Origin of the sequence: Rhodohalobacter sp. 614A (genome assembly GCF_021462415.1) — a bacterium.
In the GTDB taxonomy this organism is placed as follows: domain Bacteria; phylum Bacteroidota; class Rhodothermia; order Balneolales; family Balneolaceae; genus Rhodohalobacter.
Map to the genome: position 1 here is coordinate 57,672 of NZ_JAKEDS010000004.1, position 57,671 is coordinate 115,342.

Sequence of the window (57,671 nt, forward strand, 5' to 3'; positions counted from 1 at the left end):
TCTTGTGGACTTCTGGAGAAAAATAGCTTCTTGCAAGCAATGCACGGATCATTTCTCTCTGCTGCGGATCGCTCATCATACGAAAAAACTGATCGTCCAGAATAGCATAATCAGCGCGGTCTTTTAATCCTCCCAGAGAGGGAGCTGTTTGATACTCCGGTTTGTCCTTCTTGTAAACCAAGTCCCAGAACGGTTCACTCTTCATATAGAAAAAAGGCAGCGCAATAGTTGTAACCCTCTCCTCTCCCATCACCACCTTCCAGTAGGTAAAAAATGTCTCAACAAGCGATTGGCTGAGTTCAATGTTGTTGCCTTTAATCCAGCCCTGTTCCATTCCATCCATCACACTCAACAATAAAAGCGGCTTATGCGGAGCCCGTCCCCTGGTCTCCTCCGGCCAGTTGTGGGAGGTATCCGAATGGAGGGAGGTTAAGGCGTTTATGATGGTATCCGTCAGTTGCATTCATGAAATATCGAATCGCGGCAGATGAATATCAACCTTCGCGTTCCTCTGCGTTCTCCCGATTATAAAAGGTAACCGTCCGAAGGATTGGGACAGTCTTGGCGCGGAGGAACACGGGGATCTTCTGCTATATGCTACGCTTTGTTCTTCTTTTAGTTTTTTCTGTATCAAGCTCGTATCAACACCTGTACAACACCGTTATTTTACGGAGTATATACGGACTATACACGGAGTATAGCCGGAGTTAATAGGAGGGAATATCGAATGTTGAACAAGGAATGCCGAATTACGAAGTGGCCAATACTTCAACATTCTTTGGCAGAGGCATTCCTTTGGGAAATCTTTGCCCGACATTCAATCTTCACCCGAATTCTATATATTGAACTGTGATCAAATATATTTTCATCTTGATTTTGGCTTTTTCGTGGACGGATGCCCTGTCTCAATCTCTCGGTATCTCGCCCAGCTCTCATAAACTTTGGGGAGAAACTACCGGAATGACCGAATTTTATGCGGAGTATAAATTCGTGGGGTTACACTATTTTCACAATCGTGATGAAACCCGGTATACCCTGGAAGGATCGGATGATGTCATCAGAAAAACTTCTTCCTTCGCCTTCTCTATAACTCCGGTGGATCTTACCTATTTTCGTGCCGGGATGATTTTTTTCGAACAACGGTTTCCAGTTGAAGTTGCGTCACGGGCCCAATTCCTGCTGGAAGCCAATTTGCCGATTCGTCGATTTACCATCAGTTACCGGCATATCAGTAATGGCTTTGGTCTGTTTAATGAAGTTAATCCTGGCGTGGATTCTTTTTCGGTGAAGGTGAATTTCGGAAAAGTAGATTAACCGCGGAGCCCGCTGAGAAACGCGGAGGAATTATCAACCCTACTCTGCGACCCTCAGCGTACACCACGGTTTAATATGTTTTAAAGGTTATTCACAACCCTTCGGATTCCTTCTTTCATTAATGACACATTAAAAATTAAGCAGATATCCCAGTTTATTATTTGAGAGTTTCAAATAAGTTAAAATTTGGGCCATGTGTATATCATTGAGTGCTTATACAGATTTAATTTCAATAATTACCTTCCGCTCAACCCAGAGATCAATCCGGTATCCACATTCCAGTTTTACATCATTATAAATTACAGATAAGGCCACTTCTCTCTCCGTAAAAAGTCCGGTTTCCATTAGCTCATACTTCAGACAAGCTTGGTAAGTTGATTCGAGTAATCCCGGTCCAGTGTTTCTGTGAACTTGAATAGCAGCACGTACTATTTTATCGCCAATCTGATTTTCGGTCATATAATAAAGTTTATCGATGTTTAACTATATGAACCAAAAACTCTGAATACCTTACATTTTTGTTTAACCGCAGTGATCGCAGGGGAACGCGGAGAACTTCTTAATCAAACTCTGCGATCCTCCGCGTACTCCGCGGTTCATTTTTCAAGGAACTAAAATTACTTTCCCGATATTCTTTCTCTCCTCGATATACCGGTGTGCATCACCCACATCATCAAAGGAAAATGTGGTATCTACATGCGGGTTGATCCAGCCCTCTTCCACGCCTTCCAAGATCTCTTTCATCCAAAGTGACGCTTTATCGGGTTCGTGCCAGAGGTGGCCGAGGTTTACGCCGAAAACCCCGTTATTCTTATTTAAAAGTGGAATAGGGTGATAAAACGGCATCCCAACGACGGTTTTCAGGAGATTGAAGGTAGCTTTGAGTCCGCCGGAATCGGAGCTGGCTGTTGAAATGCCGAACATCCCCAAGCGGCCGGTGGATCGCAACGCTTTATAACTTTGTTTCCAGTGCTTGCCTCCAAGTGGATCCGTGACCAGCTCCACGCCTCGGTCATTGGTGAGATTCATCAGCTCGGAATACCAGTCGTTATTTCTATAATCGATGGGATGGTCCAGTCCTCGATCGCTCAGAAAATCGTGCTTTTGTTGGCTGGACGTTCCAAATGTGGTCGCCCCGATGTGTTTGGCGATGTCGAGCTGGGCGAGCCCCATTCCTCCACCGGCATTGTGGATGAGTACCGATTCATCCTCCCGGAGTCCGCCCATCACCACAAGTAATACCCACGCCGTCAGGTAATTAACCGGAAGTGTGGCGGCCTCTTCAAATGAAAGTCGATCCGGTTTTTCATGAATCTGGCTCTGTTTTACTACAACCTGCTCCGCCTGTCCGCCGAATCGTGTAATGGCTACAACTTCTTTCCCTATCCAGTCTTTATTGACACCCGATCCTACATCCTTAATTACCCCGGAAACTTCATATCCCATTACGCAGGGTTTATCCGGAGCATCCTGGTATTGTCCTTTTCGGGCAAGGATATCGGCGAAGTTCAAACCGGAGGCCTTCACCTGGATTAGGATTTCATCATTGGCTGGTTCTAAATCAGGAACTTCCTGAATTTGGAGTATGTCGTAATTGCCGTTGGTTGTGTTTACAATTTGTCTCATAAAAAATGAATATTGAATTTTAATCGTCAGTTCGAGCGCAATGGAGCCATAGTGAAATGAAGTCAAGAAGCCTACTCTGAGGTCTCGACTTCGCATTCGCTGCGCTCGACCTGACGGGAAACTTCTTAGCGAAACTTTGCGACCTTAGCGGTTAAAAAGGGATGAACCGCTAAGTATGCGAAGGAACGCAAAGAAATATTATTATATGGTATAAACTGTCAGTTCGAACGCAATAGAACGAAGTGGAATGAAGTCGAGAAGTCTTTATCGGTACTAATGAGTTCCCGACTTTCTCTTTGGCTTCACTTTGTTACGCTCAGAGTGCGCTCGAACTGACGGACAACTACTTTGCGACCTAAGTGTGACCACAAGCGAGACGCTTGCGCTATCTCAAGATCCCGACTCTTCAGGTAAATTCAGAATTTCTAAGAAGGCCTTCGTTACTCGTCATTCCTTGTTTTATATTCGATATTCTATTGCGGCTGAAGTTCTTCGATCTCTTTGATGTTTTCGGTCAATCGTTCTTCTTCAATTTCGTGATCACTCAGCTTGCCGGCGAAATAGTCGTCATAGGCTGCCATGTCCACGAATCCATGTCCACAGAGATTAAAGAGAATCGTCTTTTCAGTTCCCTCCTCTTTGGCTTGCCTGGCCTCCCGAATTACCTGGGCTATACCATGTGTTGCTTCGGGAGCGGAGATAATTCCTTCGGCTTTCGCAAACATCACACCGGCTTCAAAACACTCGAGTTGCTGGAGAGCCACGGCTTCAATCAAATCATCTTTCAGCAACTGGCTGCACAATACACTGGCTCCGTGATATCGCAGCCCGCCCGCATGGATGGCCGCCGGTGTAAAGTTGTGGCCTAAGGTGTACATTGGTAACAGTGGCGTATATCCGGCAGAATCGCCATGATCGTACATGAACTTGCCGCGGGTTAGTTTGGGACAGGATGCCGGTTCAACCGCTACAAATCGCGTGTTTTTGCCATCCGTGAGATTATTCTTCAGAAACGGAAATGAGATGCCGGCAAAATTTGAACCGCCTCCAAGCGGAGCAACCACCACATCAGGATAATCCCCGGCATATTCCAATTGCTTGATCGCTTCCTGGCCAATAATCGTTTGATGCAAGAGAACATGATTTAGCACCGAACCGAGAGAATATTTTGTATTCTCATCACCCACCGCGCGTTCAATCGCTTCGGAAATGGCAATTCCAAGACTACCGCTGGTATCCGGTGTTTTTTCAAGAATCTTTCGGCCCGCTTCGGTTCTGTCGCTGGGTGATGGATACACATCCGCACCGAATGTATTCATCATCACTTTTCGATAGGGTTTTTGATCGTAGCTGATCCGAACCATATACACTTCGCACTTCAAATCAAACTGGGAGCATGCAAACGCCAGGGCCGTTCCCCACTGACCCGCGCCGGTTTCCGTCGTAATACTTTTTACCCCTTCTTTCTTGTTGTAGTACGCCTGGGGAACTGCGGTATTTGGCTTATGTGATCCACTCGGACTCACACCTTCATATTTGTAGTAAATTTTTGCTGGCGTATCCAGCATCTTTTCCAAACCCGTGGCGCGATACATCGGCGTTGGCCGCCAGATCTTGTAGATCTCCCGAACCTCATCCGGAATTTCAATGTACTGCTCTGTGGAGACTTCCTGCTCGATCAATCCCATCGGAAAAATCGGGCTCAGGTCATCCGGTCCGGCCGGCTGGCGTGTTTTTGGATTCAGCGGCGGCAGAGGTTTATTGGGCATATCCGCCACAATGTTGTACCATTTTGTGGGGATATCCGATTCGTTGAGCATGATTTTTCGGTTCATAGGTCCTTCAAGTTTTTGATGAGATTGATATTCATAAGGATAGAATAGTAAAATAAAAAGGACAGCGATATAAACAACAGGTAAGAATAATGAATATCGAACAAGGAATGACAAATTTTGAAGTTTAAAATACTTCTACATTCTAACTTCGTTGTTCAGTATTCGATATTCAAAACGGCACATCGTCTTCATCATAGTCGATCTCTTGGTTTCCTTCCATGGTCATACCCGGAGCACTTGGCGGGGCGTTCACTTCTCCAGAGCCCTGTTCCACTTTCCATGCTTTAACATCCGTGTACCAGTTTCCCTTGTATTCCCGGCTTTGGATGTCGATGTAAACGGTCACTTCCAGATCTTCTTCCACTGCCTGCTTATCGATGTTATCGCCCCACTGGGTGATGCATACTTTCTTGGGAAACTTGCCCTTTGTTTCGAGGATAAAATCCCGCTTCCGCCAGGGACCGTTTTTACTTTCTCCTGATTGTTCATCTAAAACTTTAAATACCCGACCGCTTAGTTTGAGATCCATTTTGAACTGTCATTATTTTGGTTTGATTGATTACCTGAAGATATGAAATGATTTAGTGAATGTTGATTCGGGAATGATGATTGACAAATGTTGAATAATGAGTGTTGAATTTTGAATGGTCATTGTGAGGAAGTTTTACGACCGCGTCAATCTACTGCTTGCGAACAAAATTGAATACTCTTAATGGGATTAAACTTTATCTAATTTCTTGCTTTGAGATTGCTTCGCGTTGTTCGCAATGACCACTGCTCGGTCCATTGCGAGGGAGTATTTATACGACCGCGGCAATCCCCAGACGGAGTCCATGACGACGCGGCAATATACGATCTCTCGACACTATTGATTCGTAAAATAGCGGATTGAAGCGTTATCACGTTTTGCTGTGGGATTGCGTTACTTCGTTCGTAATGACATGAACCTCGGATACTCTCTTTGATTCTTTTAAATAACTTCTTCAATACATGTTTTAGGGGAGACAATTTTAACCCTTTTATCTTTTGATTTAAAATCTCCTTGATTTCGGGTAACAAGGTAGTCGCAGTCATTTTCTAACGCACAATAATATTGCAAAGCATCTTCCAAATCCCGCCACCCGGCCTCAATTGCTTGTCTTACTACTTTATCATCAATCGTTCCGATCTCAATATGAGAGCAAAGTAAGCGAAGCAGTTCTGTTGTTTTCTTTGCTCCCATGGAGGGTCTCATCACATAGAAAAGAGTGTCAAAGGACAGCCCGGAAATCATTAGGATGATTTTACCTTTTTCAGCCTCTTCAAAAATTCTCCCGGAATACTCTACGAATGGCTTTCGATCCATTAAAACATCCAGGCAAACATTCACGTCAGCTAATACCCTAATCGCCATACTTTTTCAGAATCTCTTTCTCTTTGATCTTTTTGATATCGTTCTCTTTTAGCTCATCAGAAATTGGAATACTGCCCAGCATTTTAGCAGTCCAGGAACCTTCCTTCGGCTTCCATTTTGTGTCTTCTGATGTTTTTTCTGCCAGATATTGCTCTACTATTTCTGAAACGCTCGTCCCCTCCCGTTTTGCCAATCGCTTGGCACGGTTCGATATAGACTCTTCAATTGTGAGTGTTAGCTTTTTCTTCATAGTTTGAATATTAAGTACACGTGCAATATAAATTATAACACGTGTTTATACCAATAATATTGTTCAACACCAATTTTCAAATCTGTTCTTTGACTCCTGGGAGATAGTAAGAAACAGACAAGCGGTATGAGATTGCTTCACTATGAGATTGCTTCACTCCGTTCGCAATGACCACTGCCCGGTCCATTGCGAGGGAGTATTTACGACCGTGGCAATCCCCAGACGGAGTCCATGACGACGCGGCAATATACGATCTCTCGACATTATTGATTGGTAAGAAGCGTTATCACGGTTTTTGCTGTGGGATTGCGTTACTTCGTTCACAATGACAACCGATCAGTCCATTGCGAGGGAGTATTTATACGACCGTGGCAATCTATTATCTTGTACAATCTATAGATAACTGAAATGAGAAATGAACAGTTAAGATGTTCCTTCTATGTGAATGCTTCACGTTGTTCGCAATGACTTCAATATTCCTAATTCCTTGATCAATATTCGTTATTCCTCACCCCTCTTTCTCCGCCAGCTCCAGCCAACGTACTGTTTTTTCATCCACTTCGTCTTTTAATTTCATGTATTTTCCAGACAGCTCTTCCCTTTTTTTATAGTCGATTCCGGGTTGATTCATCTCCTCTTCCAACGCCTCAACTTCTTCCTCAAGTTGAGCTACCTCTTTTTCCAGTTTCTTGAACTCTTTTCGCTCAGCAAACGTCAGTTTATTGGATGTGTTGGATTGCCTGTTTTGATAACTGGTTGTCTTCTTTTCACTCTTCTGAGCCTGAATCTGTCGTTTTCTTTCTGCTTCTTCCTCTGCTTTCAATTCGCGATACTCACTATATGTACCGTGATGGTCCCGAATCATACCTCTACCTTCAAACGCAAAGTAATGATCTACCAGTTTATCCATAAAAAACCGGTCGTGAGATACAACGATCAGGCAACCTCCAAAATTCAAAAGAAAGTCTTCCAATATTTGAAGAGTATCCAGATCAAGGTCATTGGTTGGCTCATCCAGAATCAGGAAGTTAGGATTTTTGATAAGCGTCATCATCAACCCAAGCCGGCGTTTTTCACCACCGCTCAGCTTTTCAACGGGCGTGTATTGCATCTCCGGGGTAAACAAAAAGTGCTCTAAAAATTGAGAGGCAGAAATTTGGCTTCCATCAGATAATTCAATGACCAAGGCGACCTCCTTCAAAACATCAATCACGCGCATCGTCTCATCAACTTCAATTCCTTTCTGCTGAAAATGCCCGAAAACAATGGTTTCTCCGGAATCTACTTGTCCGGAATCGGCTTGCAATTCACCCGTCAGAATTTTTAAAAATGTACTTTTCCCGACCCCGTTCTTCCCGATAATGCCGATCCGTTCTCCCCGTTTGAATGAGTAACTGAAATTGTTCAGAATCACTGTTTCATCAAACCGCTTGGAAATATTTTCAAGCTCCAAAATCTTCTTACCCATTCGCTCCATGCCGGCTTCCAGCTGAAGTTCAGACTCCTCCGTTTTACCCTTCACTTTATCCTTTACATCGTAAAAAGACTGAATCCGGGATTTGGATTTTGACGTTCTCGCTTTGGGGCCGCGTCGCATCCATTCCAACTCTTTTTTAAAAAGTTGTTCAGCTTTGTGCATCTCGGTCTGGCGAACCGCCTCTCTCTCCGCCCGTTTTTCGAGATAATATTGATAATTTCCCCTATGGTGATAAAGTTTTCCGTAATCGATTTCGAGGATATGGTCACAAACACGATCCAGAAAATAGCGGTCGTGAGTAACCATGAGTAAGGTGATTTTTGCCTGAATCAAATAGCTCTCCAGCCATTCAATCATATCCAAGTCCAAATGGTTGGTCGGCTCATCAAGAATTAAAAAATCAGGATTGTCGATCAGCACAAAAGCCAAAGCAACCCGTTTGCGTTCACCACCGGAAAGCGTTGAAATGGATTGGTCTAAATCGTTGATCTTCAGAATTCCAAGGATCTGCTCCATCCGCTGCTCATAATCCCAGGCATCTGCCGCTTCCATTGCAGCCGTCGCTTTTTCGAACGCTTTTTGAGTTTGGGGATTAAAATCTTCGGCTTGTGCGTGAGCAGCCCGTTCATACTCTTGAACAATCCTCACAAGTTCCGAATCTCCTTTTGAAATATATTCTTGAATTGTGAGTGCGTCATCAAGCTCGGGTTCCTGCGCCAAATATCCAACACGGATACCATTTTGGGTCATTACTTCGCCGGAATCAGCCGGTTCTTTGCCGGCCAGAATTTTTAGTAAGGTAGATTTTCCCGTTCCATTCGGCGCAACAAGTGCCGTCTTGTCTCCATCTGAAATTCCAAATGTGAGATTTTCGAAAAGAAGATTGACACCAAAACTTTTTGAAAGATTTTCTACAGAGAGGATTGTCATAGATGAACCAAATATTCAATTAGGCAGTGAATATAGAAAGTTTTTCATATGAATAACGAATAGAGAATATGAGGTTTTCTGTAATATGAAAATCCTCAAGACATAAAGAGACATGTCTAAAGCATAAACATATATTTTATTTATGTCGATAAAATTGATATATTTCGACACATATTTCCAATATATCGAGATCATCGACATGTCTTATCATCCTGAAAAACCCTATAACCTGCTGTCTCCCCTTCCGCCGGAAGTGGAATTGGAATCCCCTGCTGTTTTGAAAGCCGCCATTGCTGCAAACAGGACATTGGCTGAACTGAAAGGGAAATCAGAAAGCTTACCCAATCCTTCTATACTGGTAAATTCAATTGTATTGCAGGAAGCAAAGGCGAGTTCGGAAATCGAAAATGTAGTCACCACAAACGACAAACTTTTTACAGCCCTTTCTGCCAATGACAGCACCGTTGATCCGCAAACCAAAGAGGTTCTTCGCTATCGGCAGGCATTATGGAAGGGAATTCATTATTTGGAAAATCATTCTCTCAATACAGATTTGTTCATTGAATTAATGCAAATCATTAAAGAGACAGATGCCGGAATCCGGTCGGAACCGGGTACGGTGATTGCCAATCCAAATACACGGAAAATCATCTATTGGCCGCCAGAGGGCGGGGCGTTGATTCGCAATCTTCTTGTCAATTTAGAAGCGTACATTTATGAGAAAGACGACACGGATCCACTTATTAAAATGGCTGTGATTCATTACCAGTTTGAAGCGATTCACCCGTTTGATGTCGGTAACGGGCGAACCGGTCGACTCCTGAATATTCTCTACCTGATAAAAATGAACCTGCTTCATCATCCTACTCTTTACCTCAGTGAAGCAATCATTCGCCAAAAATCTGAATATTACAGGCGGCTCCGGGCGGTAACCGAAGAGGCCGACTGGGAATCGTGGATTCTTTTTATTCTGGAGGCTGTAAAGGAAACGTCCGACCAGACAATGAAACGTATTAATCAAATTCTCACTCTTCTGAATGAAACGGTTGAGTCGGCTAAAAATCAACTACCTGACCGGGTTTACTCCAAGGAACTGATTGAACTTCTTTTCGAGCAACCCTATTGTAAAGTAAAATTTCTTGTTGACCGGGGAATTGCCAAACGCCAGACCGCAGCAGATTATTTGCGTGAACTTGAAAATATTGGAATCTTGAAAAGCAAACAGGTCGGCCGCGAAAACCTGTTTCTGAACACCCGGCTTTACGAACTTTTGACGCACACGGAATAAGGATTTTATCGGTAACTGGAGAAAATAAAATTATAATCAAAGTCTTCTTTTCTGCACCAGAACGGAGAGTTCAATCATATTCAAAACATTCTCCAGATCGTAATAAATATCATCTTCCCAAAACCGAACCAGTTTTATGCCGGAAATTTTGAAATATTTTTGTCTGATCATTTCATTTTCCGCAAGCGAATCCATGGGCTCAGAAGAAGCATTGAGCTCAATTCCCAGGCGTAGTTTGCTGGAATAAAAATCGAGCACGTATTGATCCACCTTTTTAAGTTGATCAAAATCGAATCCGTGCATTTTACTTTCCTTCAAATGTTGCCAAAGAATGCCCTGCGAATCAGACCGGTTACGTTCAGGATTTGTTTTCGTTCTATCAAACTCAGGGTGATATAAAATCGTCGATGGATTCATAGTAACTGTATGAACCAAAAACTGCGAATCCCTTACAATTTTTTAAAAAATATTCGCATCAGGAATTAACATCGAGAAAATATTTTTTCAGAATGGCAGTGTATACCCCAGCATCAATGTGATATTCTGGTTGTAGACATCATCGTTCTCTCCATTTTCAATTAACCGCGAAAGCCCGCGATAGTATCGTGCGTCGAGAGTTAAGGTTCCCAAAAGAGGAATTTGAAAATCGATGCCGGAAACCAGTACATATCCCCTGTCAGATTCTTTGAATGCCGTCTCAAGATCTGAAAAATTTTCATCGGCGCAATCCTGTATTTCCTGTTCGGTGGTAGTGCCTGTAAATGAAATACTGCAATCCAGCCGAAAACCAAATACCGGTCCGCCCGCAATGTAAGGATGAACTACCTTGGTGCTGAGAAATGGCAGTCTTACCTTGGCTAATACCGGAATTTCCACATAGGCCAGGTTGAATTCCAGTTCGTAATCAGGGTCTAAATCGTAGTTATTTGGATCCGGATTTTGGATCTCCCATAGCTGTTCAGTAAACCGAGTACCTTTCTCAGCATAATAAATTTCCGGGACCAGGGAAACCGGGCCAATATTTATGATTGAAAATGAAAGGCCGGCATGTAGCCCCATCAAGTCTTTTGTTTCCGACACATCTTCTCCTACAAAAGTTGAGAGATTAATTCCTCCACGCAATCCAATTTGAGAATACGCAGCCGGACTCATCCCAATTAAAATCAGCAGGTTTAACAATAGAACAACGAACGACTTTTTCATAATACTTGATGATTTTATACCCATTTACATATGTATGCGTAAAAACCATCTGCATTTGGCCATTTAAATCAGAATAGAGGAAAGGGCCAAAACAAATTAAGTAGCAGTTAAAAAATCTGCCCGACAAAGGAAAGCGGGTTCATGGCAGAAATAAAAAAGGGTTGCCATTTCTTCAATGACAACCCTGAAATTTTTCGATTGATTATTTTTTATTCAATCGTCAACTCAACACGTCTGTTCAGTTTACGTGCAGTTTCATTTTCATTCGGTACAAGAGGATCTGATTCACCAAATCCTTCTGTAGTAATTCTATTTTCATCAATTCCTGATTTAACCAGGTATTCCTTCACAGCTGCTGCCCGACGTTCTGACAAGCCTTGATTATACTCATCAGTGCCGATATCACATGTATGGCCGGCAACATTGATACTTTCATCAGGATTTTGAGCAAGCGCTCGCACTACTTTCGCAAGTGTTGGCTTGGCACTTTCCCGAATCACAGATGAATCGAATGCAAAGAGAATATCATTACCAATTGTCAGTTCAGTTCGGTCTTGTTCTTTAATCATCTGCTCGAGATTATCAAGACGTCTCTCCATTTCATCCATGCGTTCTTCAAGCATTTCGAGATATTCCTGATGTTCATCAAGACGTGCACTGTTGTCGCTAACTCTTTCATCCAAATCGTCTATACGTCGATCCAATTGATTGATCAAACTTGGGTCGAGTGTAGGATCGTATTCATGCCAGTCTGCATCTCTGTCGCTGCCACCAAATTTAATCTGGATACCTGCTGTCAAAGCACTCCAGTTATCTGGTGTACGTCTGTGCAAGTCAATTTGCAATTCCGGACGTGTTCTGAAACCATCAATCAGTTCAGAATTAGAGATGTAATAATCGTATTGTGCAAACAGGTCAATTCGTCGGCCTAAATTAAATCGAACACCGGGTCCGAAAGAAGCAAACATGGCCGGTTCATCGTGGTTCTCACCCTGAAAATGCTCCCAATTACTTGGTGCTTTATTGTTGACCTCGGTGGAAACATCATTGAAGATGAGCCCCAAGCCCACACTGGCATAAAGTTTTACATTTTCACTGTTTCCACCTAAAAGACGGAGAATATCTGCCTGGGTAGAAATCGAGGATGTTATATAGCTATTCTCAAATTCTCTTTCAAAATAGTTATCATCATCCGGATTGGTTGTCATTTTACCAAAAGTAAAATTGGTTTGTATGGCTAAAACCGGATTAGCAGCATAGCGAAGATTAAAGCCAAAAGTCGGATCATACTCCGTACCAATATTCATATGACCGATTGTGACTCCCCCCAACAAACCAATGCTTAATTTGCTTGGCGGTTCGTTTTCTTCCACCAGAGGATCATTTCCGTCTACCGTGTCCTGAGCACTGACTGTTGAGTAACCTAGTAAAGGTAACAGCAATGTAATGAGTAGTAGTTTGTAAAATGCTTTCATAGTTATTTGTTAGTTATGATTAATATTGATCAATCATTTAAGTTGTTGAGTTATATGTTAAAACAGGCTTTGAGTTCCTTTCTTTCCTTGATGATTTAACTCATTATATAAAAAAATCATTTCCAAATTTTGATCGTTCCTGAGATCAAATCAATATAAAAATATACAATTCAAAGGATTATTGGAATAGATTTCTGTGTATCTAATTATTTTTGTTGGCTTCTGTCAATAAACCGACTTGCAGATACCGATGATCTAAAAAGTAAGTTTAGAGCAGACAGAAGCAAAAAGAAGATCTCTTAGAGAGGCAAACTGCTTAATTCTTCAAGGAACCGGGCATCTTGCAACCGATCTTCAAACAAATTATAGAGCGTACTTTTAGTTAAGCTGGCCCTTGCATATGAATAGTGAATGCCCTGATCTGAAACATCATGTTTTCGTGTGAATGATGCTGATGTAAGCGGGAGATCTGATACGGTATTTCGCAGTTGAATGATAAAAGAAGGTGAACCGTATGTTGATCCATCGGGAGAATCTGCAAGATCTTCACGAATTTCTTCTGCCGTGCGGTCAATCTCAAAACGTAAATATTCCAGGGAATTTTGGGTTGATAATTCTACCGCTTTGGATGAATCAGTAGCAGATGCAAGGGAATATCCGTGCAAGGCAAGGGAATCTGATGAAAAATGAACGCCATCATTATACCATGTTGGAACTGTTGTTTCTGTAACAACAGGCTCCGTTTCCTGTGGCTGCTGAATTGTTTCCTGAGTTGATGAACACGCTGAATAGATAAAAAAAAGTGCTAAGCACCCAATAAAATATCTCATTAAATTAATTTAGCTTATAGAAGCCGATAGCTCCGTCTGTAGTTCTCAATTTTAAGTCTAAAGATCTGTTGTTTTCAAGAGAATTTGAAATCTCTTTTTCAATATTTCCCAGATCGTCTGCAATGACTCCATTTAATTCCAAAAGCTCGGCACCTTCTTTTAGTCCTTTATTCCAGGCCTCAGAGTTTGGATGAACACGATAAAGATAGATGTTGAACTTATCGGGATTTTCCGGTGTAGCAAGTGCTCGCAGTGTGAAGCCGAGAGATCCAAATCGTTGATGTTCAATTCCACGGTCTGAACCACTTTCGGGAATCTCTTCCCATTGTTCCAGTTCATCTTCTTCTTCATCCAAATTCTGCATTCGGGCTACCGGTTCCGGAACTTTTCTTTCCTCAAGCGTGAGTACCCGCTCAAATGTTTGGCCGGATCTCCAGATTGTCAGGTTTACCTCATCTTCGGGCCGGAACATAGCCACTCTTTCCTGCAATAAGTTCGATTCGTTAACCGTCTCTCCGTTTACAGCAAGTATTACATCATCAGGACGTAACCCGGCTTCTTCAGCAGGTGAACCCACAACACCGCTGATCATCACGCCCTGGATTTGATCCAGGCCGATACGAGCTGCGGTTTGGGCATCCACCGTTTGAATCTGTACTCCCATCAATCCCCTTTTGGGTTCGCCGAATTCAATGATATCTCTGGCAATTTTCAAGGCAAGGTTACTCGGCACGGCAAATCCATACCCTTGGTAAGATCCGCTTTGAGTAGCAATGGCTGTATTGATTCCAATCAACTCGCCACTGGTATTTACGAGAGCACCACCACTATTTCCACGATTGATGGCAGCATCTGTTTGGATAAAACTTTCAATTCTGTATTCATCATTAATAATCTGAACGTCCCGGCTGAGAGCTCCAACAATTCCGGCGGTCACTGTTGAACGTAATCGGAAAGGATTGCCAATGGCCAGGACCCACTCGCCCACTTCAACCTGATCGGAATTCCCGATAACAGCAGCTGGTAATTCAGCACCATCAATTTTCAGCACTGCAAGATCGGTACTTGAATCCCGCCCTACGATTCTTGCTTCAAATGTACGTTTATCATTCAGCGTAACGGTGATACCTTCGCGGACCGCATCTTCAATAACATGATTGTTGGTGAGAATATAACCGTCTCTTGAAATGAGTACGCCTGATCCAACCGTCCGGGCTCTTGGCGGAAGAAACCGTTCCCAGAATCCATCCTCTTCTGGCTCCTCATCGTCAGACCTTCGATTGTTATTTGTAACGATGGTTTCGATGTAAACCACGGTAGGAGTCACTTTTTTTGCCGCTGTTCTGAAAATAAAGCGGTCATCAATTTTTTCAAGATCTTCATCACTCCAAAAAGGTTCGGCACTTCTGTTGACTTCCGTGACTTTTACTTCGGCCAAATCGAGCTGAAAAGATCCATTCCGAAACAACATCAGTATCATCCCCATCATAACTCCAATAAGTATGAGCAGGATACCGGAAAGAATTTTATCGCGAAATTTCATATCAGTTATTCAAAATCTTTTCAAAAATTTGGTCGGATTTACGGGGCTTTACTCCTTCTACATGGTAACGAATATATTTGTCTAAATATTCAATTAACTCACTTAGTTCACTTTTTTTAAAATCCGTCTCAAAAATGGATTCCTTTTTTGAATGTAGTGATTTCTTTAAAAAAATAAATTGCTGCCACGTAAGACGAATGGACTGATCGCCCTCGGCCTTTGATGATAACGTACCTGATTCTATATTCATATAACCGGCGGATGTTTCTTCATCCACAGACGGATCCTGTTGTAACCCAATACCAATGAGCTCCATGACCCGAAGCTGTACATAGGGGAAAATAACCCGGCTCGTTTTTTCGTATTCGTTGACCCAACTCAGAAATTTTACAACGAAAGCAAATAGAGGTTCATTCACTTCATTTTCATGCAAAACCTGGTTGATCAGCTCCAGTGTTGTTGTGGCAATGGCCATCTTTTCAAGGTCAATGCGAAGCTGGTCGAGCTTTAACATGGCCGAAGCTTCCGAGAGGGTTTGAACGCTTCGGGTTGGTTTTACATACACCACAACTTCCAGAACCTGCCCGGGCACCATAAGAGCAGCAAATTTGCTTTTGGGCCTCTTCGCCCCTTTTGCGATAACTGCAATAATGCCGTGCTTACGGGTGAACAAAGTAACAATCTGACTCGATTCACTGTAATCAATCGTTCTGAGCACAACGGATTCTGTTTTCGTAACCATAAAATATACCCTGACTACTTCTTATTTCCTTTATATTTCAGACACATAATATCATGTAAAGCTTTTTGCTCATTTGACTGAATATATGCAAGCTTAGCAGAAATAGATTGCTCATTGGTTCTACTCAACACGAAAATATGATATGAAAGTTTATGTAATTATTGTAACTCATAATCCCAAACCATGGTTAAGAAAATGTCTTGACAGCCTGTTAAATTCTAACCTGGATCTTCATCCCATTATCGTAGATAACCATTCTGAAGATGGCTCTGTAGAGATTATTAAAAATGAGTATCCTGATTTTCATCTTATTGAATTGGGTGAAAATGTTGGTTTCGCAGAGGCAAATAATATGGCGATGAAGAAAGCATTATCCCAAAAATGTGATTTTGTATTTCTTCTGAACCAGGATGCATGGATGGAACCGAACACTATTGAGAACCTTGTCTCGACAGCTCAGGAGTTCCCGGAATATGGAGTCCTGAGCCCTATTCATATGAACAGATCCGGAGAACTGCTAGACTTTAACTATATCCGGTACATTTCCAATCCAGAGGATGAAGGCAGGAATTATTACTCTGATTTAATCAGAGGTAAAAATCTACAGTCACTATACAGGGTCAACTTTGTGAATGCTGCGGCCTGGCTAATCTCGAGGGAATGCCTGATGAAAGTGGGATTTTTTGAAGATCGATTATTCAAACATTACGATGAAGACAGGAACTACATCCAAAGAGCTACCTTTCACAATTTCAAAACCGGGATCGTACCCGATTCTTTGATTTTTCACGATCGAGAAGACCGAAACGGAACAAAAATCAAAACAAAATTTTCTCTGCCGCCGGATATTTCTCATTTCATACTGAATGGAAGTAATATATTAGATGATAAAGCTGTCAGCCGTATGAAAGCTGAAATCAGCATGGATTTAAAACGGTCTATCAAAGAGTTTCTCTTTCTGAATTTCAAAAGATCAGGCCGCTTTTTAAAATCATATCGAACAAAGAAACAGTTATTGCCGCTTATCCTTGCGTGCAGAGAAAAATTCATGGAAATCAATCCACCGGACAATTTCCATGAATAAAATACTCTCAATCGTGTATCATCTGTTTGTCTTCCAAAACCTGAACTATTGATGGCAAAAGAATAAGAGCTGCCAAGAGTGTCATGCCAATTCCAACGACGGCCATCACCCCAATGGATTGTAATCCCGGATGATTGGTAAACAGCAGACCGGCAAAACCCATCATGGTTGTCAGTGAACCAATGGTTATGTGCTGTCCCGTACTTGACAGAACTTCCCACATATTCTTCTTGCCTTCGTCACGAAAACGGTGTGCAAGGTGTACACCATTATCACACCCAATACCAAGAATAGCCGGCAAAACTACAAGATTGTAGAAATTAAATTTGAGGCCAAATACCAACAAAATTCCAAAGAGCCAAAGCAACCCAATCAGAAGTGGAATGAGTGCAATCAGCGTCCAGCGGAAGCTCCGGAAGGATATGAAAATGAGTATAAACACCACAATAAATGTTGCCGTAACCATGTAGGGACTCTCCTTTCGCATCAGGTCGAGCATGGTGGCTGCTACAATGGATGTACTCGCCGAATGGTATACTTTTCCATCATCGAGAGTTATGTTGCCAATTTCTTCCTTGAACGCAATGGACCTCAACCCGTCAGATAATCCCGATTTGGGATACACAATGACAAAACGGCCGATCTCGCCATCTTTCGTCATAAACCGGTTTTTTAAATATTCCGGTATGCGATTATCCTCAAGGGGTTCCGTGGTTTGCGAACCTCTTCGAAGAATATCCAGGTTTTCACTTTCCTGGCCTACTATAAAATCGTTTTGAAGCAGTTGCCGAATTCTTGAAATGTGTTCAAGCTTCTCATTTGCTCTCTCTTCAGTTGGGGGAAACCGCTCCTGAAGTGCTTCAGCGTCATCAATTAGAGTATTGGGATTTGTATTCATTTTCTCCCGTACCTTATCAAGTACTTTGAAAACATCCTCCGTATTATCGGCCACAATGTAAGCGGGATTTCTGCGGGTATTACTGTCGGCCCCTTGAATAAAATCCCTGAACTCCTCATACTCTTCGAACTCCGGTTCTAGCTCACCGAAATCATATTCAAACCGAAGATTTCCAACGAAAAGAAGTACAACTACCGACACTAAAACACCCGTGCCTACAATAAGTTTTGAAAAAGGAAATCGCCTGATTGCAGGTTCTGTTGAAACTTCTTCGGATCTCTTAATTAACAATATCCAGTTCCAGCGGTCGAATATTACGATGAGAGACGGTAAGACATACAACATACAGAAAAGTGCCAGAATGATACCCAGGCCCGCTATAAATCCAAATTCAGAGAAACCTCTGAAATCTGCTACAAGAAGTATGAACAAGGCTGAAGCTGTAGTAACGGCACTTACCAAAATTGCCGTTCCCGTTTTTTGGTAGGATGAGATGATACTCTTCTCAATGGATTCGCCTGTTGAGCGGATTTCAATATAACGGGCGTAATAATGGATCCCGTAATCAATCCCCAATCCAAAAAGAATGACGAATAAGACAGAGGTCATTGTATTTAAAACACCCAGTACCAAATAAACAATGCCAAAGGTCCATGCTAAACTGATTAAAAGCGGCAGGCCAATAATGAGAATAGGAACCGGCAACCGGATAATGTGCTGAAAAATACCGTACTGCTGATCGCTGTCTACTCCCCTTCGGTAGTTGAAATATTTCTTGATACCAAAGTAGAGCATCACCAAAAGAATGACACTGGAAATTCCAAGAGAAAAGCTATTGTAAACGTCATTCATAATCGATTCAAATTCGTTTAAATGACGCTTTAGCCGTCCCCCGAATTGTACTTCCATTTCGGGGTGATAAGAAGCCGGGTTCATGGAATCAATCAGGTCCTGGTACTCTTCAAACATATCTTCCAGGTAACGAATATCATTTTGCGAACCGGCAGGATATAGCGAAAGCAAAACAAGAGTACTGTCGACATTGACAGGATATTCAGAAGGAATCAAACTATCGTAGCTCTCTCTGAAATCATCTATCTCTTCAGAGCCTTCATCAGTTTCCTCCTCATCTTCAAAGTCATCCGTAAAATCTATAAAAAACGGGTTTGCTTCCTCCCTTGCCTTATCAATTTCCTGCTGTAAAAAATCTTCGATCTGTTGAAGTTCCGGGATTGTGGCAAGATAAAGGGCATTGTCTTTTAGAACATCCGTTTCCCGTTTTAGCTCTGCCCTGTTAAAATAGTTAATGTTTAATCTTGAATTGTGCAACTGAAGGCTGCTGTCCATCAGGGCATTTGCAAATTCCAGGTTTGCCTCAAAACTCGGTGATTTTATCCCGACTTTCATTTCAGTTTCGCCACCAGCTATTTCCTGCAGATGCTCAAGTGCTTGAACATTCGGGTGAGAATCCGGAAGAAGATTGGCAATATCTGTATCAATTTTCAATTGAAGGGCGTATATCCCTCCCAAAACAGCAAGCCCGATTGATATGATAAGTACCCAAAATGGATGACGGGTATTAAACTCAACAAGGGGTTGTAAAAATCGTATTAGTTTCTGCATCAATTTTTATGTGTACACAAGTAAATCACGTAAAATAAGTAATCTCTCACTTAAAAGTGATTTTGATTAAACTGTCCATTCAGTTTTCAACTTATATAATGAGCAGTAATTACTGCTAAAAAGTTCAAAGTTTTTTAAAATCATTTATCTTTAGAGAGTCATCTGCTAATACATAAAAATTTTAAAATAAATGACAAAGTCTCACTCAAGAAGAGCCATGAAAATTATCGGCATTATACTTCTTTGTTACGGAGTTCTTGTCGCTTCTCACAAAGGTGAATTTTGGCCCTTCAGTATTTATCCAATGTTTTCAAAAGCCGGAAATCCCTGGACAAGGGCAATCGTGCTGGATGTAACAAATACTCCTGATGATGAAATCTGGGAACCGAGTACTCTCTCCGACTTATCTGTTGAACCCATTGCTATTGGAAGCTATGGAGTTGACCAGATCGATTTTTCAAATTTCATCTCAAAAACTGAAAATTGGACAGAAAGCCGCCGAAATGCGCTCCGCACAATGTTTGGGCCCGGTAATATTGGTTCTGAACGATGGATGACAGCTAAAGTAAATGGCAGATTGGTTGGGGCAGATTCAGTTGTGGTTGTTATTCAACCTTTTCTTTTGGTTACTGCAGATTCCGTTTATGTAAATCCACGGCTTGAAGAATCAGATTATTTTAGAGGTGAGTAGTATGAAATGGTATGAAAAAATTGCAGATCAACTATTTGAACCCAATCGAAGTGTTTCTCCCGGGGAACTTTGGTTCTTCAAATTTTTTGAACTCTTTATCGTCTCGTATGTAATTAAATATGCCTGGGAATGGGGCTTTTATGCACAACTACGCAATTTCGAAGTTGTACTGCCCCTGGGGCTTGCCAACTATATCGATGTTTCGCTTTTCTTTCAAAATCAGCTTGCACTTGTTGTTGCCGGTTTGATAACCGTATTTGCCGTTCTGGCTTTCTTTCGCCTCGGTACAAAATGGATGTACCCCCTCGTGATGTTCCTTCTGCACATGCAATATGTGATCCGTTTTTCTCAGGGAGAAATCCCCCACAGTTCAAACCTGATCGGGATGGCCGTTTTCTGTTTTACAATCGGCGCTATTTTCTTTCCCGGCAAAAAGCAGATGCCCCGATTTGTTATGGGATCCATTATTTTCTTTGTAGGCTTGGGATATACATCCTCATTTATAGCCAAAATGATAGGCACCGGCATCCATTGGTTTGACGGCCGACATCTTTGGCTATGGATTAGCGAAAAAAGCATTGATATTCTTTCCAGGGAAGGAGTGTACAGCCCGAATTTTCTACAACAAATGGCTCTAAAAAGTACGGCCATAGCTTCTGTGATCCTGCTCTTCGGCTGGTTCACCGAAATGATTGGAGTAACCTTGTGGTGGAAAAAACTTCGTCCGTATACCGTCACACTTATCATCGGGATGCATCTGGGGATTACAATGACCATGAACATCCGGTTTGATGCATTCGTCATTCAATTGATTTTAATCGGCTATCCCTGGTATAAATTGCTCGACTCTGTTATCAAAACAACACCAGACTGGATCGAACGAACCATTTGATGACTGTTTGAAAAGTTCAGGGGCTATTCTTTCTTCTAAATAGAGATTTGATGCAAATATAGAGTACAACCAAAACAGCAAAGAAGAGGAAAATGGATTCATGAAGCATCAGGTCAGATTCTACAAGAAAAAATTTCTGAACGCTGATCCATTTCAGAATGGAGAAAAGAATTAAAATCGGAATAATAAACCAGGTTACCGATTTGTTTCTGGCTCTTTTTTCATCATATCCTGCCCAATTTTGAAAAATGGATTTGTTGGACTTATAAATTTGATCCCAATTTAAAAATGCTGCATAGGCCAAGAAATTTGGTAAAAATGAAATGTTTAGAAGCATCTTGGTCGAGAAGTGGAAGAGCACTGCAATAACAAGAAAAAACCTAAACCATTTCGATTTACGAATAGAAATCAAAAAACCAATTTCAAAAATAATGGTAATCCAGTCCAGAAATTCCCAAAAAATCTGGCTGTTTATCTGAATTGCATACCCGGCTAAATAGGCTTCCCGTTCATGGACAAAAAATTGGTTAAACAAATGAGCTTTCACAGCATGCGTGGATGGATCCAGCCAGCCTCCCAAAATCTTTGGCCAGCCTGAAGTAAACATCATAAACCCTATAAAAATAGATAACAGTACAAGGGGCCAGCTCTCAACAGGTCTCTCGGTTTTAATTTCCGGTGGCTTCATGGAATCGATAGAAAAACGATTCCCCCAATTTGTAAATGCCATCAAAATGGGACCCAATGGCACCAATACCTCATGATTGACCTTTCCAATGCTATAAATCAAACCTTGCAAAACGAGTATAAAAATCCCCGATGAAATAGACGCCCATTTTGTCTGATACCCTACGAGCATTGCAAATACGGAAAGCAGAGCAAGGCCATATAAAACCTGAAAGATGATAAATGAGGGAAATCCATCAAACAACATCATGGGGCCCGGCGGGGGATTATAAAAATCGGCCGGTAAAGAGGCCAGGTATTGGTAATGATCGAATCCCATTCCGGGAATCAAAAAAAACAGAATAAACAGAGAAGCAATGATTCGGTACAACCCGAGTCCCTCAGCAGACACCGTATACGTCTCAAATATCCAGCGTTCAAACGGTTTTAAATCTTTCTCTTTCATTATTTAGTAAAATCAATCACTCCGATCAGTTCCCGCTTCGTTGAGTCTGCCACCAAATTATCTCCCCCCGACTCCAGGAAATCAACGCTATGTACGATCTCCATACGGCCTACATCCTGTCCGGCAACTTTTTTGCTGTTCTCATAAAAAAACTCCTTTGCCCGGGGCGAGAACTCTTCCAATTCTTTTTGAGCAGGAAATAATGAACGCATCAATCCCGCAATTTGAGAACGAGGCAGTTCCGGGAAAAAACGGTATGGCTGTATACTTGTAATCTTTTCTCCCTGAGGATTATAAAACTCAAATCGAGTTTCCCGGATAAGATAATGATCCTGAATTTGATAGACATTTTTGAACCCCGGGAACACAAACGCCGGCCAGGGCTCTGCTTTGTAATATCCTAAAATGCCAACCAGAATGTATTGGAGAGGAAGAAAAATAAGGATGACTATAAAAATCTTTCGGACAGTCTTTTCACTCATTATCTATTGATTTCCTAACGCAGACTTTATCAATCTAAATCTATTTCTATAAGAAGGTTAAGGGAATAACACGGCATTGACAAACGCTAAGAAGGTACAATTTTAATTTTTCTTTCAGTAACAATTGTCTTTTTTAATCTGCATTGGATTATTTTCTGGTCAGACAGCCAAACGCTTTTTAATGAATAGTTTTGTTGATCTGGTAAGAACCTTTTACCTTGAAAAAGATTCTATTTTGTTTTACTTCTTTGGATTACTGCTTTTTTGGGATTCCTCTCTTATTCAAAATAATTTATAAAGCCGGGCGTCATTTTATACTTTCAATCTGAATGAAAAAAGTACTGCATTACAAGACAAATTTTCTGAACAAATCAGAGACTTTTATTGACCGCCTTGTCCAAAATCACCTTTCCTACCAGCCTATTGCCCTTTGTTATCGAAAAAGAGCCTTTACGGATAACATACGTGTCTTTGAGGTTCCCCAAAAAGGATTGGCATCGTGGATTAATTTTGCAGCTTTTCACAGTAATATGACGCTTCCTTTTTACAACCAGGTTTTAAGACAAGAAAAACCCGATCTGGTTCATGCACATTTTGGATACGATGCTGTGAAACTTATTAAAGCTACTCAAAAGTCTGGAATTCCACTCCTCACCAGTTTTTATGGCACAGACGTTTCAAGGTTACCATCCGAATTTGGGTGGAAACGGCGTTATCGAAAGCTTGCCGCCAATGCCGCACATTTTATCGCTGCCAGCGAATTCATGAAAAATCAGTTAATAAAACTTGGATTTCCTGAGGAGAAAATTTCGATTGTAAGGTTTGGTGTGGATTTAAATGGGGCAAATTTTAATGAATCCCTCCCTTCAACCCCCAAGGTTATGATGGTGGGACGAATGGTAGAAAAAAAAGGATTTGAATACGGAATACAGGCCATATCCAATCTTAGGGAAAAGGGTATAAAACCTATTGTTAATATCTACGGATATGGCCCCGGCATGAAGGGGCTGAAGGATCTCACAAAAAAATCAGGTCTTTTGGAGCAGGTTCATTTTCATGGATATCAACCCGTGGAAAGAATTCTTGAGGCTCACCATCAGCACAGCCTGTTACTGGCGCCAAGCATAACGGCAAAAGACGGTGACATGGAAGGATTGCCGAACACGATCCTGGAAGCAATGGCACAAGGCACACCGGTTGTTACCACAAGACACGCGGCCATTCCCGAAGTGATAGAAGACAAAAAAACCGGCTTTCTCGTAAATGAAAGAGATGCGGACGGCCTTGCAGATATCATGGAAAAAATCTTTCGGAATGAATTCGACCTCAACCAGATTCGCCATAAAGCCAGGAAAACAATTGAAGAAGCATATAGTATTCAACAAATGGTTCGGAACGTTGAAGCCATTTATGATAAAATAAACATCAATGATTGATTTCTTCTGCCTGAAGTTTTCTTTCGAAGAAAAAATTCAACCTCTTTTTTTCATCTTTTTTTAAGATCTCCTGAACAGTATCAGTAAACTGTTTTCCGGAATTTAACTGCACCCTGTTTTCAGCTTCATCATCCATTAAAAAAATGTGGAAGTTTTTCTCGAGAGTTGAATATAAAGACTGATAATTTCCTCCGGCACTTAAAATGATCTCGGGATGAAATTCAAGAATAATTGCTCCTACTTTATTCTCTGACAACATTTTTTCCATTCCTTGCAAAACAAGCAACTCAGCACCCTCTACATCAATCTTAATTAAATTGATTTCTCTTTTTTCCAGATATGTCATCCAAAAAAAGTCGAGTGTTAAAGAGGGAACGGAAAATTGTGAGCCGTTTAAATTTTTACTTGTATTAAAAATACTGTGAGATGAAGCATGAGAACTTGCAAAGAAATTTAGCAATCTAAGCTCATTAGAAACAGCAAAGTTGAACTGAGTTATATTTTTTAAATGAACTGTATTGTCACATAGAGCATGATAATTGGAATGTTCTGGCTCAAATGCATAGACATGCCCACTCTCTCCTACAATACCTGATGCAAATCTTGAAAAATATCCGACATTTGCTCCCAGATCTAAAAAAGTATTTCCTTCCTTTAAATTCTTTTTAATCAGATCTTTAATTGTTGGTTCGTAGGTTCCCTTCGCCATTTTGCCACCTGTAATATGTGCTACATTGGGGGGGAAATACCAGTTATTTTTATACTTATAGAATAAGTAACGACTCGTTCGCTTGATTTTTTCAATTGGTGAATTCATTTGTACCCTGATAAATTGTTTGAAAAACTCCCATATAAATACGTAGCTCCATTTATATATATTCTCCCTTAATATATAAATTCGATTGAAAACTGCTAAGGCTTCCTGCCTGAGGAGAGCTGTAATGAATTCGTACTAATTATTTGCCGGACAAGAATTTCAGCATCATCCAGTTTTTGAGCTGTCTCCAGTCTTTCCTTGAAATGACATTTGTCACGGTTCCAATAATTGAAAAGAGAACCAGGTAGCTAATAGTGCTCAGAAGTAATCCTTTCAATGCTTCATTTTCAGCAATGAGCTCAAACCTTCCAAACCAAATGGGGAGTGCTGCCGCTGCCGAAACTCCCAAGACTTTCAAATAATATGGAAATGGCAAAACCTTTCGCGCGGGTAGTTCCATATGGCCGCCGATTCTTCGCAGGGTAATGTACCAGTTATATAAATTGGCAATGAGCGTACCCATGGCCGTCCCGTTTATACCGAATAGCAGGGTTAGTGGAATGCTTAAAATGAGATTCGCAATAACCAGGTTTATACTTAGATACAGCACTCCTTTTGTGTCTCCGAATGCCTGGAGGATACTTCCGTAGTGAGTTACCCGAATCAACACAATCAGGTTATATATTTGGAAAGGAAGCACCGCATCGCGATAACTGGTTCCCTCCGATTCAGCGATAATGGCAATCAAATCGGAAGCAACAATGATAGAAAGGATCGTGAGTGGAATCACCATTAAGCTTACCTTCTCTACCCCTCTGTACCACAGTGCCAATAACTCGTCTTTTTTTGATTCAAGCTGGAATTCTACATACCGGCTTATAAGTACGGACCCGACTGCAAACGGAATTACGCGGATAATGGGAACTTCCTGTGCACCCAGAGAATACTCGGCATAAGCCGCAACTGGAAGCAGAATTGAAACGATAAGTTTATCTACGTTTCGGTTAATTTTATTTACAAGTGCAGAAAGTCCCAGGGGGATTGAAAAATTGACCTGGGTTTTTACTGAAATCTCAGAATCACTCAGTTTGCCTTCAGGCAGAACCATTTTCATCCAGATCATAGATCCGACAAACCGGATCAGTCCGTATGCTACGAGCCCATAAACAGCAATCTCCAAACTGTATCCAAGCGCAAGCGGGCCAATCAGAAGGGAAAAGGTTAACAAACTGGTAATCATCTCGAACCATGCAGAATCCCGTTGGCGATCTAACGCCAAAAGAATATTTGTAACCGGCCAGGTGGGGATTTCACAAACCGTTACGAGCGCCATAAACGGCAACAAATACTGAACCTGGTCTATACTGGCGGCATCCCATTCTGTTAAAAGAGAGGGAGCGATGTAACTCACAAGTAAAATGATTGCTCCTGCAACAATTGCAGAAGCTGATAACAAAAGCGTGGTCTGGGTAACGAACGCACGTTTTGCACTTCCACTGACTCGCTCAAAGAAATAAAATACGCTATCGGGAAATCCAAGCGTTGCAAGATTCCTGACCATTTCATGAATCATCAGGAGATATATGATGATTGCAAAGTCTGTTTTGGAAAGAAGTTGAATCGTTGCGATGGCAATTGCCAGATCAATAACCGTGGTTACAATCCTCGCAAAAACGACGACACCTGCCTTCTCCGATAAATTAGAGCCTTGTTTAGCCATGCTTTAGGAGGTCGTCAAACACTGAGGCCAGTTCTCCTGATGTATGTTTTGCCTCATAAATATTTCGATCTGGTATCTCTTTCTCAGGTGACAGCAACAAGGTTTCGTCATCTCTTTTTGCTTTTGCAAATGATTGTAAGAGTTCTGCAATCTCTTTTTTCTCATCGGGATGAACCTGGATACCTGCTTTGCTCCTCATAATAATTTCTCCTACTTCGGGATTGGGAGCAATTGAAAAAATAGGTACTTCAACAGAGAGATAATCCCAAAGTTTTGCGGGTATAATTTCTTCGCGTTCCATATTTGTGCTCAATAAAAGAATATCGGCACTTTCCAAAACCGGTACCATTTTCTCGGGTACTACCGGGTCATGATAAATAAAATTTTCTTCAAGTCCGTATTGTTTGATCGTCTTCAAACTCTCGGAATCAGGTTCACCAAAACTGTGAATATGAATATAGGAAGCATCTTTCGGGTTCATGGTTTTTAATTCCCTTAGAGCATCTGCAACTGCGGTAACGGGACTCAAACGCCTGAATCTCCCGAAAAAAATCATATTCAGAAAATCCGGATTCAGCCGATCCCCCCAGGTTTCCTTTTTGTGAACTCTGGTAAGCGTAGAATCATAAGAATTGTAGATGGTCCTGGTTTTGGATTCCGGCAGATTAAATTTTTCAACATATCTTTTTTCAGTCAAACCCGAAGTAAAAATCAGTTTATCAGCATTTTGAACAACTCTTTTTTCCACTCGCTTATCAATTCTCATAGAAAACCCTGACCGTTCCCGAAGATTAACTTCAGTCAATGTCCATGGATCTCTGAAATCTGCAATAAAGGGTTTTGATAAGCTTTGGGACAACTTTTCACCCAGCCATAAACCCGACCAGGGATCCCCGGTGGCCCAAATAATATCGGGGTTTACTTGTTTTACCCTGCGAAGAATTTCACCGTATTTCCACCGCAACAGGTAAATCCAGGAATCTATTGGGGTTTGTTTATCCAACCAATTGAGAAGCAGATTTTCAGATCCACTCTTTGTTGACTTCGTTTGTGTTTTGGAAGTTGTTCTGTCAAAAGGTGATTTGATCTCAATAATTGAAATGTCATCGAGAAGCTTTTTTTCCAAATCCGTAAACTCCCCTTCCGGATATGATATAGTGAGTACTACCGGCTGATAGCCATACGAGCTGAGATGAATTGCAAATTTAAATGGCCTCAGTGCACCTACTCTTCGCCTTGGCAAAAAGTAAGGTGCAATCATCAATACCTTTTTCATCAATAGCAGTTATCGTTTGAGCATCTATGAGATGGTTTTAAAAGTACACCGAAAGGACCAGATTGTCCGAACTTTTTATGACTCGTCTATAAGGCTTTGCCAACACTTCTCTGAAAATATATCGAGTGGTTTTTTTTGATGATACCACCCAAAATGCAAACAATAGGGAGTTACATACAGATAATCTCCCTTCCCGGGAACCGAAGTAAAAATGCTGATTAATATTTTTTGAAGAAACCGATTTTTCAAGCCTTTTAAATCGTAAATAAATTTGTTGCTAAACAACAGGCATTCCACATTTTTAAAATCTTCGTCGTACCGGGTATAATGTTCAATAAAATCGAGCTGCGGACTTTCAAAACCATTCAGCCACGGCATCACCTGAACTTTTAGTTTTGCCATTGCCATTGCGAAACTCCATTCGCACGATTCTTCACTACGCCCTTCCTCTTCTTTTCGGCTTCGAAAGTGGGTTTCCCCTCTCCGGCTTAGCATTGTTTTGGCAAGTTCACAAACTTCTTTCGTTAACTCGGAATCCGCAGCATAGATCATTCCGGATTGAACCCGGCTTAAATATGTGAGATTAAACCGTCTTAACGTTCTTTTTCGTCGGCGTAACAAAAAATCTTTGAGTACTGGAAATCCCTTGGCGGCACCAAAAAACAGGTCTGAACTTTGATTTCCGGTGATTGTAAACTTATATGCAGAAAATTGCTTCCAAAGTGCATCCGGATTTTTACACCAAAGAATATCACTGTCTAAAAAAAGGTTCCTTTTGAAGGGCATAAAACGGTACACATTGTGCTTAAACCCTGTAATGGAGCGATGTTCTTCCGGCAGGTGAAAAATATGGGTGAATAGATCGGCTGAAATTTCTGAGAGTAGTTCCTCGTGTTTTTTGGAACAGAAAAGAGCTACCGGGCGCTTTTCGTCATATCTCCTCAGCGTTTTAATACTTGCTACTGCATGCTTCAGGTACTTTATATTACCATAAGTTGAATACACATAACCTTCGTCTGCAAGTGGAGCACTGGAGAATGAAGAATTCATGCATTTAAATTATGTTGACGATCGAGCCGCACGGCGCCGCAAACTCTCCATGAGTGCGTCAAAACCCCGCTGCCGAATAATACTTTGAAACTGACGCTGATAGGAATCGGCGGTTGAAACCTGATCGATGATGATATCTGTTACCATCCAGTTTTCACTGAAACTTGCAAGATCGTAATCTACGGATGTGCGAACATCTTCAAGAGTTGCAGTGGTTTCAACAAATGCTGAATTATCTTCAACCTCAATATTGTTGTAGGCAACTTCAGCCCTGTAAATATCCAGTCGGTTCAAAGAGTTATCTCGAATTATAGTTGAAAATAAAGATACGAATTCTTCTCTTTCTTCATCGTTAATTTCGTTATAAGTATCGCCCAAAGCATACTCTGCCATGGCCTGATAATTGATCACGTCATTAATGATGTCTTTCAGTTGATTCCGCTGTTCCTGAGTGTATTCTGTACCGGATGGACCCAATAATTCTTTAATCTCCTGATCGCGTGCTTCCAGCATTGTACGGATATTATCTACCTCGGTCTGTGCCGAAACAGAAGGTATAAACCATAATGCCAGGATGAGAATAGTGTAAAATGTTTTCAACATGTTCTGTTAATTTAAATTCAGTTGAGAAATAGGCAGGCCGCCTGCTCTGTGTAATGCCGCTACCTTTTTATTTAAATCAAAGATATTTTGTTTCAATTGAACTCGAAGTTCAAGCTCTTTTTGTACGGCATCCAGCAAATCTTCAACGTCTCCAAAACCAATATCATAATTTAGTTGCTCGTTTCGGACCCATTGCCGTGCTGTAACGAGTGCCTCTTCCGTCTGTTGCATTCTTGTTTCAGCGACCACTGCCTCACGATAACGATCATTAAGGTCTAATATGATACCGTCGGATAAAGCTTTTTCGAGATCATTTACACGTTTGTACTCAATCCTGGCTTTATCAACCGAAGCACGCATGGAGAAAATATTCAGATTCTGCCGAATCCCGAACCCAATGCCAACGTTGCCATAGTTTGTAGTATTCCTGATAAAGGGATTGGTTTGCCGGGGCCGATTGGGTGTATGAGCGAAACTACCGGTAACCCCGAGAAATAATAATGGATATTGCTGTGCTTTCTCTGCCTCCAACCTGTTTTCGAGAGCAGTGATTCCATATTCTACCCCAAGCATTTCAGGGCGTTCATCCATTGCAGTTTCAAGATAATAGGAATAATCTTCCAGCTCGTAAGGAACCGGATCCAGAAAGTTTGATTCCGGCACGTAAGTAACACCCGGCTCAGATTGTAAGGCATAATTCCATACTCTTCTAATGTAAGCAAGCGATTCTTCCACTTCCGTTCTACGCGTTACAAATTCTGCTTGGAAGATTTGAAACTTAAATACGTCAGACTCTTTCAGATCGGAACTCCCATCTTCCCGCATCTCGTCAATTGTATTTTGTACTGTTCCAAGTTGACTGTTGGCGTCTTCTAAAATCCTGGAAATTTCGATGGCCAGCAAGTAGCTGTAATACAGATCGAATAACCTTAGTTCAGCTTCAGCTTTCACAGCACCGAATTCATATTGGGCTGATTTTGCCCCGGCTTCTGCCGCTTTGACGGCATTTGAAAGTGCACCCCATGTAAAAATTGGTTGCGTAGCAGATATTTCGGCACGGGTAAAAACGGCCCAGTTTTCCCAATCGTTAGAAAGATCGGGATCCAGATAAAGTTCTCCGTCACCAAGACCCGGCACATTGGTTTTTACACCCGGTACCACTCCGTGTTGTGTGTTCAGTTCAAATCTGGGTAAAATTCTTTGCCCTCTCATTTCCTGGATACGGTTTTCAGCTAAATCAACTTTTCCGCTTTCATAAGCAACCTGGCCGGAATTTTTCAGACCTCTGTCTATGAATTCAGTCAGATTAATTGAGAGTGTATCCTGACTTGATGCAGGCCGGCTGCCAAACAGAAAAAGCAGCGCTAATAATCCCGAGACGAGTAATTTCTTATAATTTGACATTATGGCGTTTTTCTAAAATTGAAATGTTTAAGCCAAAACGTACGAATATTGTCATTATTTAAAAGAAAAGCCCCAACATTGAGTTGAGGCTTTTCCTGATGTTTAATGCGGAGGGAGAGGGATTCGAACCCCCGGAGACCGCGAGGCCTCAACGGTTTTCAAGACCGCCGCATTCGACCACTCTGCCATCCCTCCAAAAAATTTTGATTGATGATTATTTGCTAAAAAATACGTCATTCAAAAATCTTCAATCAGAAATCGTAAATCAAAAAAATTAATTGTCTTCCAGGGCCGCAGCGCCGGAAACAATTTCAGAAATTTCTGTGGTAATAGCGCTTTGTCTGGCCTGATTATACTCAAGTTTCAGATCTTGTTCCAGCTCTTTGGCATTTTCGGTTGCATTATCCATAGCTGCCATTCGCGCACCCTGTTCAGAAGCATTCGATTCCAATACAGCCCGCCATAATTGCATATTCAAATGAACGGGCAAAAGCTTATCGAGAATTGACTCCGGATCAGGTTCGTAAATATAATCAGTTTCCGAAGAAGACTGATCCGTATCCTCAATAAAATCAGTTTGAAGAGGCAGTACCTCATCAACCAATCTGTTTTGGCTGATAACCGTTTTAAATTCATTAAACGCTATCAGAACCTTATCGTAATTTTCTTCAACGAAATTATCAGTCGCATACTTCATAATGGCCGATGTTTCTTCGTAATTCAGATTATCGAAGAAACCGGGATATGACTGAACAACGTTATAATTTCGCTTCTTGAAGTAACCGGATGCTTTCTTCCCGATGGTAATAACATCCAGATCTCCATTCTTATGAAACCCGGCATACTGATCAGATATCGTACTTTCAACTTTTCTGAAAAGATTATTATTGAATCCGCCGCAAAGTCCGCGATCTGATCCAACAACAATCAACAATACTTTTCGAATCTCTTCCGGTTTGCGCAACAAATCGTTTTGAATTTCTTGCTGAGCTGATACCAGCCGCGAAACGACTTCTCCCATTTTCTTGGAATAAGGCCGCGTCTCCGTCATACGCTGCTGCGCTTTGCGAAGCTTTGCTGCAGCCACCATTTTCATGGCTTTTGTAATCTGCTGCGTATTCTGGATGGATGAGATCCGATTTCGTATGTCACGAAGATTCGCCATCGGTTCCTATTATTCGTTTGTTGCTATAATTTGATCAATCGTGCTTTGGGCCGTCTCAAGGAGCTCGTCACCAAAAGAATCATCAAGCACACCCGATTCACCCAGCCGATCCATTTTCTGTGAGTATTTGGCATGAACCGTTTCGAGGAACATGTTTTCAAACTCACCAATTTGATCAACCGTGAGCTTATCTAGCAAGCCTTCATTGTTGATTTTCAACAGTGCAATCTGTTGTTCTACCGGCAACGGTTTGTATTCACCTTGTTTCATCAGTTCAACCGTACGTTCTCCACGCTTAAGTTGTCGCTGGGTAGCTGCATCCAAATCAGACCCGAACTTGGAGAATGCCTCAAGTTCACGATACTGAGCAAGATCAAGCTTCAGTGTTCCAGACAGTTTCTTCATTGATTTTACCTGTGCAGAACCACCCACACGAGATACTGAAATACCAACATCAATTGCAGGACGAATACCTGAGTTAAAGAGATCGGTATCAAGGAAAATCTGTCCGTCTGTAATAGAAATTACGTTTGTCGGGATATATGCAGATACGTCACCTGCCTGCGTTTCAATTACCGGAAGTGCAGTCAGTGATCCACCACCTTTCACTTTCGGTGCAAGTTCTTCAGGTACGTTGTTCATCTGCTTGGCTACCTCATCATTATCAATCACTTTTGCAGCCCGTTCAAGAAGACGGCTATGCAGATAAAATACGTCACCGGGATACGCTTCACGCCCCGGAGGTCTTCTCAGAAGAAGTGAAAGTTCACGATAAGCAACAGCCTGCTTCGACAAGTCATCATAAATCACCAAAGCATGGCGTCCGGTATCCCGGAAATATTCGCCTATTGCGGCACCTGCAAATGGTGCAATATACCGAAGCGGAGCCGAAGCACTGGCGGGTGCAGAAACTACAACCGTATAATCAAGTGCATCATATTCTTTAAGAGTATTCACGATCGATGCAACCGTTGAACCTTTCTGCCCAACCGCTACATAGATACAGAAAACCGGTTTGTCAGTATCCTGTGTATTTTTTTGATTGATGATTGTATCGAGGGCTACAGCTGTTTTTCCAGTCTGGCGGTCGCCAATAATCAGCTCCCGCTGTCCTCGTCCAATCGGAATTAACGAGTCAATTGCTTTAATACCTGTCTGAAGTGGCTCACCCACCGGTTCACGATAAATTACACCGGGAGCTTTTCGTTCCAAAGGCAAACGAACCGTTTCTCCGGCAATTGATCCTTTACCGTCAAGAGGTTTACCAAGCGGATCAATTACCCGTCCAAGCAGGCCGTCACCAACATTGAGAGACGCAATACTTTTTGTTCGTTGAACCGTATCGCCTTCTTCAACAACTTTCGTAGAACCAAATAATACAATACCTACGTTGTCCTCCTCGAGGTTCAATACCATTCCACGAACGGGGTTTCCTTCATCGTCAATCGAATCAGGTAGCTCCACAAGTTCGCCGGCCTGAACTTTGGAAAGCCCGTATACGCGCGCAATACCGTCACCAACTTCCAGAACGGTTCCCACATCGTACACTTCGGCTTCTCCGTCAAAACCGGTCAGTTGTTTTCTTAAAATAGCCGATACTTCATCGGGTCTGACTTGACTCATTACTATATCCTAATTTTTTATTCAACTGCAGTTGAAGTCAATCGATGCTTCAACTGATTTAATTTAAATTTAACAGATCCATCCACTACGGTATCATCTATCCGATACTTCAGCCCGCCAATGAGCTCTTCATCAACTTCTGTTTTAAACTCAACTTTCTTGCCGGTAGTTTGCTCAATACTCTTCCTCAATGCTTCTAATTGAGCTTTTTCCAGTTTATTGGCGGAAGTAACACTTACTTCTATGATGCCTTTATGGCGATTGTATAATTCAATAAAATTTTTGGAGATATCCTCAAAAAGAGATTCTCTGTCCTTCTTCGACAAAAGCTCATAGAGCTGAAGGGTAATATCCTGAACCTTATCTTTAAAGATCGCTTCAACTGCTTTTTTCTTTTGATCTTTTTTAACGATAGGATTTTTCAGGAATAACCTCAGTTCATCAGATGCCCCAATGGTATTTTTAATCAAGAGCATATCTTCCCTGGCCTTTTCGAGAGTGTCTTGCTCGATTGCTATTTCCAGGAAAGCGTTTGCGTATCGCCGTGCAGCCTTTGTACTCATTGATTAATTGGTTTTTGGCAGATCGTTGATAAATGAATCAACCAATTCCTTGTTTTTCTCTTTATCCAGTTCTGAGTGGATGATGACAGAGGCAGATTTAACAGCCAGTTCCGCAACTTCATTTCTAAGATCCTGAAGTGCTCGCTGTTTTTCCTGCTCAATTGTATTGCGGGCGTCTTCGAGAATTTTAGCCGCGTCTTTCTTGGCCTTCTCAATTTTTTCGTTCCGCAATATTTCGGCATCCTCCAGGGCTTCTTTCCGAATTTTCTGAGCTTTTACTTCAGCTTCGCGTAAAGCTTTTTCGTTGTCTTTGGAGATCTGTTCCGCCTTGGCAAGAGCCTTTTCAGCGGATTCCAATGACTCCTTGATTCGTTCTTCACGCTCAGAAAGTGCACCCATAATCAGCGGAACAGCATACTTGGCCATTACAATCAGAAAAAGAATCAGGGTAATGGCAACCCATATGGCAAATCCACTGTTAAAATTGAGGATTCCTCCCCCACCGCCACTTGCTGCTTCTGCAAAAATCAGCGTCATGATTGAGTTGATTTATGATTAAGCGAAGAAAACGAGTAGAATACAAACAATAGCTGCAATAAGAGCAACACCTTCAATAAGAGCGGCTGTCAAAATCATAGCACCACGGATGTCGCCTGAAGCTTCAGGTTGACGTGCAATGCTTTCTACGGCTCCTTTACCAATCATACCGATACCAATACCGGCACCAATTGCCGCGATTCCTGCTCCGATTCCTGCTGCTAATAAACCCATAATTTTTACCTTGTTTTGTTTTTGTCGTGTTTTGAGTATTAGTAATAGATATTAAAAGTTCTTTTATGCGTGCATTTCCACGCCTTCCTCGTAATCATGATGCTCATGTTCTTCAGCAGCCATTCCAATAAATACCGCCGAAAGCAGGGTAAAAATGTATGCCTGCAATACACCAACAAAGGCCTTTAAAACATAGAGTGCCACGGTCAATGGAACTACTAAAATACTGGACCCGAGACCAAAGGCCGGACTAAAAAATTCCGTAAAAATAAATATCAGCCCCAAGATACAAATAATCATAATCTTGCCAGACAACATGTTCGCAAACAGACGCACTGCCAGAGCAAGTGGCTTGGTGAACAAACCTAAAATTTCGATGGGCGTTAAAATCAATCTCATAAGCGGCGGCACGCCGGGAAACATAAACACGTGCTCCCAGTGATCTTTCGAACCGTTCCACTGTGTGAGAAAAAATGTAAAAGCGGCTAAAATTGCCGTTACTGTAATATCTGCTGTTGCCGTAACACCCCATGGTAACAATCCAAACAAATTCATAAAGGTGATCGCAACAAATACCGCAAACAAATACGGAACAAATTTCTTGTATTTACTCTCGGTTATGTTTGGTTTTGCAATTTCATCCCGAACAAAAACAAAGGTGAGTTCGAACAAATTCTGAAACCAGCCTGTTGGCTCTGTCTCACGGCCCGCTCCTTTCTTATACTTACGCGCCATGGAAATGGTTATCCAAAGCGTTAGAACAATGGCAAACCAGAAATACATCAAGTGCGAAGTGATGGACATATCCAACACAATTTCATTCCCTGTTGTAGATACGAGGCTGTGGTCCGGCAATTCTTCAAATTCTCCGGATTCAACGGCTGCTTCTGTCGTTGCATAAACCTTGGGCAGGGCACTTCCTTCAACAAAAATAATCCGCGGAAGGTATACATGGTATCCGGCCACATCAAGATAATGGTGGTCCTGAACTTTCCCGATTACATCGATTGGATTTTCACTCTGACTCTCTTCAGTATCAGTAGCGTCTGCGGCTGTCAATGCAGTAGGATTTATGGTCAATAAAAAGAGAGCTGTAACAGCTATCCGACGCAAAATTCGACTCATCTTAAAAGGTAGTATTCTCGATTATTTTGAGAGTTTATAATTCAGAAATATCACTTCGTTTACAGAATGAAAAATATACGAAATTATAAAACTAACAGTAAAACTAAATTCGTGGATTTTTGTCACTGTAAGAATAAGGATGAATATAACGCAAACGATAAGGAAGCGAACAAACAGTGAGATAAAGTACAGGCGAAGAAAATTCTCGTCGGCATCTTTGTAGATGGAGGACGAAACCAAGTGAACGATAACTGCAAAGAGCCCAAGAAAATAGCCGGTTGCCCAGCCAATTTGTTCCTGGATTGGCAGCATCAAAATCAGAACCAAAACAAGAAGGGCAAATATTAAAACGCTGAGCCGCAAATATTTTGGTACTTCTTTTATCATATCAGAAATAAATCAACTCTTATTCCCTGTGTCTCTTGCGATCCTTATGAAAATGGCGAGCATTAAAACAATTCCCAGAAAAATTCCCGACAGTAAAAACCAGGGGGATGTTTGAAATTTTTCATCCAGCCAATAGCCGGCTAAAATAGGCACGGCAAAGGAGGCTGCAATCTCTACCCCAAGGCTTGCATATTCTAAATACTTTCTATTTTTAGGATCATTGAACAAACAATTGCTCGCTATGCTTTTTCTTTCACCACGGTTGATTCTGCATAATCTGCATCTGTTGCTCCGTCAATATTGGCTTCTTGCGCACCCATTCTGCAGTTACCGTTAATCTGAGCACCCTCTTCAACCAAAAGAGTTTTGGTTAAAATATCTCCGCCAACTGAGGCCGACTGTCTCAGGCTAAGTTTGCTTGATACTTTAATAGTTCCCTCAACTTTTCCTGCAATATCTGCTTCAGCCGAAGTAATATTTCCGTCAATCTGAGCGGTTGAGCTAACGATTACTTTCCCTTTACAAATCACCTCACCTTCCAGCCGGCCGGAAATGCGAATGTCGTTTTGGGATTTAATGGTTCCTTTTATTTTTGTGCCTTCACTAATCATATTCAGGGAAGGTGATTTTTGAGTTGTACCGTTCACGTTATTCTCTGGGTTATTGGGTTTATTATTATTAAACATTTAGAAAATTACTCCATAAGATACATAAGTGGATTTTGGGGAACACCATTCTTCCAAATCTCAAGATGCAGGTGAGACCCGGAACTCAAAATCCCGCTGTTTCCAACAAGACCGAGAAGATCGCCTTTCAACACCACATCGCCCTGCTCTTTCAGAAGTCTGGCACTGTGCTTATAAACACTCATTATGCCATCTGAATGCTGGACGTATATTACATATCCATAGTTAATTGTCCAACCCGTATTCACAACTGTTCCATCAGCAATGGACCGGAACTCTGTATTCATATTAGCGGCAAGGTCAATTCCGAAGTGCCCGTCATCAGTTGAATAACCTTGCGTTAATACTCCGTCTACCGGATAAAAACTTGGAAAATCAGGGCCTTTTGCAAGTTTTGAAGACGTAATAATTTGATTCTGGTTCAGCATCTCAAAGGTTGGAACAGAAACCGAACCGCGCCATGTGCTATTTTCATCAGCAGCTTCACTATCATTGTATTCTATGATATCATTGTTCACCACAAAACTGGTATCAGGTACCGTTCTCAGGAAGTTTTTTAAATCATTTAGTTGAACTTCCCGGGCATAGAGTGAATCCTGAAGCGCTTCAACCCTTTCATTAATAGCAATAACTTCATCGCGAAACCGGTCATCAATTTGTTGTTGATAGATTGAACTGAGCGGTGTAACGAAGAAAATTGCTACCGTAAAAATAATGGCAAGAACAGCTACAACAATACCCGTTTTTATAACATCAAGAGATGTAAGCTTGAATGTATTAGACGCATCCGGATCGTTTTCATCCAGAACCACGACGGTCACCTTACCTTCTTTCTCCGAGAATATTTTTCTAAGAAAATCCCACATTGTATGCATGCTGGCGAAAGAAGTCTCTTTCTTTTGATATCAATTACGATTTATAATCAGGATACGGAATAGTTCGGAGCTTCTTTAGTAATCTGTACGGAATGCGGATGTCCCTCGCGGTAACTGGCTGCTGATATCTGTACAAATTCGGCTTGCTTGAGTTCATCAATAGTGGTTGCTCCTACATATCCCATGGCCGCGCGCAAACCACCTGTCATCTGGTGAACCACTTCACTTAAATAGCCTTTATAAGGAACGCGGCCTTCAATTCCTTCAGGAACGAGTTTAAGATCGTCTTCCACATCCTGGAAGTAGCGGTCGCTGGAACCTTTTGCCATCGCTCCCAAACTTCCCATCCCCCGATACGATTTGTATTTCCTGGATTCATAAATAATGGTCTCGCCCGGACTTTCATCCACTCCGGCAAACATGGAACCCATCATTACAGCATCAGCGCCACCGGCTATGGCTTTTGGAATATCTCCGGTCTGTTTGATGCCACCGTCGGCAATCAAACCAATTCCATTTTCCTTGGTGAACTCGGCAATTTCCATAATGGCGGAAAGCTGAGGTACGCCAACACCCGTTACAATACGGGTTGTACAAATAGATCCCGGACCTACTCCTACTTTTACAACATCCGCACCGGACTCGGCAAGAGCTTCTGCAGCAGCACGGGTGGCAATATTCCCGCCAACCACATTCAAATCTTTATAAGTTGATTTAATTTTCCTCACCGCATTCAACACACCTTGCGAGTGTCCGTGTGCCGTGTCAACCGTCACAATATCCACACCACATTCTACTAAGGCATCCACGCGATCCATTGTATCGGGTGTAACTCCTACTGCGGCGCCTACCCGCAAACGGCCCATTTCGTCTTTACAGGCATTTGGGAAGTTCATTTTCTTCTCAATGTCCTTAAACGTAATCAACCCGACCAGCACCTTATTCTTATCAACAATGGGAAGTTTCTCTACTTTATATTGTTGAAGAATCTCTTCAGCCTCTTCCAAGCTTGTATTTTCTTTTGCAGTGATGAGATCTTCACTGGTCATAATTGTATCGAGACGTTTATCTACGTAGTGTTCAAACCGTAAATCCCGATTCGTAACAATACCGATTAGTCTATTTCCTTGTTCTACAATCGGTATTCCGCCAATTTTATGCTTTTTCATCAATGCCCGGGCGTCTTTCACCGTCGCAGTTGGAGGAAGTGTTACGGGATCAACAATCATTCCGCTCTCACTTCTTTTCACCAACCGAACGTGCTCGGCCTGATCTTCGATGGACATGTTCTTATGAAGCATGGCAATGCCGCCTTCTCGTGCAAGCGCAATGGCAAGGCGGTATTCCGAAACAGTATCCATCGCCGCACTGAAAACCGGCGTGTTTAATGTAATGGTTGGAGTGAGTTTTACTTTTGTATCAACATCGCGCGGTAAAACCTGAGAGTAAGATGGTACAAGAAGAACATCATCATATGTTAATCCCTGGCGGGTAATACTGGCGAAGGGGGAGGAATTCGTCATGGAAAAATTTACTTTTTTTACAGTTTGGTAAAGATAAAAAATCCATGTGAACTTCCTTACCTCAAATCGGAATAAATGTTTAGAGTTTTGTCACCTTTAAGGCATTCAGAGCTGTATCCAAAGAGCAGATTCCATCAAGATAACTATTTACCCAAAAATCAACGCTCTCACGCCGTCTCTGAACCCCGGCACACGTGGTTGAATAACGGCCATTGAGTTCATCTATATATCCTTTCACGTCTGTTTCGATGGCGAACTTGAGTTCGTCAGGCAGATCTCCCCATCCAATCAGGCTGAACATTTCTTCCAGTTCTTTATATTCTTTCTCTGCTTTCCGGAAGATGGAAATAAGAATGGGTTCGTGTTTTGTGACCAGATTCAATTTTTTTGCTGCATTTGTCATTGTGATATGTGGTTTGTTTGATGTTATACCACAATGTAAATCGGCAAAGTGACAAGTGAGTGTCACCCCTTGATAATTTTTTTTACTCGTCATACCGAACGAACAGAAAGGCTAGTCACCATTCAAGAATATCAGTCCTGACTACGAGATCCTTCGATTGTTTCATTCCTTCTAAATGAAATACAAGACTACGAGGAAACCCCCATATCCTTGATAAACTTGTGGGCAGCCCAACGGCTTCCCCACCACCCCAGAAATATGGCCAGCAGAATAATCCCTCCAACTAAATAGTACCATTTACCAAACGGCCAGGAAAGCACGCCGATTTGCGGCATGAAGTACGGAATACCCCAATAAAAGAGTGAATAGACAACTACCGCAGCCAGTCCTCCTGCAATCAACCCCTGGAGGATTCCCTCAACAAGAAAAGGCCTGCGGATGAACGCGTTTGTGGCTCCCACAAGTTTCATGGCTTTTATGAGATCCCGTTTGGCATAAATAGTAAGACGAATGGTATTAAAAACGAGAATCATGGCTACCAGCAAAATGAAAATCCCGATAGCTCCGCCAAACATAAAGAGCGTATCCGTTCGGGATTCGATCATCTGTAAAAGTGCCATATTGAATCTTACCTCATCCACCCCTTCATACGTGTTAATCTCCTGGACGAGAGAATCGACCTGGGCAACGGTATAATCTTCAGTAATAACCAGCCGGAATGATGCGGGAAGAAAATCCAGCTCTGCAATGGCTTCTCCACCGGTGCCGAATTCCTGCTGAAAAACCTGTGCGGCACTATCTTTTGAAATATAGGAAAGGCCGGTAACACCTGGATTTTCGGTAAGCCGCCCCTCCATTAGTTGTACTTCTGTGCTATTTAAATCATCAAGAAACACTTCCACTTCCACTTGTTGTTGAAGGAGTTGGGTTACTTCGTAAGCATTATATCCCAACCGGAAAAGTACGCCGATCAACAGAACAGCGATAAAAAGCGAGAACATAGAAGTGAGTGCAGCGAGCCGGGCTCTTCCCAATCCTGCAAATCCTTCTTTTATAACATATCCTATACTCATCAAAAAAACTCTAATTTGTAAAAAGAACTCTGATTCCAAACCTGAATCGGCGTCCCGGCATGGGGTGTCCTACCGATTCAAAGTACCCCAGCTGTTCAACTTGGTCAAGTACATTTTCCCATTTCAAAAGTACCATAAACCACCTGATTCGAGCCGACACATCTACATCTAACCGATAGTAAGAGGGGTTGATAAACTCATTTGTTCCATGCTGCCATCTATTTAATGGTGTAATAAATTCAGCCGTTCGAAACGGATTCAGCGAATAAATTCCGGAAAGCCCGGCCTTCACAAAGGTGGCACGATCAAAAAGATAGTTTTTCCAATAGAAATTACTCTTAATCCAAATCCTCTCGCCGGATGACGCCAAAGTTTGATTGACCGGATGGATACTATCTGAGGAATACTCTTTATATGTGCCGGACACTTCTCCCTCAAAGATCCGTGAATTAAGAGATAGCCATGCCGTTCCGCTGGTTATAGTATAAGGATCAATATTTTGGAAAAGATCCTCATGAACAAAAACCGCATTTGTAGTTTCCCTGATATCAGCCCGCACACCAAGCGTAAGAGTTTTCAAAAAATCAATTTCTGCCTGTGCCCCCAGAAAGTTCGATTCTTCATTAAGCAGATCGGATGAACCCACATACTCTTCTGACTGCCAATATAACGATTGATTATCCGGGGCTTTTGACAGAGTTCCGGCAAAACCAGAGAGTCGTATTCGTTGAATGGGCGAAAAAATGAGGCGTCCGGAATATTCTACAGACTCCCGGCCATCGTCCCAATATTCAGTTGACAAAAACCCGTTGAGTTCAAAAAGCCGGCTGATTTTTTGAGTCGCATCAATGCTTACCTCTCCACCAATCCAGCTGGTTTCTGCCAGGTTGGATTTCTCCTTTTCATTCAACACAAAACCACGTACGGTTCCATAGATCTCGGTAGAACCAAAAGAAAGCCGCTGCCGGGCAAATAATTCGAAATTTGAGAAATTTGTTGCCAGCGTATCTGCATTATACTCCAGAGACCATTTGCTGGTTTGATAGTGCAATCCAAAAATAGTTGAAACATTGCTTAATGTATCGGCCCTGTGATGCATTTGAACGTACACATCATTCGAAGTTTGATTGGAAGATGCATTAGTCTGGATTGGATTTGCCACAAATGTATTAAATGGAAAGAAAACCGGATCTGTTATGGAATAACCAAATGGTTCTTCACGGTCCATTCCGTTATTGATGTATCCGAACTTCAGCAGCCATCTGTTATTTAACTGATGATACCCGCGCACAACAGCCTGTTTGCCCACAACTGCGCGTCGGCGATATCCACCTCCATCCCTCCGATCCCAAAATGAAAGCTCCAGGTTTGTTCTTTTTTGAAAGTTTTGGGTGAATGAAAACTCAAGGCTGCGATGATCATATTTGCTCTCATCAAAATTCAGATAGGTTCGGGGTTGAACCAAATAGTGATCTCTCAATATTGCGCGGGAACGATATGATGCGCCATAACTGGCTTCATAAAAACGACTGATTTTGTGAATGGGCAGCCGGTTCCAGTTTACATTTCCGGTTAGCGGATCATTGAGATCCAATCCTTCCAATTCCAAATTCATATGCCGGGTCTCAAAGCTATGGAGAAGAATTCCATCCATTCGTCCTAATGTCCCCGTCCGATAAGTAATAGCTCCTCTTTCGCTATGAAATTTGTTGAATAGGTTTAAGAGATTCACCCATCGAAGCGTGCTGTCCGTTTCACTCATCTCAAAGGATTCGGGGAAGTTGTAATTCCAAACATGCACAGTATCGGGAATAACCTCCTCCTCTTCTTCAGCCATGCCGGGAACCTGTCCGGTGGTATCCGCCATAGCGGGTGCAGGCAGCGTATCCTGAACAGCCTCAATTGGCATCACCTGCAAAAAGCCAAAAACAACAGCAAAGAGTGAAGCTATCAACATCAGGGCAGTTGAGGTTTAAGTTCGTACGGCAGGCTGTCCATTTCCAACAGTTTTCGCCGTACACATTCCAATACTACCATCACCGTTCTCTCTTTATTCACAAGCCGGTTATTTGTAAAGATGGATTTCAGGGCAAAATGTTCACCCATAATCCAAAACCCCATCCAGACAAGGCCAACCGGTTTTTCTTCTGTCCCGCCATCCGGACCGGCAATTCCTGTTGTAGAAACCCCGATATCTGTCTCCAAATGTTCTGCAACTCCCCTGGCCATCTGCAATGCCACGGTTTTGCTTACGGCTCCTTCTTCATCCAACGAGTGTTGTGAAACACCTAAAATCTCTTTTTTTACTTCGTTAGCGTAGGCTACAACACCGCCCATCATATAGCGTGAACTTCCGGCGATATCTGTAATTTCATTTGCCAGCAAACCGCCTGTGCAGCTTTCTGCCGTGGCAATCGTCAGGTTTTTCTCAACAAGCAGCTTTCCCACAACTTCAGAAAGAGACAAATCCTTTCCTTGTCCGTAGATATAATTTCCGGCCCTATCCGCTAATTTCTTTCGAAGCTGTACCAATTTTCCCTCCGAATTTGCGTTGATCCGAATCGTAACTCCACTGGGATTCGGCAAATATGCAATTCCAACTCCATTTGATGTGTACTCATCCAGGTTCCCGATCTGATCACTTAATGTGCTTTCCGGAATTCCTGCCGTTTTATAATACTCTGTTATAACTTCGTCACGCTCATGAAAGTATTCGGTTGCCTTTTTTGAAACCTGATTTTCCATCAGGTGCTTCATTTCGTACGGCACTCCCGGCAGGACAGCCACACATCTTCCATTTTTTTCAAACCACATGCCGGGTGCCGTTCCCTGTGTGTTGAACAGAACGTCACAGTTTTCCGGCACAAGCGCTTGTTCCCGGTTTGATTTGGAAAAAACAAAGCCTCTTTTCTCAAAAATGGATTGAATGTGCTTCAATACGTGTTTGTTTTCAACCAATTGGCTGTCAAAGAGTTGGGCAACAGCTTTTTTAGTGATATCATCATGCGTGGGGCCCAACCCACCTGTCACAATAGTCAGGCCGGCCTTCTTTAAAGAATCAGAAATCTGTTCTGTAATTGCAGTAAAATCATCAGGAATAGAAATCATCTTCTGCACAGAAAAACCCCATTCCGTAAGTTTACTGCCAATCCAGGATGCATTTGTGTTAACGGTATCCCCGATCAGTAACTCATTGCCAATTGTGATGATATTTGCTTTAATCATAGAAGTGAAAATAGGACTTTGCTGAACATGTATGAAATACAGATCGTATTCCTTTTATTAACGACAAAACTCAATAGAATTTTAGAAAATAACCCAAATCTGTTTCACTCGTATACCTGCTTGAAAAACGGATTTAAAATCCGACAGATCTGAATTACATTTCATTATCTAGAATGATAACTTAAGGCGTGGAAAAAGTACCAAATATTCTTAGCAGTTTTCGGCTTATTCTGGCCCCCATTTTTCTGATTTTATTTATTCAGGACCAGGTTTTTTGGAGAGCCCTTAGTCTTGTAATCTTTATAGTGGCTGCTGCAACCGATTTTGTTGATGGCTATATTGCCCGCCGATTTAACGTTGAAAGTGATTTTGGCGTTTTTCTGGATCCCCTTGCCGACAAATTTCTAACCTTTGCCGGTTTTGTCTGTCTCCCTTTTCTCGATCCCAATCAATTCCCGTGGTGGGCCGTTGTTCTGATTGTAATTCGCGACATTATCATTACCTCGCTCCGTATTTATGCAAACCGAAAGGGATTTTCAATGGAAACACGAGCTACTGCAAAAGCCAAAACAGCTCTGCAGATGGTATTCCTTTACATTGCACTTTTCTTTGGGCTCTTGATGCTTTTCAGGGGCCGATTTGGTGAAGTCATTCAGAATGTTCTGGCTTCTGATGTTTTCTTTTGGGGAATGATGGTTGTGGTTGCTGTCACGCTGTACTCCGGCATCGAGTACCTGGTCGTTAACCGTGCACTTTTCAGCAAAAAAGCGGAACGGCCATGAATATAAAATTAGTGTTCGGAACACTTTTCGGTACCGGCTTTTTACCCAACGCCCCCGGTACCTGGGGAAGTTTGGTCACTTTACCTGCTGTTTACATTGTTGCATACTTTTTCCCGCTATTTGGAATTCCCATCTTCTTTGTCACCTCCTGTGTAGTATCCATGCTGTGTGCTGAAGAAGCGCAAAAAGTTTACGGACATGATCCATCTCAATTTGTGCTTGATGAGTGCGCCGGCCAAAGCCTCGTATTTATTGCAACAGGTTTTACATTTGTTTTTGTGGAAGATCTTCTGACACTCCTTATTGGATTCCTCTTTTTCCGTTTCTTTGATATTCTCAAACCCCTGGGTATTGATAAGTTGCAAAAATTGCCCGGAGAAATTGGTATATTAGCTGACGATCTTCTTGCGGGTGTCTATGCGCTTATTTGTCTACATCTTTCGGAGTATATTCACCTTGCACTCTTTTGAGAAGAGTTTACAGATCGTTATCAAAAACGTTTTTAAAAAATTAAACTGAAACCATATTAATTCATTTTACGATACGTTGTATTTAATTTGACAGAATATTTCGAAACGCATGATTATTGATAAGACATATTCCAGAGAGCTTGCAAAATCATTACTTGATATTAATGCAGTGATTCTCAGGCCAAACAACCCATTTACGTGGGCTTCTGGCTGGAACTCCCCCATCTACTGCGACAATCGGTTAACCCTTCGTTATCCCGAAATTCGCAGAAAAATTTCACGGGCTTTTATAAATATTATTGAAGATAAATTCCCCCAGGTTGAGGTAATTACAGGAACGGCCACAGCAGGAATTCCACATGCCGCCTGGGTTGCCGGCAGCCTTGACAAACCCCTGGCCTATGTTCGTGCAAAAGCAAAAGCATATGGACTTGGAAACCAGATTGAAGGAGGTGTCGATAAAGGCCAGTCTACCATTGTCATTGAAGATCTTGTTTCTACAGGCGGGTCTGCCATTTCAGTAATTGATGCACTCCAATTTATTGGTGCCGATGTACAGGGGCTACTCAGCATTTTCACATATGGATTTGATAAATCCGTACAGAAGTTCGAAGAAAAAGAGATCCCTTTCTACAGTTTAACAGACTACACAACTTTGATTGATGTTGCCCTTGAAACGGGTAAAATCAAAGATGAAGATCTGAAATTGCTAAACGCCTGGAGAAAGAACCCCGACACATGGCCGAATTAAGCAGCAAAGCTCTCGCAACTTTCACAGCAGCATCCTCTGCCCTGATTCTTACCGAAAGCCTGCGCTTAATCCGAAATTACCGTTATTACAATAATCTTTCTGATAACAGAGCTTCACGTAACGAACTCATCGATAAGGTTCGGGAAGTTCGAAAACTTTCTTTTGCCCTTCATAACCTGATGAGCAAAAACGAACCCGATGAAGCGCCGTTCTTTGTAACCATTGCAGGTGGAATCAATGATTTGCTGGAAGAAATTCATCGAAAGCTCCTGTTTTTTGACGCTGACGATATTGTAGATGTAATCCCCAAAATTGATGAGCAGAGAAAGTTTTGGGCTGATTTTAACGAGGTAGACTTTTATGATTCGGGCTTAGAGAAAGAATTGGAACATTCGATTCCCGAAGCTCTTATTTCAATCGAAAAAATACTGATAGGTCTTCCTCCGTTTGCAAGTGTATAACTGTTATATCTATCTACTGAATTTAATCTAACTGCTCAATGAAACGGTCTGCTTTACTTCCTCTTTTTGCAGCTTCTGTACTGGTTTTGTCAGGGCCAAACGAATCCTGTGATGACCACGACCGCCAGGCGAACACAGAGTACCTTCAACAAAACGCTCAAAATGAAGATGTAACTGAAACCGACAGCGGCCTTCAATACCGTATAATTGAGACGAGTGACGGCCCCGTGCCTGCAGCTTCAGACTCAGTTCGAATAGATTTCGTAGGCAGATTTATTGATGGAACAATCTTTGATACAACCAGCGATTTGCCCAACGGACTAACATTCAAAGTTGAAAATTTCACACTGGATGGCGTTCGGGAAGGAATCCTGTTAATGGAAGAAGGGGCCACTTATGAATTTGTAGTTCCCTCCAACCTGGGTTTTGGAGAAACCACAGCCGGAGACATCTGTCCGGGTACTACTCTTATTTTTGAACTTTCCCTGGTTGAAATTTTTTAACAGAGAATGTGTCCATTATTTACTCAACGAATATCTTTAAATCTATTTTTATGAAAAATTTTAAACTTGCTTTAATTCCACTTTTTATACTTCTAACAGGTTGTCTTGACAGCTCAAGCTCCAGTTATGATGACACTGACGACCTCGCTTTCTACGAAGAATTTTCTCAGCAAAACAACGTAACAAAAACAAGCAGTGGACTTTTATATCGCGTTATAGAAGAAGGTGAAGGTGTAAAACCCGGGCCTGAATCTATTGTTTTGGTTCATCTTGAAGGAGCAACTATAGATGAAAGTACTTCTGTTAATACATTTGAAAATGATACACCTACTCTTATTCTTCTTCAGTATGACCTTGCGGGTTACCAGGAAGGAATTCAGTTAATGAACATTGGCAGTATGTATGAGATGGTTTTTCCGACACAACTCGCTTTTGGAGATGGTAGGGTGATCCACTTTGAAAGAATCAGACTTTTAAACACACAAGAAGGTTTTGTTGAAGGTTATACGCAACAAGAGGATGTAACAACTACTGATAGCGGCCTTCGATACCGTGTTATTCAAGAAGGTGAAGGAGAAAGCCCCGATGAAAATTCTTCCGTTGTTGTAAATTATACGGGCACCTTAATAAATGGCTTGGAGTTTGGTTCACAAGAATCCGTTACATTTAATTTGGGAGGCACAAATCCACCAATTGAAGGATTCGGTGAAGGACTCCAATTAATGTCACCCGGCTCAACTTACGAATTTTTATTACCTGCAAATCTTGCGTATGGCAATCAACCTCCCACAAATTCTTATATATATCCTGGTGCCGTACTTCTTTTTGAAGTAGAACTTCTCAGTATCCAGTAAAAATATTTGCTTTAGAATTAAGCTGTTAACATTCCATTATCTTGGTTATTTTTGATGGCTCAGTCGAGTCAAAGAAACCAATCAAATGAGTAATAAAAGATTCTACATAGAGACGTACGGTTGTCAGATGAACTTTGCCGATTCTGAAATCGTCAATTCCATCCTTATGAAAGAAGGCATGGAACCAGTGCATTCAGCCGAGGAAGCAGATGTTATTTTTGTGAACACCTGTTCCATTCGCGAAAATGCCGAAACCAAAGTCTGGAATCGTCTGAAAGAATTTCGATCACTCAAAAAAGATAAAGGCGATTTGACTGTTGGCGTTCTCGGCTGCATGGCTGAGCGAATCCGTGATCAAATCATCGACCAGGAACAACTGGTAGATATTGTTGTGGGACCCGATGCGTATCGCGACATCCCAAATCTGCTTGCAGAAGTTGATGATGGACGGAAAGCGGTGAACGTTCTTTTATCTCTCGAGGAAACCTATGCCGATATCAGCCCGGTACGAACTAGCGATAACGGTGTAAGTGCTTTCGTATCCATCATGCGCGGTTGCGACAACATGTGCGCTTTCTGCGTCGTGCCTTTCACAAGAGGCCGGGAGCGCAGCCGTCCCCTGAAAAGTATATTAAATGAAATTAAGCAACTCAGTGAGCAGGGATATAAAGAAGTTACCCTTCTGGGACAGAACGTAAATTCTTACAAATATGAAGATATCGACTTTACCCGCTTGATGGATGAAGCCAGTAAAGTTGATCCGGAAATACGTTTTCGGTTTTCTTCTCCGCATCCAAAAGATTTCCCCGAACCTCTTCTGCACCTGATTGCCGAACGGCCGAATCTCTGTAATTACATTCACATTCCGGCTCAATCCGGTAGTTCCACAACTCTGGAACGTATGCGGCGTCCCTATACACGAGAACAGTACCTGGATTTGGTTGAGCGAATGAGGGAAATTATTCCCGATGTTTCACTCTCTACAGATATTATCGCAGGTTTTTGTGATGAAACGGATGAGGAACACAAAGACACCGTCTCTTTGATGAAAATCGTAGAATACGATTTAGCCTATATGTTTGCCTACTCCGAGCGTGAACGAACACTCGCACATCGAAAATATGAGGATAATGTTCCCGAGGAAGTTAAAAAGAGACGGCTTTCTGAAATCATTCAACAACAGATGAACATCCAGCAAAAGAATAACAAACTGGAGATTGGCAAGAGACATCTTGTTCTGGCCGAGGGAGAAAGCAAGCGATCCAGCGAACAGCTTTCCGGCAGAACCGATACAAACAAAATGGTGGTTTTTGACCGCCGTGATTTCCAAAAGGGAGATTATGTAGAAGTTGAAATCACCGATTGTACGTCTGCTACTTTGATGGCTACTCCTATCCGAAAAACTTCGATCAGAGAATTTTACGCTGAGCCCGCCCTGGCATAAAGCATCGTTTTAATATCCGTTTATCAGAACGCATCACAGCATGGTTGCGTTAGGTATAATGATGAAACCTTACAGGTTTTCTATTTATTCTGGTTAAGTGGATGTTAAATTTTCGAAACTATTCAAATCAATGAGGGTTTAAGATGAATAGTTGCCCAAAATTTCTCATCTTCAATGAAGTAAGAATATCATTATTATTAACAAAATATGACGGACTTTAAACCACTCGAAAAAAAGTTAAACGGGTTAGAAAAAAAACTTAAAAAATATCGGGAACTACTTTTGGCAAATCTTGTGATGGTTGGAGAAATCCCGGCTCCGACATTTGGCGAAGAAGACAGGATTAAATTTATACTCAATCGTTTTGATGAAGCGGGTTTGACCGACTCTTCGATTGATGATCAAGGCAATGGTGTTGGCGTACTCTCCGGAAAAGAGGGTAAGTCTTCCATCCTGTTAAATGCCCACGCAGATACGATTTTCTCTGCCAAGACAGATCATACCATGCAGGTTTCCAGCGGCTCCATTACCGGCCCCGGGGTGGCTGACAACAGCCTTGGACTCGCCGCTCTCATGACACTCCCTTACATTTTGGAAGATCTCGATATTGAGCTCAAGAAAGACCTGGTTTTATTGGCAGGCGTTCAAAGTCTGGGCCGGGGGAACCTTGAAGGCATCCGCTTCTTTTTGGAGAACAACCCATTTAAAATAAGTGATGCCATTTGCCTTGAAGGCATTCAACTTGGCCGGCTGAGTTATTCCTCCATTGGAATGTTCCGGGGAGAAATCACATGTACGGTTCCCGAAAGTTATGACTGGTCGCGTTTTGGCGATGCAAGTGCAATTTTGACTCTCAATGAAGTCATCAACAAAATTAATGATATACGGCTGCCCAAACGGCCACGAACCAGTATTGTAATGGGATCTATCGTTGGCGGTACTTCTTTCAACACCATTGCACGGGATGCAACTCTTGGCTTCGAAGTACGGTCTGAATCGCAGGAAGTGGTAGAAAAAGCCGGGGAAACCATCCAGGATATTGTGATGGAAGTCTCCTCAAAAACCGGCGACCAGGTAGAACTCGATATATTTGCGAAACGCAGTCCCGGCGGAATTCCATTTGCCCATCCCCTTACCAACTGTGCACGCGTAGTTATGGAATCGCTGGATATTGAACCGCGCCTGGCACCAAGTACATCAGAACTTTCTGCCCTCATTGATGAAAAAATCCCCGCACTTACACTCGGAATTACCGTAGGGGAACGAACATTTAAAACCAATGAAACCATTCAGATAGAGCCGATTTTTAAAGGGCTGGCTCAATTAATCGGAATCATTTTAGCTGTTGACGGAGGATATTGTGAGTAAGCTTCAAGATTGGATTGATAATAATACCTATCACCATTCAGAATTCTGGGATCTCAAAAAACTGGTAGAGGCTAAAGAAAAAAAGGGATTAAAAATCTCTCTCTGCCTGCCAACTTTGAATGAAGAGAAAACCATTGGCAAGGAACTTATTATCTTCAAATCAGAACTGGTAGAACGTTATCCCTTAATTGATGAGATTGCTGTAATTGATTCCGGTTCAGAGGATAACACCCTGGAAGTTGCCAAAAATTATGGCGCGGATACCTATCTGGCATCCGATATTTTACCCGACCTTGAACCCAAAAAAGGTAAAGGCGAAAATCTCTGGAAAGCTATTTATCAGCTTGAAGGAGATATCATTGTGTATGTGGATGCCGATATCAGTAACATTCATCCGCGCTTTGTTTATGGCTTGGTCGCTCCTCTCATCCACCGGGATGAAGTTCAATATGTAAAAGCATTTTACGACCGGCCGCTGGCATTTTCTGGCAATGTGCGGGCTTCCGGAGGCGGACGCGTAACGGAAATTTTGGTAAGGCCCCTTTTCTCACTTTTCTTCCCCGAATTAACGGGAATTATTCAACCACTTTCTGGTGAATATGCGGTTCGCCGGGAAGTACTTGAAAAGATCGCATTCCCGATTGGTTATGGCGTAGAGACATCTCATTTAATTGATGTCTATCACAATTACGGCCTTCAGGCATTTGCACAAACCGATCTCGATAAACGAGTGCACGAAAACAAACCGACACAGGCACTTGGGAAAATGTCGTTCGGTATTCTGCAAACATTCATCAAGCGTGCCAAAGCGCTTGGAATTTTCGAAAAAGCTGAGCATGAAACTATCCTCAGGCAATTCCAGGTCAAACAGAATCATTACGAACAAAACATGATGGAAATCATTGAAGAAGAGCGACCACCAATGATTGAAATCGAAGAATATCGTAAAAAATTCAAGAAGTAATCTCTCAGCGACCACCAATGGATTTCACCGATTTGCATGAAAGGTTTGTCAATCTCTCCAAACCACTTGAACCGATTGACACCGATACCATTCCTACACTTCATCCTATTGAAGGAATTCGTGTTATTGCCTACGATTTTTACGGCACGCTCTTCATCTCCGGCGTGGGAGATATCGGGATTGATGACGGAAACGTAAATGCCGGTCTCCTTACCGAAACCCTGGAAAATTCAGGGATTAAAATCCTGGACAAAAATGCCGGTTCTGACGGGTTCAAAATTTATAATGAAGTTGTTGAAGAACAGATCCAAAACCTAAAACAAAACGGAATCGAATACCCCGAACCTGATATCCGAACGGTTTGGAAAGAGGTTTTGGAAATAATGGAAGAGAAAAACCTCATTGAATATCCCAAAGGAGATTCAATACAAAATGTGGTTTCCGTAGAGTTTGAAGCAAGAATGAATCCCGTTTGGCCCATGAGTGACGCCGTTGAAACCCTCAAATATTTCAAAGAGAAAGGATTTGTGCAGGGAATTATATCTAACTCGCAGTTTTACACGCCCATTGTTCTTGAAGCTTTGACCGAACATTCCCTGGATGAACTTGGTTTCGAAGAAAAACTCCTGCATTGGTCGTTCGAGGAAAACCTAAAAAAACCCGGCTTGCAGTTTTACCGGGATTTCATAGATAAACTGAAGAACTTTGACAAAGACCTCGATCCTTCGGATGTGTTATATGTTGGAAATGATATGCTGAAAGATGTGTATCCCGCTCACGAGCTTGGAATGAAAACGGCTCTTTTTGCAGGTGACAAACGCTCGCTGAAATGGCGGGAAGATGACACCCGATGTAAGGATATTATTCCTGACTTGATCATTACTTCGCTTTCCCAATTAAAATCTTTTGTCAAACTTTAATCCATATCACTTTATACGGCGGGAGCTCAACTTCCCCATTCGAGACGTATTGGTTTCCTGAAAGAATATCATTGTAACTGGAGCCATTTTTTAAAGGAAGTGGATGCTCTTTCAGATCAACTTTGACATTTTCACCCGTCACATTTGCCAGCACCAAAACCTTTTCGGTCTTATCAGGATCCCATCTGAGGAGACAGAAAATACGGTCGTCAATATCATATGCTTCCTGGCCGCCAAAGGGATGAAAAGCCGGGTGTTTTTTTCGGAGTGAAATAACCTCCTTCATGTTGGAGAAAATTCTTGCCGTTGTTGTATCCGGGTCGCTGAGGGCGCTTGTCAGTTCATCATAACTCCATTTTTTTCGGTTGATGGTTCTGTACCTTCCCGTAATCGAAACACCCTGCAAATTATTCCGGGTAGCTGTAAAGTTATGAAAATAGATCCCCGGCACCCCCTTCAGGCTAACCGCTAATATCTGCGAACACATATAGCGTCGCTCCTGCTTCGATTGAGATCCGTTAATCACAGTAAATGCATCGAAATAAGTGATATTTAATTCGTAAGGGGAAAGCGTGCCATCCGGGTTTTTCTTCTCGGAAACAAACCCGCCTTTTTTCTTTACTCCTTCAACCAGTTCATTAAACTCATTCTGGGGGACCAACCCTTCCAGCGGACGAACCCCAATTCCGTCATGTGAAGACGTAAAGTTGAAATAGGTACAGTTCTCAGGAAGCTTATCGAGAGATTTTACCCATTTTGTGAGATAAAACGCATTTTCCGTAAGAATGGCATGAAGTAAAAGCGGAGGCAGGCTAAACTGGTACACCATGTGAGTTTCATCGCCATCACCAAAATAACTGATGTTTTCTTTATGAGGAACATTTGTCTCTGTAATGATTGTAGCCTTGGGAGAAAAACAGTCAACCAGGGTTCTCATGAGTTTCACAATTTCGTGAGTCTCTTTTAAATGAATACAGTTCGATCCAATTTTTTTCCAGATAAACGCCACTGCATCCAGGCGAATCACAGAGAGGCCCTTGCTCAGGTAAAAGAAAAAGATGTCGAGATATTCAAAAAGTACATCCAGGTTTCTGAAATTGACATCAATCTGGTCATCGCTAAATGTTGACCAGACAAATTTCTCACCGTTCTTGGTGTGAACCGGCGTGAGCAGCGGTGTGCTTCTCGGGCGTGTGACTTCAGACAGGTTTTCGGCGGGATCAATCTCAATAAAATAATCTTTATATTTTTCCTCTTTCCTCAGGTATTTCTTAAACCATTCGCTGTATCGGGAAGCGTGGTTCATCACAAGATCGGCCATTAATCGAAAATCCTTGCTCAGTTCCCCGATATCATCCCACCCGCCAAGCCGTTCATCCACCCTTCGGTATTCAACAACAGAGAAACCGTCGTCCGATGAGCTTGGAAAAAACGGAAGAATATGCACAGAGCTGATAGTATCGCTCAGGCTTTCTTTCAGAAATTGATGCTGCTTTCTCAGTTTTGAGATGGGCTCACCGCGACTGGGCTGAATCATATCCCCATAGGTAATAAGAATATGATCTTTATGTGTCCAAACGTCGTGAAAGGAAACTTTTTTGGAAGGTTTCAGATTATACTTCTGAACGAGCTTCTTCGTTCGTTTTATACATTCATCAACCCTATCTTTTCCATAAATTACTGTGAAGTGATGTTGTAATTGATCAAGGGTGTTTTCACAAAAAATGTTTTTGGGCATAAATAAAACGGTGCTTTATAACTCCTGGTCAGATCTTTATAAAGAACACAACAAACGACGATATCATTTAAAAGTAAAGTCAATATTGGAATAACCCCGTTTAAACAGGAAAAATTACGCCTTCATTTTATGGCAAGAATCAGATCTTTCTTACATTTACGGTTCAATAAAAATTAGTTATATGGACAGGCAAGCTCTACAGGAACGTTATGGAATTATCGGCGAATCTGATGCAATAAAGCAGGTTGTTGATAAAATAATGCAGGTATCCGGTACGGATATTACTGTGTTACTGCAGGGAGAAAGCGGCGTCGGTAAAGATGTTACCGCACGTGCCATCCACTCTTTAAGCAAAAGAAGCCGAAAAGATATTGTTATTGTCAACTGTGGCGCCATTCCGGAGGGAATTATAGAAAGCGAGCTCTTCGGACACGAAAAGGGTTCGTTTACTGGCGCACATGAAGCACGCAAAGGATATTTTGAAAAAGCGGATGGCGGAACCATTTTTCTTGATGAAATTGGCGACACACCCAAAAATATCCAGGTAAAACTCTTACGGGTTCTGGAAAGTGGTGAATTTTTCAGAGTGGGTTCCAGCAAAATGTACACCGCAGATGTCCGCGTTATCGCGGCTACCAACCAGGATTTATGGGAACTGGTAAAAAATGGAAGTTTCCGGGAAGATCTTTATTACCGGCTGGATACGGTGAAAATTAAACTGCCGCCGCTCAGAGAACGAAAAGAAGATATTATCCCGATTTTCAGAAAGTTTGTAACGGAATTCTCTTCCAAATACGATTCCGTTTTCCAGGGATTTTCAGACGATGCAAAGGAACTGTTAATCTCGTACCGGTGGCCGGGAAATGTTCGCGAGTTGAGAAATGTAGCGGAACAATTGGTTGTACTGGAAAAATCTCAGTTTATTGATAAAGACCGGCTTCAAAAGTATTTGAAAGGACGGCAGCATCTTGGTTCAACCGATAATTTACCGGTTCTCTCCCGACAGGATCCGGATGATGAGTTTGAAAGTCAACAATCCTCAACCGATACCGGAATTATCTACCGTGCACTTGTTGAAATGAGAACGGATATTTCCGACCTCAAAAAGATGCTCGCAAAATTTCTTTATTCCACATTCAGCGAGAAGGAAATCAAAGCACTGCCAAGTGCCGTATCCCGAAACATTGATCCCAATGATATTTCCGGGCATATTCGGGAACAGATGGACGATTCATCGTTGGGTATCCGGTCCGTAGAATCTTCTTTTGACGGTGAAGAAGAAGATGAAGTGGATGAAATTGAACAGTTCTTTACGGATAAAGAAATCCCATCTATCGAAGAAGCCGAAAAATTCCTGATTGAACAGGCGCTCAAACGATTCGACGGAAATCGACGGAAAGCTTCAGAAGCACTTGGAGTGAGTGAACGAACCCTTTACCGGAAGCTCGATCAATATGGATTGCAATAGAAGAACCCGTACATTTTTGATTGCTCTGCTGATTCTGTTCTCAGGATGCATCAGCTATAGTTTCACCGGTACGTCCATCCCCTCGGATGTGCAAAACATTTACATTCCATTTTTCCCGGATCAATCACAGAGTGGGCTTGGTAATTTGAGTGACCGTTTGAACCGTGCGCTTTTAGAACGTTTTGTAAACCAAAGCCGACTTTCGCTGGCAAACGATCAGGAAACATCGGATGCATTTGTAGAAGGCGCCATACAGAGTTATGTTAACCGTCCGTTCAGCATTGGCGGAGACCAGCAGGCCAACCTGAATGAAGTCAGTATTTCTGTTCGGGCAACGTTTCAGTTCGCTTCAGATGAAGAACCGCTTTGGACATCGACTTTTACGGGAAGTGCCACGTATGACGTGCTTGAAAATCCTGTTGATGGTGAACTTGAGGCGGCAGAAACTGCCTTGCAACAAATTGCAAACAACATGTTTAATGATGCCGTTAGCAATTGGTAAAACGGCAATCTTTCTATAAAATCTGGTATGGAATTAGAGTCCTATCAAATACCGAAATCGTATCAAAGTTACCTGGAAACGTTTGAAACCGATCCGGAAGCAGCCATTTCGCGCCTAAGAAATCGTATTGAAAAACGAAATGCCGGGGCCGTTGGGTATTTTTTCCTGGCATGGCTGTATTTAAAAAATGGTGACAAAGAAAATGCACTTGAAGCATCCATGAATGCGAAAGTGATGGCGCCGGGCAGCCAGTTGATGAGCCGTTTGCACTATTTCATTTCTCATCCCCGTGCATTTGAAGCGTGGGAACCAAAGAAAAACCGCAAGTCGTTCACACGCGGTCACCTCTCTTTTGATTATGTTCATCCGATTCAGGATCTGGACTCTTTGATTAATAAACTTTCTTCGGTTGAGACCAAAAGAATAAAATTTGATCCGAATTCTGATGACGACAGGGATTTAAGCCAGAAAAGTTCGGATGTGGATGATATCGTCACGGAAACACTTGCCGTTATTCATGAAAAGCAAAAGAATTATTCCGCAGCCATTGATACCTATCAGCGATTAAAGAAAGTAAACTCTTCCAAAACCGAGCATTTCGATCAGCAGATTGAACGATTGCAAAATAAGATGGAAGAGAAAAAGAATACAGACGGGTAATTTTTTACAGCATTCTTTGAAGAAGAACCACTGACCGCAAATTATTCAGCTTTCACAAACGCATTGTGTTTCTTCTCCCGGCCAATTGTTGTTGCCGGCCCGTGCCCGGGATAAACGGAAGTAGTATCAGGAAGAGCGTACAGTTTCTCCCGAATGGAGGAAGCAAGCAGGTCAAATTCTCCCTTGTAAAGATCGGTTCGGCCAACGCTGTTATGGAAAATAACATCTCCTGCAATCAGCAGATCTTCTTTTTCGAAATAAAGCGAGACATGATCCGGGGAGTGTCCCGGTGTATAGATCACATCGAACTCAAAGTTTCCAAGTGTGAAGCCTTTCTGTTCTTCGAGGGATTCGGGAGTAAAATCAAATCCGCCGGAGCTCAGACCAAATATTTTGGATTGCTGCTCAAAATT

The 57,671-nt window shown here is 42.0% G+C and carries 59 protein-coding genes, 1 tRNA gene and 1 pseudogene (2 of these 61 cut by a window edge); 19 read left to right on the forward strand and 42 right to left on the reverse strand.

The window, feature by feature from the left end:
• A protein-coding gene (locus L0B18_RS17210; protein ID WP_234573061.1) for an HNH endonuclease crosses the window boundary here: on the reverse strand, positions 1–463 show its 5' portion. The gene continues 518 nt to the left of window position 1, outside the view; the window shows 463 of its 981 coding nt (coding positions 1–463); it begins with the start codon at positions 461–463; its stop codon lies beyond the left edge, outside the window.
• 386 nt (positions 464–849) lie between these two features.
• Between L0B18_RS17210 and L0B18_RS17215 the strand changes: the two genes are divergently transcribed.
• Positions 850–1,314: a hypothetical protein gene (locus L0B18_RS17215; RefSeq protein WP_234573063.1), complete on the forward strand. Its 465-nt coding sequence runs from the start codon at positions 850–852 to the stop codon at positions 1,312–1,314.
• Positions 1,315–1,443: 129 nt separating this feature from the next.
• Here L0B18_RS17215 and L0B18_RS17220 read toward each other — a convergent pair.
• The 8 genes and pseudogenes from L0B18_RS17220 to L0B18_RS17255 form a co-directional block, all read right to left on the reverse strand.
• A pseudogene (locus L0B18_RS17220) lies at positions 1,444–1,773 on the reverse strand (GxxExxY protein).
• Between the two features lie 144 nt (positions 1,774–1,917).
• Positions 1,918–3,006: a zinc-binding dehydrogenase gene (locus L0B18_RS17225; RefSeq protein WP_234573064.1), complete on the reverse strand. Its 1,089-nt coding sequence runs from the start codon at positions 3,004–3,006 to the stop codon at positions 1,918–1,920.
• A 407-nt stretch (positions 3,007–3,413) separates the two neighbouring features.
• On the reverse strand, positions 3,414–4,775 hold the full coding sequence (locus L0B18_RS17230) for a TrpB-like pyridoxal phosphate-dependent enzyme (RefSeq protein WP_234573066.1): 1,362 nt from the start codon (positions 4,773–4,775) through the stop codon (positions 3,414–3,416).
• A 169-nt stretch (positions 4,776–4,944) separates the two neighbouring features.
• Positions 4,945–5,304 (reverse strand): DUF3127 domain-containing protein, encoded by a 360-nt coding sequence (locus L0B18_RS17235; protein ID WP_234573068.1) that lies wholly within the window; start codon positions 5,302–5,304, stop codon positions 4,945–4,947.
• Positions 5,305–5,745: 441 nt separating this feature from the next.
• Positions 5,746–6,168 (reverse strand): type II toxin-antitoxin system VapC family toxin, encoded by a 423-nt coding sequence (locus L0B18_RS17240; protein WP_234573069.1) that lies wholly within the window; start codon positions 6,166–6,168, stop codon positions 5,746–5,748.
• Positions 6,158–6,418 (reverse strand): DUF6364 family protein, encoded by a 261-nt coding sequence (locus L0B18_RS17245; RefSeq protein ID WP_234573071.1) that lies wholly within the window; start codon positions 6,416–6,418, stop codon positions 6,158–6,160. Before L0B18_RS17245 ends, L0B18_RS17240 begins: the two co-directional genes overlap by 11 nt.
• 153 nt (positions 6,419–6,571) lie before the next feature.
• Positions 6,572–6,742: a hypothetical protein gene (locus L0B18_RS17250; protein WP_234573073.1), complete on the reverse strand. Its 171-nt coding sequence runs from the start codon at positions 6,740–6,742 to the stop codon at positions 6,572–6,574.
• 184 nt (positions 6,743–6,926) lie between these two features.
• Entirely contained in the window at positions 6,927–8,825 is a 1,899-nt protein-coding gene (locus tag L0B18_RS17255) for an ABC-F family ATP-binding cassette domain-containing protein (protein WP_234573075.1), read from the reverse strand.
• Between the two features lie 142 nt (positions 8,826–8,967).
• Here L0B18_RS17255 and L0B18_RS17260 point away from each other — a divergent pair, with 142 nt between their 5' ends.
• Complete coding sequence (locus tag L0B18_RS17260; RefSeq protein WP_234573076.1) at positions 8,968–10,113, forward strand: Fic family protein; 1,146 nt, start codon at positions 8,968–8,970, stop codon at positions 10,111–10,113.
• A gap of 36 nt (positions 10,114–10,149) precedes the next feature.
• On the opposite strand, the gene L0B18_RS17265 is transcribed toward L0B18_RS17260, so the two are convergent.
• From L0B18_RS17265 to recO, 6 genes are all read right to left on the reverse strand, one after another.
• Positions 10,150–10,530 carry an endonuclease domain-containing protein gene (locus L0B18_RS17265; protein ID WP_234573078.1) on the reverse strand — a complete coding sequence of 127 codons (381 nt, stop codon included), beginning with the start codon at positions 10,528–10,530 and terminating at the stop codon, positions 10,150–10,152.
• An 87-nt stretch (positions 10,531–10,617) separates the two neighbouring features.
• Positions 10,618–11,316 carry a porin family protein gene (locus L0B18_RS17270; RefSeq protein ID WP_234573080.1) on the reverse strand — a complete coding sequence of 233 codons (699 nt, stop codon included), beginning with the start codon at positions 11,314–11,316 and terminating at the stop codon, positions 10,618–10,620.
• Positions 11,317–11,525: 209 nt separating this feature from the next.
• Positions 11,526–12,791 carry an OmpA family protein gene (locus L0B18_RS17275; RefSeq protein WP_234573082.1) on the reverse strand — a complete coding sequence of 422 codons (1,266 nt, stop codon included), beginning with the start codon at positions 12,789–12,791 and terminating at the stop codon, positions 11,526–11,528.
• A 299-nt stretch (positions 12,792–13,090) separates the two neighbouring features.
• Positions 13,091–13,621 (reverse strand): hypothetical protein, encoded by a 531-nt coding sequence (locus L0B18_RS17280; RefSeq protein WP_234573084.1) that lies wholly within the window; start codon positions 13,619–13,621, stop codon positions 13,091–13,093.
• Positions 13,622–13,625: 4 nt separating this feature from the next.
• Positions 13,626–15,164, reverse strand: coding sequence for a trypsin-like peptidase domain-containing protein (locus tag L0B18_RS17285; protein ID WP_234573086.1), 1,539 nt, complete (start codon positions 15,162–15,164; stop codon positions 13,626–13,628).
• A gap of 1 nt (position 15,165) precedes the next feature.
• On the reverse strand, positions 15,166–15,906 hold the full coding sequence (gene recO / locus L0B18_RS17290; RefSeq protein ID WP_234573088.1) for a DNA repair protein RecO: 741 nt from the start codon (positions 15,904–15,906) through the stop codon (positions 15,166–15,168).
• Between the two features lie 142 nt (positions 15,907–16,048).
• Between recO and L0B18_RS17295 the strand changes: the two genes are divergently transcribed.
• Entirely contained in the window at positions 16,049–16,990 is a 942-nt protein-coding gene (locus tag L0B18_RS17295; protein ID WP_234573090.1) for a glycosyltransferase family 2 protein, read from the forward strand.
• A 7-nt stretch (positions 16,991–16,997) separates the two neighbouring features.
• Here the strand turns inward: L0B18_RS17295 and L0B18_RS17300 are convergent, their stop codons facing one another.
• A complete protein-coding gene (locus tag L0B18_RS17300) occupies positions 16,998–19,511 on the reverse strand; it encodes an efflux RND transporter permease subunit (RefSeq protein WP_234573092.1) in 2,514 nt (837 codons plus the stop codon).
• 190 nt (positions 19,512–19,701) lie between these two features.
• On the opposite strand from L0B18_RS17300, the gene L0B18_RS17305 reads away from it, so the two are divergent.
• Together L0B18_RS17305 and L0B18_RS17310 are read left to right on the forward strand one after the other, a co-directional pair.
• Positions 19,702–20,202 (forward strand): hypothetical protein, encoded by a 501-nt coding sequence (locus L0B18_RS17305; RefSeq protein WP_234573094.1) that lies wholly within the window; start codon positions 19,702–19,704, stop codon positions 20,200–20,202.
• 1 nt (position 20,203) lies between these two features.
• Positions 20,204–21,094: a hypothetical protein gene (locus L0B18_RS17310; RefSeq protein ID WP_234573096.1), complete on the forward strand. Its 891-nt coding sequence runs from the start codon at positions 20,204–20,206 to the stop codon at positions 21,092–21,094.
• 16 nt (positions 21,095–21,110) lie between these two features.
• Here L0B18_RS17310 and L0B18_RS17315 read toward each other — a convergent pair whose 3' ends face one another.
• Positions 21,111–22,226, reverse strand: a complete 1,116-nt coding sequence (locus tag L0B18_RS17315) for a hypothetical protein (RefSeq protein WP_234573099.1) — start codon at positions 22,224–22,226, stop codon at positions 21,111–21,113.
• Positions 22,226–22,708 (reverse strand): hypothetical protein, encoded by a 483-nt coding sequence (locus L0B18_RS17320; RefSeq protein ID WP_234573101.1) that lies wholly within the window; start codon positions 22,706–22,708, stop codon positions 22,226–22,228. Before L0B18_RS17320 ends, L0B18_RS17315 begins: the two co-directional genes overlap by 1 nt.
• A gap of 329 nt (positions 22,709–23,037) precedes the next feature.
• Here L0B18_RS17320 and L0B18_RS17325 point away from each other — a divergent pair, with 329 nt between their 5' ends.
• Complete coding sequence (locus L0B18_RS17325; RefSeq protein WP_234573103.1) at positions 23,038–24,144, forward strand: glycosyltransferase; 1,107 nt, start codon at positions 23,038–23,040, stop codon at positions 24,142–24,144.
• Here L0B18_RS17325 and L0B18_RS17330 read toward each other — a convergent pair.
• The 22 genes from L0B18_RS17330 to L0B18_RS17430 all read right to left on the reverse strand — a co-directional run bounded on the left by L0B18_RS17330 (position 24,134) and on the right by L0B18_RS17430 (position 44,373).
• Positions 24,134–24,961 (reverse strand): FkbM family methyltransferase, encoded by an 828-nt coding sequence (locus L0B18_RS17330; RefSeq protein ID WP_234573104.1) that lies wholly within the window; start codon positions 24,959–24,961, stop codon positions 24,134–24,136. The two genes, L0B18_RS17325 and L0B18_RS17330, sit on opposite strands and share 11 nt — an antisense overlap.
• A gap of 139 nt (positions 24,962–25,100) precedes the next feature.
• Positions 25,101–26,621: an oligosaccharide flippase family protein gene (locus L0B18_RS17335; RefSeq protein ID WP_234573106.1), complete on the reverse strand. Its 1,521-nt coding sequence runs from the start codon at positions 26,619–26,621 to the stop codon at positions 25,101–25,103.
• A complete protein-coding gene (locus L0B18_RS17340; protein ID WP_234573108.1) occupies positions 26,614–27,897 on the reverse strand; it encodes a glycosyltransferase family 4 protein in 1,284 nt (427 codons plus the stop codon). Before L0B18_RS17340 ends, L0B18_RS17335 begins: the two co-directional genes overlap by 8 nt.
• Before the next feature lie 75 nt (positions 27,898–27,972).
• Positions 27,973–28,947, reverse strand: coding sequence for a hypothetical protein (locus L0B18_RS17345; RefSeq protein WP_234573109.1), 975 nt, complete (start codon positions 28,945–28,947; stop codon positions 27,973–27,975).
• A gap of 9 nt (positions 28,948–28,956) precedes the next feature.
• A complete protein-coding gene (locus L0B18_RS17350; RefSeq protein WP_234573111.1) occupies positions 28,957–29,550 on the reverse strand; it encodes an MlaC/ttg2D family ABC transporter substrate-binding protein in 594 nt (197 codons plus the stop codon).
• 6 nt (positions 29,551–29,556) lie between these two features.
• Positions 29,557–30,954 (reverse strand): TolC family protein, encoded by a 1,398-nt coding sequence (locus L0B18_RS17355; RefSeq protein WP_234573113.1) that lies wholly within the window; start codon positions 30,952–30,954, stop codon positions 29,557–29,559.
• A gap of 108 nt (positions 30,955–31,062) precedes the next feature.
• A tRNA-Ser gene (locus tag L0B18_RS17360) sits at positions 31,063–31,149 on the reverse strand.
• A gap of 79 nt (positions 31,150–31,228) precedes the next feature.
• Positions 31,229–32,119, reverse strand: a complete 891-nt coding sequence (gene atpG / locus L0B18_RS17365; RefSeq protein WP_234573115.1) for an ATP synthase F1 subunit gamma — start codon at positions 32,117–32,119, stop codon at positions 31,229–31,231.
• A 9-nt stretch (positions 32,120–32,128) separates the two neighbouring features.
• On the reverse strand, positions 32,129–33,742 hold the full coding sequence (gene atpA, locus L0B18_RS17370; RefSeq protein WP_234573117.1) for a F0F1 ATP synthase subunit alpha: 1,614 nt from the start codon (positions 33,740–33,742) through the stop codon (positions 32,129–32,131).
• A gap of 17 nt (positions 33,743–33,759) precedes the next feature.
• Positions 33,760–34,305: an ATP synthase F1 subunit delta gene (atpH, locus tag L0B18_RS17375; RefSeq protein WP_234573119.1), complete on the reverse strand. Its 546-nt coding sequence runs from the start codon at positions 34,303–34,305 to the stop codon at positions 33,760–33,762.
• Positions 34,306–34,308: 3 nt separating this feature from the next.
• A complete protein-coding gene (atpF, locus tag L0B18_RS17380; protein WP_234573121.1) occupies positions 34,309–34,842 on the reverse strand; it encodes a F0F1 ATP synthase subunit B in 534 nt (177 codons plus the stop codon).
• An 18-nt stretch (positions 34,843–34,860) separates the two neighbouring features.
• Positions 34,861–35,076 (reverse strand): ATP synthase F0 subunit C, encoded by a 216-nt coding sequence (gene atpE / locus L0B18_RS17385; RefSeq protein WP_165141563.1) that lies wholly within the window; start codon positions 35,074–35,076, stop codon positions 34,861–34,863.
• A 63-nt stretch (positions 35,077–35,139) separates the two neighbouring features.
• A complete protein-coding gene (gene atpB / locus L0B18_RS17390) occupies positions 35,140–36,201 on the reverse strand; it encodes a F0F1 ATP synthase subunit A (protein WP_234573123.1) in 1,062 nt (353 codons plus the stop codon).
• Positions 36,202–36,222: 21 nt separating this feature from the next.
• Positions 36,223–36,588 carry a hypothetical protein gene (locus tag L0B18_RS17395; protein ID WP_234573125.1) on the reverse strand — a complete coding sequence of 122 codons (366 nt, stop codon included), beginning with the start codon at positions 36,586–36,588 and terminating at the stop codon, positions 36,223–36,225.
• 12 nt (positions 36,589–36,600) lie between these two features.
• Positions 36,601–36,816, reverse strand: coding sequence for an AtpZ/AtpI family protein (locus L0B18_RS19920; RefSeq protein WP_370647606.1), 216 nt, complete (start codon positions 36,814–36,816; stop codon positions 36,601–36,603).
• A gap of 11 nt (positions 36,817–36,827) precedes the next feature.
• Positions 36,828–37,274 carry a bactofilin family protein gene (locus tag L0B18_RS17400; RefSeq protein ID WP_234573127.1) on the reverse strand — a complete coding sequence of 149 codons (447 nt, stop codon included), beginning with the start codon at positions 37,272–37,274 and terminating at the stop codon, positions 36,828–36,830.
• An 8-nt stretch (positions 37,275–37,282) separates the two neighbouring features.
• A complete protein-coding gene (locus tag L0B18_RS17405; RefSeq protein WP_234573128.1) occupies positions 37,283–38,149 on the reverse strand; it encodes a M23 family metallopeptidase in 867 nt (288 codons plus the stop codon).
• 47 nt (positions 38,150–38,196) lie between these two features.
• Positions 38,197–39,672, reverse strand: coding sequence for an IMP dehydrogenase (gene guaB / locus L0B18_RS17410; RefSeq protein ID WP_234573129.1), 1,476 nt, complete (start codon positions 39,670–39,672; stop codon positions 38,197–38,199).
• 79 nt (positions 39,673–39,751) lie between these two features.
• Positions 39,752–40,075, reverse strand: coding sequence for a hypothetical protein (locus L0B18_RS17415; RefSeq protein ID WP_234573131.1), 324 nt, complete (start codon positions 40,073–40,075; stop codon positions 39,752–39,754).
• A 188-nt stretch (positions 40,076–40,263) separates the two neighbouring features.
• Positions 40,264–41,148 (reverse strand): cell division protein FtsX, encoded by an 885-nt coding sequence (locus tag L0B18_RS17420; RefSeq protein ID WP_234573134.1) that lies wholly within the window; start codon positions 41,146–41,148, stop codon positions 40,264–40,266.
• Between the two features lie 10 nt (positions 41,149–41,158).
• Complete coding sequence (locus L0B18_RS17425) at positions 41,159–43,105, reverse strand: putative porin (protein WP_234573135.1); 1,947 nt, start codon at positions 43,103–43,105, stop codon at positions 41,159–41,161.
• Entirely contained in the window at positions 43,105–44,373 is a 1,269-nt protein-coding gene (locus L0B18_RS17430; protein WP_234573137.1) for a competence/damage-inducible protein A, read from the reverse strand. The genes L0B18_RS17425 and L0B18_RS17430 overlap by 1 nt, the downstream gene beginning before the upstream one ends.
• A 188-nt stretch (positions 44,374–44,561) precedes the next feature.
• Here L0B18_RS17430 and pgsA point away from each other — a divergent pair, with 188 nt between their 5' ends.
• From pgsA to L0B18_RS17480, 10 genes are all read left to right on the forward strand, one after another.
• On the forward strand, positions 44,562–45,155 hold the full coding sequence (gene pgsA / locus L0B18_RS17435) for a CDP-diacylglycerol--glycerol-3-phosphate 3-phosphatidyltransferase (RefSeq protein WP_234573138.1): 594 nt from the start codon (positions 44,562–44,564) through the stop codon (positions 45,153–45,155).
• Entirely contained in the window at positions 45,152–45,625 is a 474-nt protein-coding gene (locus L0B18_RS17440) for a phosphatidylglycerophosphatase A family protein (protein ID WP_234573139.1), read from the forward strand. The genes pgsA and L0B18_RS17440 overlap by 4 nt, the downstream gene beginning before the upstream one ends.
• A 109-nt stretch (positions 45,626–45,734) precedes the next feature.
• Positions 45,735–46,376, forward strand: coding sequence for an orotate phosphoribosyltransferase (gene pyrE, locus L0B18_RS17445; RefSeq protein ID WP_234573141.1), 642 nt, complete (start codon positions 45,735–45,737; stop codon positions 46,374–46,376).
• Complete coding sequence (locus L0B18_RS17450; RefSeq protein ID WP_234573143.1) at positions 46,364–46,837, forward strand: hypothetical protein; 474 nt, start codon at positions 46,364–46,366, stop codon at positions 46,835–46,837. The genes pyrE and L0B18_RS17450 overlap by 13 nt, the downstream gene beginning before the upstream one ends.
• A gap of 38 nt (positions 46,838–46,875) precedes the next feature.
• Positions 46,876–47,340 carry an FKBP-type peptidyl-prolyl cis-trans isomerase gene (locus L0B18_RS17455; protein WP_234573146.1) on the forward strand — a complete coding sequence of 155 codons (465 nt, stop codon included), beginning with the start codon at positions 46,876–46,878 and terminating at the stop codon, positions 47,338–47,340.
• 50 nt (positions 47,341–47,390) lie between these two features.
• Complete coding sequence (locus L0B18_RS17460) at positions 47,391–48,194, forward strand: FKBP-type peptidyl-prolyl cis-trans isomerase (RefSeq protein WP_234573149.1); 804 nt, start codon at positions 47,391–47,393, stop codon at positions 48,192–48,194.
• Between the two features lie 85 nt (positions 48,195–48,279).
• Positions 48,280–49,638 carry a tRNA (N6-isopentenyl adenosine(37)-C2)-methylthiotransferase MiaB gene (miaB, locus tag L0B18_RS17465; RefSeq protein ID WP_234573151.1) on the forward strand — a complete coding sequence of 453 codons (1,359 nt, stop codon included), beginning with the start codon at positions 48,280–48,282 and terminating at the stop codon, positions 49,636–49,638.
• A gap of 207 nt (positions 49,639–49,845) precedes the next feature.
• Positions 49,846–51,006, forward strand: coding sequence for a M20/M25/M40 family metallo-hydrolase (locus tag L0B18_RS17470; protein ID WP_234573152.1), 1,161 nt, complete (start codon positions 49,846–49,848; stop codon positions 51,004–51,006).
• Entirely contained in the window at positions 50,996–51,970 is a 975-nt protein-coding gene (locus L0B18_RS17475) for a glucosyl-3-phosphoglycerate synthase (protein WP_370647608.1), read from the forward strand. Before L0B18_RS17470 ends, L0B18_RS17475 begins: the two co-directional genes overlap by 11 nt.
• Before the next feature lie 17 nt (positions 51,971–51,987).
• Positions 51,988–52,890, forward strand: coding sequence for an HAD family hydrolase (locus L0B18_RS17480; protein ID WP_234573154.1), 903 nt, complete (start codon positions 51,988–51,990; stop codon positions 52,888–52,890).
• Here L0B18_RS17480 and L0B18_RS17485 read toward each other — a convergent pair.
• Complete coding sequence (locus L0B18_RS17485; RefSeq protein WP_234573155.1) at positions 52,880–54,628, reverse strand: alpha-amylase family glycosyl hydrolase; 1,749 nt, start codon at positions 54,626–54,628, stop codon at positions 52,880–52,882. The two genes, L0B18_RS17480 and L0B18_RS17485, sit on opposite strands and share 11 nt — an antisense overlap.
• Positions 54,629–54,809: 181 nt before the next feature.
• On the opposite strand from L0B18_RS17485, the gene L0B18_RS17490 reads away from it, so the two are divergent.
• From L0B18_RS17490 to L0B18_RS17500, 3 genes are read left to right on the forward strand one after another with little or no spacing between them, the layout of a single operon-like run.
• Positions 54,810–56,096: a sigma-54 interaction domain-containing protein gene (locus tag L0B18_RS17490; RefSeq protein ID WP_234573156.1), complete on the forward strand. Its 1,287-nt coding sequence runs from the start codon at positions 54,810–54,812 to the stop codon at positions 56,094–56,096.
• A complete protein-coding gene (lptE, locus tag L0B18_RS17495) occupies positions 56,083–56,598 on the forward strand; it encodes an LPS assembly lipoprotein LptE (protein WP_234573157.1) in 516 nt (171 codons plus the stop codon). Before L0B18_RS17490 ends, lptE begins: the two co-directional genes overlap by 14 nt.
• A gap of 27 nt (positions 56,599–56,625) precedes the next feature.
• Positions 56,626–57,258: a hypothetical protein gene (locus L0B18_RS17500; protein WP_234573158.1), complete on the forward strand. Its 633-nt coding sequence runs from the start codon at positions 56,626–56,628 to the stop codon at positions 57,256–57,258.
• 41 nt (positions 57,259–57,299) lie between these two features.
• Here L0B18_RS17500 and L0B18_RS17505 read toward each other — a convergent pair whose 3' ends face one another.
• On the reverse strand, positions 57,300–57,671 hold the 3' portion of the coding sequence (locus L0B18_RS17505) for an MBL fold metallo-hydrolase (RefSeq protein WP_234573159.1). 303 nt of this gene lie beyond the right edge of the window; 372 of the gene's 675 nt are visible here — the last part of the coding sequence; its start codon lies off the right edge, out of view — the gene reads right to left on this strand; the stop codon is at positions 57,300–57,302.

Excerpts from the sequence above, each read along its gene's own strand:
- L0B18_RS17450 (WP_234573143.1), top strand. The coding sequence starts at position 46,364 with ATGGCCGAATTAAGCAGCAAAGCTCTCGCAACTTTCACAGCAGCATCC.
- miaB (WP_234573151.1), top strand. The coding sequence starts at position 48,280 with ATGAGTAATAAAAGATTCTACATAGAGACGTACGGTTGTCAGATGAAC.
- L0B18_RS17240 (WP_234573069.1), bottom strand. The coding sequence starts at position 6,168 with ATGGCGATTAGGGTATTAGCTGACGTGAATGTTTGCCTGGATGTTTTA.
- L0B18_RS17340 (WP_234573108.1), bottom strand. The coding sequence starts at position 27,897 with ATGAAAAAGGTATTGATGATTGCACCTTACTTTTTGCCAAGGCGAAGA.
- L0B18_RS17315 (WP_234573099.1), bottom strand. The coding sequence starts at position 22,226 with ATGAAAGAGAAAGATTTAAAACCGTTTGAACGCTGGATATTTGAGACG.
- L0B18_RS17350 (WP_234573111.1), bottom strand. The coding sequence starts at position 29,550 with ATGTTGAAAACATTTTACACTATTCTCATCCTGGCATTATGGTTTATA.
- atpF (WP_234573121.1), bottom strand. The coding sequence starts at position 34,842 with ATGACGCTGATTTTTGCAGAAGCAGCAAGTGGCGGTGGGGGAGGAATC.
- L0B18_RS17295 (WP_234573090.1), top strand. The coding sequence starts at position 16,049 with ATGAAAGTTTATGTAATTATTGTAACTCATAATCCCAAACCATGGTTA.
- L0B18_RS17310 (WP_234573096.1), top strand. The coding sequence starts at position 20,204 with ATGAAATGGTATGAAAAAATTGCAGATCAACTATTTGAACCCAATCGA.
- guaB (WP_234573129.1), bottom strand. The coding sequence starts at position 39,672 with ATGACGAATTCCTCCCCCTTCGCCAGTATTACCCGCCAGGGATTAACA.
- recO (WP_234573088.1), bottom strand. The coding sequence starts at position 15,906 with ATGGTTACGAAAACAGAATCCGTTGTGCTCAGAACGATTGATTACAGT.
- L0B18_RS17395 (WP_234573125.1), bottom strand. The coding sequence starts at position 36,588 with ATGATAAAAGAAGTACCAAAATATTTGCGGCTCAGCGTTTTAATATTT.
- L0B18_RS17280 (WP_234573084.1), bottom strand. The coding sequence starts at position 13,621 with ATGAGATATTTTATTGGGTGCTTAGCACTTTTTTTTATCTATTCAGCG.
- L0B18_RS17490 (WP_234573156.1), top strand. The coding sequence starts at position 54,810 with ATGGACAGGCAAGCTCTACAGGAACGTTATGGAATTATCGGCGAATCT.
- L0B18_RS17415 (WP_234573131.1), bottom strand. The coding sequence starts at position 40,075 with ATGACAAATGCAGCAAAAAAATTGAATCTGGTCACAAAACACGAACCC.
- L0B18_RS17320 (WP_234573101.1), bottom strand. The coding sequence starts at position 22,708 with ATGAGTGAAAAGACTGTCCGAAAGATTTTTATAGTCATCCTTATTTTT.
- L0B18_RS17230 (WP_234573066.1), bottom strand. The coding sequence starts at position 4,775 with ATGAACCGAAAAATCATGCTCAACGAATCGGATATCCCCACAAAATGG.
- L0B18_RS17420 (WP_234573134.1), bottom strand. The coding sequence starts at position 41,148 with ATGAGTATAGGATATGTTATAAAAGAAGGATTTGCAGGATTGGGAAGA.
- pyrE (WP_234573141.1), top strand. The coding sequence starts at position 45,735 with ATGATTATTGATAAGACATATTCCAGAGAGCTTGCAAAATCATTACTT.
- lptE (WP_234573157.1), top strand. The coding sequence starts at position 56,083 with ATGGATTGCAATAGAAGAACCCGTACATTTTTGATTGCTCTGCTGATT.
- L0B18_RS17265 (WP_234573078.1), bottom strand. The coding sequence starts at position 10,530 with ATGAATCCATCGACGATTTTATATCACCCTGAGTTTGATAGAACGAAA.
- L0B18_RS17355 (WP_234573113.1), bottom strand. The coding sequence starts at position 30,954 with ATGTCAAATTATAAGAAATTACTCGTCTCGGGATTATTAGCGCTGCTT.
- L0B18_RS17285 (WP_234573086.1), bottom strand. The coding sequence starts at position 15,164 with ATGAAATTTCGCGATAAAATTCTTTCCGGTATCCTGCTCATACTTATT.
- atpB (WP_234573123.1), bottom strand. The coding sequence starts at position 36,201 with ATGAGTCGAATTTTGCGTCGGATAGCTGTTACAGCTCTCTTTTTATTG.
- L0B18_RS17430 (WP_234573137.1), bottom strand. The coding sequence starts at position 44,373 with ATGATTAAAGCAAATATCATCACAATTGGCAATGAGTTACTGATCGGG.
- L0B18_RS17325 (WP_234573103.1), top strand. The coding sequence starts at position 23,038 with ATGAAAAAAGTACTGCATTACAAGACAAATTTTCTGAACAAATCAGAG.
- atpE (WP_165141563.1), bottom strand. The coding sequence starts at position 35,076 with ATGGGTTTATTAGCAGCAGGAATCGGAGCAGGAATCGCGGCAATTGGT.
- L0B18_RS17440 (WP_234573139.1), top strand. The coding sequence starts at position 45,152 with ATGAATATAAAATTAGTGTTCGGAACACTTTTCGGTACCGGCTTTTTA.
- L0B18_RS17425 (WP_234573135.1), bottom strand. The coding sequence starts at position 43,105 with ATGTTGATAGCTTCACTCTTTGCTGTTGTTTTTGGCTTTTTGCAGGTG.
- L0B18_RS17330 (WP_234573104.1), bottom strand. The coding sequence starts at position 24,961 with ATGAATTCACCAATTGAAAAAATCAAGCGAACGAGTCGTTACTTATTC.
- L0B18_RS17335 (WP_234573106.1), bottom strand. The coding sequence starts at position 26,621 with ATGGCTAAACAAGGCTCTAATTTATCGGAGAAGGCAGGTGTCGTCGTT.
- L0B18_RS17260 (WP_234573076.1), top strand. The coding sequence starts at position 8,968 with ATGTCGATAAAATTGATATATTTCGACACATATTTCCAATATATCGAG.
- L0B18_RS17470 (WP_234573152.1), top strand. The coding sequence starts at position 49,846 with ATGACGGACTTTAAACCACTCGAAAAAAAGTTAAACGGGTTAGAAAAA.
- L0B18_RS17270 (WP_234573080.1), bottom strand. The coding sequence starts at position 11,316 with ATGAAAAAGTCGTTCGTTGTTCTATTGTTAAACCTGCTGATTTTAATT.
- L0B18_RS17300 (WP_234573092.1), bottom strand. The coding sequence starts at position 19,511 with ATGCAGAAACTAATACGATTTTTACAACCCCTTGTTGAGTTTAATACC.
- L0B18_RS17500 (WP_234573158.1), top strand. The coding sequence starts at position 56,626 with ATGGAATTAGAGTCCTATCAAATACCGAAATCGTATCAAAGTTACCTG.
- L0B18_RS17235 (WP_234573068.1), bottom strand. The coding sequence starts at position 5,304 with ATGGATCTCAAACTAAGCGGTCGGGTATTTAAAGTTTTAGATGAACAA.
- L0B18_RS17305 (WP_234573094.1), top strand. The coding sequence starts at position 19,702 with ATGACAAAGTCTCACTCAAGAAGAGCCATGAAAATTATCGGCATTATA.
- L0B18_RS17485 (WP_234573155.1), bottom strand. The coding sequence starts at position 54,628 with ATGCCCAAAAACATTTTTTGTGAAAACACCCTTGATCAATTACAACAT.
- L0B18_RS17245 (WP_234573071.1), bottom strand. The coding sequence starts at position 6,418 with ATGAAGAAAAAGCTAACACTCACAATTGAAGAGTCTATATCGAACCGT.
- atpG (WP_234573115.1), bottom strand. The coding sequence starts at position 32,119 with ATGGCGAATCTTCGTGACATACGAAATCGGATCTCATCCATCCAGAAT.
- L0B18_RS17275 (WP_234573082.1), bottom strand. The coding sequence starts at position 12,791 with ATGAAAGCATTTTACAAACTACTACTCATTACATTGCTGTTACCTTTA.
- L0B18_RS17405 (WP_234573128.1), bottom strand. The coding sequence starts at position 38,149 with ATGCATACAATGTGGGATTTTCTTAGAAAAATATTCTCGGAGAAAGAA.
- L0B18_RS17400 (WP_234573127.1), bottom strand. The coding sequence starts at position 37,274 with ATGTTTAATAATAATAAACCCAATAACCCAGAGAATAACGTGAACGGT.
- L0B18_RS17460 (WP_234573149.1), top strand. The coding sequence starts at position 47,391 with ATGAAAAATTTTAAACTTGCTTTAATTCCACTTTTTATACTTCTAACA.
- L0B18_RS17255 (WP_234573075.1), bottom strand. The coding sequence starts at position 8,825 with ATGACAATCCTCTCTGTAGAAAATCTTTCAAAAAGTTTTGGTGTCAAT.
- atpA (WP_234573117.1), bottom strand. The coding sequence starts at position 33,742 with ATGAGTCAAGTCAGACCCGATGAAGTATCGGCTATTTTAAGAAAACAA.
- atpH (WP_234573119.1), bottom strand. The coding sequence starts at position 34,305 with ATGAGTACAAAGGCTGCACGGCGATACGCAAACGCTTTCCTGGAAATA.
- L0B18_RS17455 (WP_234573146.1), top strand. The coding sequence starts at position 46,876 with ATGAAACGGTCTGCTTTACTTCCTCTTTTTGCAGCTTCTGTACTGGTT.
- L0B18_RS17480 (WP_234573154.1), top strand. The coding sequence starts at position 51,988 with ATGGATTTCACCGATTTGCATGAAAGGTTTGTCAATCTCTCCAAACCA.
- L0B18_RS17345 (WP_234573109.1), bottom strand. The coding sequence starts at position 28,947 with ATGAATTCTTCATTCTCCAGTGCTCCACTTGCAGACGAAGGTTATGTG.